Annotated in this window: 48 protein-coding genes and 1 pseudogene (2 of these 49 running past the window's edge); 22 read left to right on the forward strand and 27 right to left on the reverse strand. The window is 74.8% G+C overall.

Annotation, left to right across the window (positions count from 1 at the left end; translation table 11 throughout):
- A protein-coding gene (gene ctaD / locus O7609_RS04035; protein ID WP_269733520.1) for an aa3-type cytochrome oxidase subunit I crosses the window boundary here: on the reverse strand, positions 1-719 show its 5' end (the start). 1,036 nt of this gene lie to the left of the window's left edge; 719 of the gene's 1,755 nt are visible here — the first part of the coding sequence; its start codon is at positions 717-719; its stop codon lies off the left edge, out of view.
- Positions 716-1,717 carry an aa3-type cytochrome oxidase subunit II gene (gene ctaC, locus O7609_RS04040; protein ID WP_269733521.1) on the reverse strand — a complete coding sequence of 334 codons (1,002 nt, stop codon included), beginning with the start codon at positions 1,715-1,717 and terminating at the stop codon, positions 716-718. Before ctaC ends, ctaD begins: the two co-directional genes overlap by 4 nt.
- 227 nt (positions 1,718-1,944) lie before the next feature.
- Here ctaC and O7609_RS04045 point away from each other — a divergent pair, with 227 nt between their 5' ends.
- Complete coding sequence (locus O7609_RS04045) at positions 1,945-3,342, forward strand: cysteine desulfurase/sulfurtransferase TusA family protein (protein ID WP_269733522.1); 1,398 nt, start codon at positions 1,945-1,947, stop codon at positions 3,340-3,342.
- Between the two features lie 22 nt (positions 3,343-3,364).
- On the opposite strand, the gene O7609_RS04050 is transcribed toward O7609_RS04045, so the two are convergent.
- Complete coding sequence (locus O7609_RS04050; protein WP_269733523.1) at positions 3,365-4,339, reverse strand: carbohydrate kinase family protein; 975 nt, start codon at positions 4,337-4,339, stop codon at positions 3,365-3,367.
- Positions 4,340-4,486: 147 nt separating this feature from the next.
- On the opposite strand from O7609_RS04050, the gene O7609_RS04055 reads away from it, so the two are divergent.
- Together O7609_RS04055 and O7609_RS04060 are read left to right on the forward strand one after the other, a co-directional pair.
- Positions 4,487-4,702, forward strand: a complete 216-nt coding sequence (locus tag O7609_RS04055) for a hypothetical protein (protein ID WP_269733524.1) — start codon at positions 4,487-4,489, stop codon at positions 4,700-4,702.
- A gap of 138 nt (positions 4,703-4,840) precedes the next feature.
- Positions 4,841-6,388: a hypothetical protein gene (locus O7609_RS04060; RefSeq protein ID WP_269733525.1), complete on the forward strand. Its 1,548-nt coding sequence runs from the start codon at positions 4,841-4,843 to the stop codon at positions 6,386-6,388.
- Between the two features lie 174 nt (positions 6,389-6,562).
- Here O7609_RS04060 and erpA read toward each other — a convergent pair whose 3' ends face one another.
- Positions 6,563-6,919 carry an iron-sulfur cluster insertion protein ErpA gene (gene erpA / locus O7609_RS04065; RefSeq protein ID WP_219092425.1) on the reverse strand — a complete coding sequence of 119 codons (357 nt, stop codon included), beginning with the start codon at positions 6,917-6,919 and terminating at the stop codon, positions 6,563-6,565.
- 364 nt (positions 6,920-7,283) lie between these two features.
- On the opposite strand from erpA, the gene nadA reads away from it, so the two are divergent.
- Positions 7,284-8,462: a quinolinate synthase NadA gene (nadA, locus tag O7609_RS04070; RefSeq protein WP_269733526.1), complete on the forward strand. Its 1,179-nt coding sequence runs from the start codon at positions 7,284-7,286 to the stop codon at positions 8,460-8,462.
- A gap of 97 nt (positions 8,463-8,559) precedes the next feature.
- Here nadA and O7609_RS04075 read toward each other — a convergent pair whose 3' ends face one another.
- A complete protein-coding gene (locus O7609_RS04075) occupies positions 8,560-9,357 on the reverse strand; it encodes a class I SAM-dependent methyltransferase (RefSeq protein WP_269733527.1) in 798 nt (265 codons plus the stop codon).
- Positions 9,357-9,953, reverse strand: coding sequence for a DUF3043 domain-containing protein (locus O7609_RS04080; RefSeq protein WP_269733528.1), 597 nt, complete (start codon positions 9,951-9,953; stop codon positions 9,357-9,359). Before O7609_RS04080 ends, O7609_RS04075 begins: the two co-directional genes overlap by 1 nt.
- Before the next feature lie 356 nt (positions 9,954-10,309).
- On the opposite strand from O7609_RS04080, the gene O7609_RS04085 reads away from it, so the two are divergent.
- The 3 genes from O7609_RS04085 to O7609_RS04095 all read left to right on the forward strand — a co-directional run bounded on the left by O7609_RS04085 (position 10,310) and on the right by O7609_RS04095 (position 12,774).
- Positions 10,310-11,104: a PspA/IM30 family protein gene (locus tag O7609_RS04085; protein WP_269733529.1), complete on the forward strand. Its 795-nt coding sequence runs from the start codon at positions 10,310-10,312 to the stop codon at positions 11,102-11,104.
- 37 nt (positions 11,105-11,141) lie between these two features.
- Positions 11,142-11,423 (forward strand): PspA-associated protein PspAA, encoded by a 282-nt coding sequence (pspAA, locus tag O7609_RS04090; protein WP_269733530.1) that lies wholly within the window; start codon positions 11,142-11,144, stop codon positions 11,421-11,423.
- 238 nt (positions 11,424-11,661) lie between these two features.
- Positions 11,662-12,774: a S1C family serine protease gene (locus O7609_RS04095; RefSeq protein WP_269733531.1), complete on the forward strand. Its 1,113-nt coding sequence runs from the start codon at positions 11,662-11,664 to the stop codon at positions 12,772-12,774.
- A gap of 18 nt (positions 12,775-12,792) precedes the next feature.
- Here O7609_RS04095 and O7609_RS04100 read toward each other — a convergent pair whose 3' ends face one another.
- Entirely contained in the window at positions 12,793-13,002 is a 210-nt protein-coding gene (locus tag O7609_RS04100; RefSeq protein WP_269733532.1) for a hypothetical protein, read from the reverse strand.
- Between the two features lie 135 nt (positions 13,003-13,137).
- Here O7609_RS04100 and O7609_RS04105 point away from each other — a divergent pair, with 135 nt between their 5' ends.
- From O7609_RS04105 to sucB, 6 genes are all read left to right on the forward strand, one after another.
- A complete protein-coding gene (locus tag O7609_RS04105; protein WP_269733533.1) occupies positions 13,138-14,355 on the forward strand; it encodes a bifunctional adenosylcobinamide kinase/adenosylcobinamide-phosphate guanylyltransferase in 1,218 nt (405 codons plus the stop codon).
- Between the two features lie 103 nt (positions 14,356-14,458).
- Entirely contained in the window at positions 14,459-15,508 is a 1,050-nt protein-coding gene (locus tag O7609_RS04110; protein WP_269733534.1) for a nicotinate-nucleotide--dimethylbenzimidazole phosphoribosyltransferase, read from the forward strand.
- A gap of 67 nt (positions 15,509-15,575) precedes the next feature.
- Entirely contained in the window at positions 15,576-16,367 is a 792-nt protein-coding gene (locus O7609_RS04115; protein ID WP_269733535.1) for an adenosylcobinamide-GDP ribazoletransferase, read from the forward strand.
- Positions 16,368-16,550: 183 nt separating this feature from the next.
- The gene (locus O7609_RS04120) at positions 16,551-18,128 is read left to right on the forward strand and encodes a leucyl aminopeptidase (RefSeq protein ID WP_269733536.1); all 1,578 of its coding nucleotides are present in this window, start codon (positions 16,551-16,553) and stop codon (positions 18,126-18,128) included.
- A 455-nt stretch (positions 18,129-18,583) separates the two neighbouring features.
- The gene (gene lpdA, locus O7609_RS04125; protein ID WP_269733537.1) at positions 18,584-19,972 is read left to right on the forward strand and encodes a dihydrolipoyl dehydrogenase; all 1,389 of its coding nucleotides are present in this window, start codon (positions 18,584-18,586) and stop codon (positions 19,970-19,972) included.
- A gap of 51 nt (positions 19,973-20,023) precedes the next feature.
- Positions 20,024-21,841 (forward strand): 2-oxoglutarate dehydrogenase, E2 component, dihydrolipoamide succinyltransferase, encoded by a 1,818-nt coding sequence (sucB, locus tag O7609_RS04130; protein ID WP_269743091.1) that lies wholly within the window; start codon positions 20,024-20,026, stop codon positions 21,839-21,841.
- 99 nt (positions 21,842-21,940) lie between these two features.
- Here the strand turns inward: sucB and O7609_RS04135 are convergent, their stop codons facing one another.
- A complete protein-coding gene (locus O7609_RS04135; RefSeq protein ID WP_269743092.1) occupies positions 21,941-22,438 on the reverse strand; it encodes an SRPBCC family protein in 498 nt (165 codons plus the stop codon).
- A gap of 63 nt (positions 22,439-22,501) precedes the next feature.
- Between O7609_RS04135 and O7609_RS04140 the strand changes: the two genes are divergently transcribed.
- Together O7609_RS04140 and O7609_RS04145 are read left to right on the forward strand one after the other, a co-directional pair.
- On the forward strand, positions 22,502-23,098 hold the full coding sequence (locus tag O7609_RS04140; RefSeq protein ID WP_269743093.1) for a TetR/AcrR family transcriptional regulator: 597 nt from the start codon (positions 22,502-22,504) through the stop codon (positions 23,096-23,098).
- A gap of 86 nt (positions 23,099-23,184) precedes the next feature.
- The gene (locus O7609_RS04145; RefSeq protein ID WP_269733541.1) at positions 23,185-24,570 is read left to right on the forward strand and encodes an FAD-binding oxidoreductase; all 1,386 of its coding nucleotides are present in this window, start codon (positions 23,185-23,187) and stop codon (positions 24,568-24,570) included.
- Here the strand turns inward: O7609_RS04145 and O7609_RS04150 are convergent.
- Entirely contained in the window at positions 24,539-25,435 is an 897-nt protein-coding gene (locus tag O7609_RS04150; protein ID WP_269743094.1) for a S41 family peptidase, read from the reverse strand. The genes O7609_RS04145 and O7609_RS04150 overlap by 32 nt on opposite strands.
- Positions 25,436-25,483: 48 nt before the next feature.
- On the opposite strand from O7609_RS04150, the gene O7609_RS04155 reads away from it, so the two are divergent.
- Positions 25,484-25,651 carry a hypothetical protein gene (locus O7609_RS04155; protein ID WP_332330034.1) on the forward strand — a complete coding sequence of 56 codons (168 nt, stop codon included), beginning with the start codon at positions 25,484-25,486 and terminating at the stop codon, positions 25,649-25,651.
- Between the two features lie 40 nt (positions 25,652-25,691).
- Here the strand turns inward: O7609_RS04155 and O7609_RS04160 are convergent, their stop codons facing one another.
- Positions 25,692-26,450, reverse strand: a complete 759-nt coding sequence (locus O7609_RS04160) for a sulfite exporter TauE/SafE family protein (RefSeq protein ID WP_269733543.1) — start codon at positions 26,448-26,450, stop codon at positions 25,692-25,694.
- Between the two features lie 198 nt (positions 26,451-26,648).
- On the opposite strand from O7609_RS04160, the gene O7609_RS04165 reads away from it, so the two are divergent.
- On the forward strand, positions 26,649-27,278 hold the full coding sequence (locus O7609_RS04165) for a GntR family transcriptional regulator (protein ID WP_269733544.1): 630 nt from the start codon (positions 26,649-26,651) through the stop codon (positions 27,276-27,278).
- A 192-nt stretch (positions 27,279-27,470) separates the two neighbouring features.
- Here the strand turns inward: O7609_RS04165 and O7609_RS04170 are convergent.
- The 14 genes and pseudogenes from O7609_RS04170 to O7609_RS04235 form a co-directional block, all read right to left on the reverse strand.
- Positions 27,471-27,723 (reverse strand): annotated as a pseudogene (locus O7609_RS04170) (collagenase); the annotation flags it as partial.
- 49 nt (positions 27,724-27,772) lie between these two features.
- A complete protein-coding gene (locus O7609_RS04175; protein WP_269733545.1) occupies positions 27,773-28,489 on the reverse strand; it encodes a hypothetical protein in 717 nt (238 codons plus the stop codon).
- Positions 28,486-29,694, reverse strand: coding sequence for a type VII secretion protein EccE (locus tag O7609_RS04180; RefSeq protein WP_269733546.1), 1,209 nt, complete (start codon positions 29,692-29,694; stop codon positions 28,486-28,488). Before O7609_RS04180 ends, O7609_RS04175 begins: the two co-directional genes overlap by 4 nt.
- Positions 29,691-31,226, reverse strand: coding sequence for a type VII secretion protein EccB (eccB, locus tag O7609_RS04185; protein WP_269733547.1), 1,536 nt, complete (start codon positions 31,224-31,226; stop codon positions 29,691-29,693). The genes O7609_RS04180 and eccB overlap by 4 nt, the downstream gene beginning before the upstream one ends.
- A 58-nt stretch (positions 31,227-31,284) precedes the next feature.
- Complete coding sequence (locus tag O7609_RS04190) at positions 31,285-32,760, reverse strand: S8 family serine peptidase (protein WP_269733548.1); 1,476 nt, start codon at positions 32,758-32,760, stop codon at positions 31,285-31,287.
- The gene (gene eccD, locus O7609_RS04195) at positions 32,757-34,214 is read right to left on the reverse strand and encodes a type VII secretion integral membrane protein EccD (RefSeq protein ID WP_269733549.1); all 1,458 of its coding nucleotides are present in this window, start codon (positions 34,212-34,214) and stop codon (positions 32,757-32,759) included. The genes O7609_RS04190 and eccD overlap by 4 nt, the downstream gene beginning before the upstream one ends.
- A 20-nt stretch (positions 34,215-34,234) precedes the next feature.
- Positions 34,235-38,239 (reverse strand): type VII secretion protein EccCa, encoded by a 4,005-nt coding sequence (gene eccCa / locus O7609_RS04200; protein ID WP_269733550.1) that lies wholly within the window; start codon positions 38,237-38,239, stop codon positions 34,235-34,237.
- 3 nt (positions 38,240-38,242) lie between these two features.
- Positions 38,243-40,681, reverse strand: a complete 2,439-nt coding sequence (locus O7609_RS04205; protein WP_269743095.1) for a TPR repeat region-containing protein — start codon at positions 40,679-40,681, stop codon at positions 38,243-38,245.
- 68 nt (positions 40,682-40,749) lie between these two features.
- Entirely contained in the window at positions 40,750-41,097 is a 348-nt protein-coding gene (locus O7609_RS04210) for a hypothetical protein (RefSeq protein ID WP_269743096.1), read from the reverse strand.
- A gap of 23 nt (positions 41,098-41,120) precedes the next feature.
- On the reverse strand, positions 41,121-42,467 hold the full coding sequence (locus O7609_RS04215; protein WP_269743097.1) for a hypothetical protein: 1,347 nt from the start codon (positions 42,465-42,467) through the stop codon (positions 41,121-41,123).
- A gap of 3 nt (positions 42,468-42,470) precedes the next feature.
- Positions 42,471-42,821 (reverse strand): hypothetical protein, encoded by a 351-nt coding sequence (locus O7609_RS04220; protein WP_269743098.1) that lies wholly within the window; start codon positions 42,819-42,821, stop codon positions 42,471-42,473.
- 70 nt (positions 42,822-42,891) lie between these two features.
- Positions 42,892-43,188 (reverse strand): hypothetical protein, encoded by a 297-nt coding sequence (locus O7609_RS04225; protein ID WP_269733555.1) that lies wholly within the window; start codon positions 43,186-43,188, stop codon positions 42,892-42,894.
- 66 nt (positions 43,189-43,254) lie between these two features.
- Positions 43,255-43,587 (reverse strand): aliphatic sulfonate ABC transporter substrate-binding protein, encoded by a 333-nt coding sequence (locus tag O7609_RS04230; protein ID WP_269733556.1) that lies wholly within the window; start codon positions 43,585-43,587, stop codon positions 43,255-43,257.
- 231 nt (positions 43,588-43,818) lie between these two features.
- Complete coding sequence (locus O7609_RS04235; RefSeq protein WP_269743099.1) at positions 43,819-46,656, reverse strand: AfsR/SARP family transcriptional regulator; 2,838 nt, start codon at positions 46,654-46,656, stop codon at positions 43,819-43,821.
- A gap of 679 nt (positions 46,657-47,335) precedes the next feature.
- Here O7609_RS04235 and aceE point away from each other — a divergent pair.
- Positions 47,336-50,020: a pyruvate dehydrogenase (acetyl-transferring), homodimeric type gene (gene aceE, locus O7609_RS04240; RefSeq protein ID WP_269733558.1), complete on the forward strand. Its 2,685-nt coding sequence runs from the start codon at positions 47,336-47,338 to the stop codon at positions 50,018-50,020.
- A gap of 78 nt (positions 50,021-50,098) precedes the next feature.
- On the opposite strand, the gene O7609_RS04245 is transcribed toward aceE, so the two are convergent.
- Positions 50,099-50,236 (reverse strand): methionine/alanine import family NSS transporter small subunit, encoded by a 138-nt coding sequence (locus O7609_RS04245; RefSeq protein WP_269733559.1) that lies wholly within the window; start codon positions 50,234-50,236, stop codon positions 50,099-50,101.
- A complete protein-coding gene (locus tag O7609_RS04250; RefSeq protein ID WP_269733560.1) occupies positions 50,236-51,756 on the reverse strand; it encodes a sodium-dependent transporter in 1,521 nt (506 codons plus the stop codon). Before O7609_RS04250 ends, O7609_RS04245 begins: the two co-directional genes overlap by 1 nt.
- Positions 51,757-51,947: 191 nt before the next feature.
- Between O7609_RS04250 and O7609_RS04255 the strand changes: the two genes are divergently transcribed.
- Complete coding sequence (locus tag O7609_RS04255; RefSeq protein WP_269733561.1) at positions 51,948-52,961, forward strand: helix-turn-helix transcriptional regulator; 1,014 nt, start codon at positions 51,948-51,950, stop codon at positions 52,959-52,961.
- A 19-nt stretch (positions 52,962-52,980) separates the two neighbouring features.
- On the opposite strand, the gene O7609_RS04260 is transcribed toward O7609_RS04255, so the two are convergent.
- A complete protein-coding gene (locus O7609_RS04260) occupies positions 52,981-53,952 on the reverse strand; it encodes an SDR family oxidoreductase (protein ID WP_269733562.1) in 972 nt (323 codons plus the stop codon).
- Positions 53,953-54,158: 206 nt separating this feature from the next.
- Here O7609_RS04260 and O7609_RS04265 point away from each other — a divergent pair, with 206 nt between their 5' ends.
- The 3 genes from O7609_RS04265 to O7609_RS04275 form a co-directional block, all read left to right on the forward strand.
- Positions 54,159-54,680, forward strand: a complete 522-nt coding sequence (locus tag O7609_RS04265) for a DUF4240 domain-containing protein (RefSeq protein ID WP_269737011.1) — start codon at positions 54,159-54,161, stop codon at positions 54,678-54,680.
- 201 nt (positions 54,681-54,881) lie between these two features.
- On the forward strand, positions 54,882-56,282 hold the full coding sequence (locus O7609_RS04270; RefSeq protein ID WP_269733563.1) for an FAD-dependent oxidoreductase: 1,401 nt from the start codon (positions 54,882-54,884) through the stop codon (positions 56,280-56,282).
- A gap of 201 nt (positions 56,283-56,483) precedes the next feature.
- Positions 56,484-57,191, forward strand: partial view of a phosphatidylinositol-specific phospholipase C domain-containing protein gene (locus O7609_RS04275; RefSeq protein ID WP_269733564.1) — the 5' portion only. It continues 342 nt past the right edge of the window; the window shows 708 of its 1,050 coding nt (coding positions 1-708); its start codon is at positions 56,484-56,486; its stop codon lies off the right edge, out of view.

Raw genomic sequence — 57,191 nt, forward strand, 5'->3', positions numbered from 1 at the left:
ACCATCAGGCCGAAGAGGGCCGCGGCGAGCACCGGGAAGGCCAGCAGCACCAGCACACCGGTGAGCAGCACGTTCCAGGTGAAGATCGGCATGCGGAACATCGTCATGCCCGGAGCGCGCATGCAGATGATCGTCGTGATGAAGTTGACCGCACCGAGGATCGTGCCGAAGCCGGAGAGGGCCAGACCGACGATCCACATGTCGGCGCCGACCCCCGGCGAGTGCTCCACGCTCGACAGCGGCGTGTAGGCGAACCAGCCGAAGCTGGCCGCACCGTTCGGCGTGAGGAAGCCGCCCACCGCGATCGAGGAGCCGAACAGGTAGAACCAGTAGGCCAGCATGTTCAGCCGCGGGAACGCCACGTCGGGCGCGCCGATCTGCAGGGGCATGATCCAGTTCGCGAAGCCCGCGAAGAGCGGAGTCGCGAACATCAGGAGCATCACCGTGCCGTGCATGGTGAAGAGCTGGTTGAACTGCTCGTTCGACACCATCTGCGTGCCCGGACGGGCCAGCTCGGCGCGCATGATGAGCGCCATGACGCCGCCGATGATGAAGAAGACGAACGACGTGACGAGGTAGAGCGTGCCGATCGTCTTGTGGTCGGTGGTCGTCAGCCACTTGACCACGACGTTGCCTGGCTGCTTGCGCCGCACGGGCAGCTCGTTCTCATATGAGTCGTCTGCCGCGGCGGCACCCTGGGGTTCGTTGAGGATGCTCACGGGTTGTTCGTCTCCGCATTCTTGGCCGCTTCCGACTGCTCGATCGTCGCAGGCAGATAGCCGGTGTTGCCCTGCTCGGCCAGTTCCTCCAAGTGCTGCTGGTAGCGCTCAGGGGAGACGACCTTGACGTTGAACAGCATCCGAGCGTGGTCCGTACCGCACAGCTCGGCGCACTTGCCGAGGAAGGTGCCCTCCTTGTTGGGGGTCACCTCGAAGACATTGGTGTGGCCGGGGATCACGTCCTGCTTCATCAGGAACGGCACCACCCAGAAGGAGTGGATGACGTCCCGCGAGGTGAGGACGAACTGGACCGTCTCGCCCTTGGGCAGCCACAGCGTGGGGCCGGGGTTGCCCGTCTGCGGGTTCCGGTCGCCCGGGATGCCCGCCACGTGCACGCCCTCGGCGCCCTCGGGAACGGCCTCCATCATCCGGTCGGGGATACCGGCGAGCTCCTCGGCGTCCCGGTTGTCGGTGGACGGGTCGCCGTCCACGTCCTCCAGGTAGTTGAAGCCCCAGCTCCACTGGTAGCCGACGACGTTGACGACGTGGTCGGGCTTGTCGGAGGTCTCCAGCAGCTCGGTCTCGTCACGAGCCGTGAAGTAGAAGAGCACCGAGACCATGAGGAGCGGGACCACGGTGTACAGCGCCTCGATGGGCATGTTGTACCGGGTCTGTGTGGGCACCTGGACCTTGGTGCGGGAGCGCCGGTGGAAGATGACGCTCCACAGGATCAGCCCCCACACCAGCACGCCGACGGCGAGGGCAGCGGCCCACGACCCCTGCCACAGGGAGAGGATGCGCGGCGCCTCCTCCGTGACGGGAGTGGGCATGCCGAGGCGGGGGAGGTCCTCTGATGTGCAACCGGTTGCGGTCGCCAGGACCAGGACCGCGGACAGCGCCGGCGGCAGGATCCGCCGCATCGGGCGCCGCGACCGGGGGGAACCACCCGCGGGCGCCTCCAGGCGCTCGTGGGGGAGGTCGGAGCCGTTGGGACTCACGTAGCGCCTTCCCGAGAGTCTCGCCCGCTCAGCCGGGCGCGGACCTGGTGACCGGGCGCCGGCCCTGGCGCGGGCAGGGTTTGGATGTTTATGCGGACCAAACCCTACTGGACACGATCTGGAGGCGTGCGGGGAGGGTGGGTAACGCGCCGCCGCTCCCTCCGAAGGGGTGGAATGCCCCGGTGCGGGGGCCCGGCGGCGGCCTCTGGGCGGGTTAGGTTTTGCCCGTGCCCTACTTCGACGCCGCATCCGCCGCCCCCCTGCACCCCCTGGCCCGGCAGGCGTTGCTCGCCGCGCTCGACGAGGGCTGGGCCGACCCGGCGCGGCTGCACCGCGAGGGGCGGCGGGCCAGGCTGCTGCTGGACGCGGCCCGGGAGTCGGCCGCCGAGTCGGTGGGCTGCCGCCCGGACGAGGTGGTCTTCACTCCTTCGGGCACCCACGCCCTGCACACCGGGGTGGCCGGTGTGCTGGCCGGGCGGCGCCGGGCGGGGCGGCACCTGCTGGTCTCGGCCGTCGAGCACTCGGCCGTCCTGCACGCCGCCGAACGGCACGAGGCGGACGGCGGGACGGTGACCGAGGCGCCGGTGGACCGCGGCGGCCGCGCCGTCCCGGAGAAGTTCGCCGGCTTGCTCCGTCCGGGGGGCCCTGGGCCCGGGGAGGCCACCGCGCTGGCCTGTCTGCAGTCCGCCAACCACGAGGTGGGCACCGTCCAGCCGGTGGCCGAGGTGGCCGCCGCCTGCCGGGAGGCGGACGTACCCCTGCTGGTGGACGCCGCCCAGTCCCTGGCATGGGGTCAGGTCGGCGGGGACTGGGCACTGCTGGCCGCCAGCGCGCACAAGTGGGGCGGGCCGAGCGGGGTGGGACTGCTCGCGGTGCGCAAGGGCGTCCGCTTCGCTCCGCCCGGGCCGCGGGACGAGCGGGAGTCCGGGCGGGCGCCGGGCTTCGAGAACCTTCCCGCCATCGTGGCCGCCGCGGCCTCGCTGCGGGCGGTGCAGGCCGAGGCGGCGGCGGAGGCGGAGCGGCTGCGTCCGCTGGTGGACCGCATCCGGCAGGCGGTGCCCGAACGCGTCGGGGACGTGGAGGTCGTGGGCGATCCGCTGCGCCGGCTGCCGCACATCGTGACCTTCTCCTGCCTCTACGCGGACGGCGAGGCGCTCCTGCACGCGCTGGACGAGGCCGGGTTCTCGGTGTCCTCCGGCTCCTCGTGCACGTCCAGCACCCTGACCCCGAGCCATGTGCTGCGTGCGATGGGCGTCCTGTCGGAGGGGAACGTCCGGGTGTCCCTCCCCCGGGGGACGACAGCGGAGGAGGTGGAGGCCTTCCTGCGGGCGCTCCCGGGGGCCGTCCGCTCCGTGCGGGACCGGCTGAAGCCGCGGGAGGCCGCACTGGCCGGGCCCGCCCCGGCGCCCTCCGGCGCGTCGGTCACCGTGGACGCGCTGGGCAAGCGCTGCCCGATCCCGGTGATCGAGCTGGCCAAGGTGATCGACCGGGTGCCGGTGGGCGGCGTCGTCACCGTGCTCTCCGACGACGAGGCCGCCCGGCTGGACATCCCGGCGTGGTGCGAGATGCGCGGGCAGGAGTTCCTCGGCGCCGAGGGGACGGAGTACCGGGTCCGCCGCCGCTGATCCCCTGCCCGTGGCCGGGACGTCAGGCCAGGTTGGCCTGGACCTCGGCGGCGGCGTCGGAGCCGTAGGCCTTGGTGAAGCGCTCCATGAAGTGATCGCGGCTGAGCGCGTACTCCTGGGTGCCGATGGTCTCGATGACCAGGGTCGCCAGCATGCAGCCGACCTGGGCCGCCCGCTCCAGGCTCACGCCCCAGGCGAGGCCGGAGAGGAAGCCGGCCCGGAAGGCGTCGCCGACGCCCGTCGGGTCGGCCTTGCGCTCCTCCTCCGGGCAGCCCACCTCGACGGCCGGCTCGCCCTTGCGCTCGATCCGCACACCGCGGGCGCCCAGGGTGGTGACGCGGGTGCCGACCCGGGTGAGCAGCTCCTCCGCGGACCAGCCGGTCTTCCGCTCGATGAGCGCGGCCTCGTACTCGTTGGCGAAGAGGTAGGCGGCGCCGTCGGTGAGCTCGCGGATCTCGTCGCCGTCCATGCGGGCGAGCTGCTGCGAGTAGTCGGCGGCGAAGGGGATGCCGCGGTTCCGGCACTCCTCGGTGTGCCGGAACATCGCCTCCGGGTCGTCGGCGCCGATGTGCACCAGGTCCAGGGTGCCCACACGCTCGGCGACGGCGTGGAGCTCGATGAGCCGGGCCTCGCTCATGGCCCCGGTGTAGAAGGAGCCGATCTGGTTGTGGTCGGTGTCGGTGGTGCAGACGAAGCGGGCCGTGTGCAGCACCTCGGAGATCCGCACGGACTCGGTGTCCACGCCGTGCCGCTCCAGCCAGGCGCTGTACTCGGCGAAGTCCTCACCGGCCGCGCCGACGAGGACCGGACGGGCGCCGAGCTGCCCCATGCCGAAGCAGATGTTGGCCGCGACGCCCCCGCGGCGGACGTCGAGGGTGTCCACGAGGAAGGACAGGGAGACGGTGTGCAACTGCTCCGCGACCAGCTGGTCGGCGAATCGACCGGGGAAGGTCATCAGGTGATCGGTGGCGATGGAGCCGGAGACGGCGATGCGCACGGCGGGCTGCTCCTGTCGTGGCGGAGTCGGTTGGGCGGTCGCTTCACGCTACCCGTTCGAGGGAACTTCGCAGCAGATGTACCTACTGGCGATTACTACCCGAAAGTAGGTCTTACCCGACCTCCGATTGCTGGCTACCGTCGTCTCATGACCAAGGACAGGGCACCCTCGACCACATCCGGCACGCCCGAGCCGGAGTCCCTCGACGAGCTGCGGGGCGACTGCGCGCGGATGGCCGGGCGCTGGACGTCCCGCTCCGCGGCGGCCACGGAGTCGCGCAAGCCCGCCGAGCCGCTGCACGGCGTACGGGTCCCCGACCGCTCCAGCCGGCTGCTGGACGGGATGTCCGACTACGGCGACTGACCGGCTCCGCCGAAAGGCCCGGCCAGCACCCCCGCGCGGAGCCCCGAGCGGCCGGAAGCCCCGCCGGAAGCGGAACCGGTCCGCTCCTCGGCACGTCCCACCCGCGTCAGCGCAGGGCGGAGCCGAAGGAGCGATGCGGTGAGCACGGTGGACACAGAACCGCACCCCGACGACATGCCGGAGAGGCCCGGCAGAAGGCGGCTGGTCACCGCGATGGTGGCCGTCGCGGTGCTGCTGGTCGGTGGCGGCGCGGTCGTGGCCGCCGGGCAGGGCGGCCCCTCGGGCGGCGCGCAGCCGGACGCCGCGGCCGCGGGCGAGCCCGACCCGCTGGAGCTGGACGGCTACCCGGAGGCGGCCGCCGCGTCCGTGCCCGCCTTCCGCGCCGAGGGCGAGCTCCCGCGTGGCCCGGGGCGGGCCACGGTGTACCGCCCCACCGGGCAGGTGGACAGGGAGACGGTGACGGATCTCGCCCGCTCGCTCGGCATCACCGCGGAACCGGAGCGCGAGCACGGCTCCTGGGTGGCCGCCGACGGCACCGACGGCACGGGCCCCGCCCTGCGGGTGCGCGAGCGGGACGGCGGCGCTTGGTCCTTCGTCCACCACACGCCCCAGGGCGACGACAAGGGCGGGCTGAAGGGCGAGGGCGTGCCCTCGTACGACGGCACCGCGACGTCCCCCGGGCGGGCGCCGTCCGCGCCCATCACGCCGCCGGTCTCCCCCGAGGAGGCCGAGGAGATCGCCGCCCCGGTGCTGGAGGCCGCGGGCCTGGGCGAGGCGCGGACGCAGGCCGCCGGGACACGGGGCGCGCTGCGGCTCGTGGAGGCGGACCCGGTGCTGGACGAGGTGCCCACACACGCCTGGCGGACCACCGTGTCGGTCGGGGCCGACGGGCGCGTCGTCCGGGCGGAGGGCCACCTGGCCACCGCGCGGGCGGGCACCACGTACGCGGTGCTGGACGCCGAGGAGACCCTGCGGGTGATGAGCGAGCGCGGGGTTCCGGTGGCGGTGCACTGCGTGACGACGCCCTGCCCGGCGCAGCGGATGGAGCCCTCGGCGGGGCGGGACGAGCTGCTCGTCACGGACGCCGAGTTCGTGCTCGCCGCCCGGCACTCCCGCGGCGAGCCGGTGCTCGTGCCGTCGTGGCGGTTCGAGCTGGCGGACGACGGCGGGGCGCCGGGCCGCGCCGTGACCTTCCCCGCCCTGGAGCCGGCGGACATCGCCGTCGCGGCCGGCGGCGAAGGGAGCCCGGGCGCCCCGGGGAACCCGGACGAGCCCTCGGGTGCCCCCGCGCCCGGCGAGCGGCCCGACCCGCGCCCCAGCGCGCCGCCCACGACGGACCCCGTCCCGCCCGCGCCGCCGAAAGGCGACGGCGGCCTGGAGCCCGGCTTCGTGCCTCCGGCCGACCCGGACGTGGAGCCGCCCCGCATGGGCATGACGGTGGAGGGCTACAGCGCGAGCGACCGCGCGCTGACCCTGCATTTCATGGGCGGGGTGTGCGGCGTCTACGCGGCCGAGGCCGAGGAGACGGCGGACCGGGTGCGGGTGACGGTGGCCGCGACCCCGGCCGAGCCCGGGCAGCCCTGCATCCTCGTCGCCAAGGAGACGAGCGTCACGGTGTCCCTGGACGAGCCGGTCGGCGAACGCACGGTCGTCGACGCCGGGGGCCGGACGATTCCGCGCCGCTGAGCGGTCCGCGCCCCGCGTCGGACTCCCGGCGCCGGGCGACGGCGCGGGGCGGACGGCGCGGGGCTGGCGCCGACGCGAGCACGACGGAGGGCGGCCCCCACTCGGGGAGCCGCCCTCCGTCGTCACGCTCCGCGGGCCCGCCCCCGTGCGGGGCCGGGCGGCACGCGGGCTCACTCAGCTGAAGGAGTCGCCGCAGGCGCAGGAGCCGGTGGCGTTCGGGTTGTCGATCGTGAAGCCCTGCTTCTCGATGGTGTCGACGAAGTCGATCGAGGCGCCGTTGAGGTACGGGGCACTCATCCGGTCGGTGACGACCTTCACACCGTCGAAGTCCTTCACGACGTCCCCGTCGAGGGAACGCTCGTCGAAGAAGAGCTGGTAGCGCAGACCCGAGCAGCCGCCCGGCTGAACGGCGACGCGCAGCGCCAGATCGTCCCGGCCCTCCTGCTCCAGCAGGGTCTTGACCTTCGACGCCGCGGCGTCGGACAGGATGATGCCGTCAGTCGTCGTAGCCGTCTCGTCCGATACGGACATCTGCTTCTCTCCCGGGTTGTACGGACTGCTCTGCCACCTGGGGAACAGGCGGGCTGCCGGATTCATTCCGGTGCGGGGTCATCATCTTCCGCTCATTCCGCCTTCATGCTCGCACACCGTGCCGCACTCGGTCACGACCCGGCGGCAGGGATCGGGTGTCGGGGACGGGGCGTGCGTCACATCGCAGGCCTGCTGCATCGTCACACTGACACGAACCGGTTATCATGGGATTGCGTCAGTTAGACGAGAAACCGAGTCAGACCAGAAGACGAGGCAGGGGTCGCCCGCCCAGGGCGGCCCTGAATCAAGGGTGCGTGCCGTCAGCTTCCAAGGCGCCCGGATTCGCCAAGAGGAGTGAACAAACGTGAACCCAGCGCAGTCACTGGACGTCCAGCCCACGCCGCTGGCCCTGCTGCTCCTCGGCCGGGAGGCCGACCCGAAGAGCGAGCGCGGCGTCGAGTGCCCCGGCGACCTCCCGGCTCCCTCCGACCCGGACCTGGTGGAGCGCGCCCGCGCGGCCAAGGAGCGGCTGGGCGAGCGGGTCTTCGTTCTCGGGCACCACTACCAGCGCGACGAAGTGATCCAGTTCGCCGACGTGACCGGCGACTCCTTCAAGCTCGCCCGGGACGCCGCGGCCCGCCCGCAGGCCGAGTACATCGTGTTCTGCGGTGTGCACTTCATGGCCGAGTCCGCCGACATCCTCACCACCGACGACCAGCAGGTCGTCCTCCCCGACCTGGCGGCCGGCTGCTCGATGGCGGACATGGCGACGGCCGAGCAGGTCGCCGAGTGCTGGGACGTGCTGAGCGAGGCCGGGGTGGCCGACGTCACGGTCCCCGTCTCGTACATGAACTCCTCCGCGGACATCAAGGCCTTCACCGGCCGCCACGGCGGCACCATCTGCACCTCCTCCAACGCGCGCCGCGCGCTGGACTGGGCCTTCGAGAACGGCGAGAAGGTCCTCTTCCTCCCCGACCAGCACCTCGGACGCAACACCGCCGTGCGCGACATGGGGATGTCGCTGGACGACTGCGTCGTCTACAACCCCCACAAGCCGAACGGCGGGCTGAGCCCGGAGGAGCTGCGGGCGGCGAAGATGATCCTGTGGCGCGGCCACTGCTCGGTGCACGGCCGCTTCTCGCTCGACTCGGTGAAGGACGTCCGCGAGCGGATACCCGGCGTGAACGTCCTGGTCCACCCCGAGTGCAAGCACGAGGTCGTCGCCGCGGCCGACTACGTGGGCTCCACGGAGTACATCATCAGGACGCTCGACGCGGCGCCGGCCGGCTCGAAGTGGGCCATCGGCACCGAGCTGAACCTCGTACGGCGGCTGGCGAACCGTTACGCCGCGGACGGCAAGGAGATCGTCTTCCTCGACAAGACGGTCTGCTTCTGCTCGACGATGAACCGCATCGACCTGCCCCACCTGGTGTGGGCGCTGGAGTCGCTGGCGAACGGGACCATGGTCAACCGCATCCAGGTCGACCCCGAAACGGAGAAGTTCGCCAAGCTCGCCCTGGAGCGCATGCTCGCCCTGCCGTGAACCCCGGGCCCGGGCGGCTGCGCTGGGGAGGTCCGCGCGAAGGCGCAGGGCCGGCAAGCGCAGCCCCCGGCACCGGGGGCGCCCTGTGGGGCGGGCGTCAGTCGCGCGTCGCGCAGACGTGCAGCAGCGCGGCCACGCCGCGGTAGGGGTCGGTCCGCCCGGCCCGCTCCTCCGCGGCGAGCAGGCGCTCCAGCTCCTCCCCCGACGGCGGCACGGCCTCGTCGGGCGCCAGGTCGGTGAAGAGCCGCACGCCGTACCAGGCGCGCAGCGGGGCCCCGGTGCCCGCGAGCGCCGCCGTGAGGGTGGACAGCCGGTCGGCCCGTGCGGCGATGCCCAGCCGGTTCGTGTAGTGCGGGTCGTCGAAGGCCGCCAGCGCCGCCTCCCAGTCGCCACGGAGCCCCGGCCGCAGGGCGAGCGCGTCGGCGTTGCGCACCACCAGGGACAGCAGCCCGCCACGGGCCAGCACCCTGGCCAGGCCCGCCAGCAGCGGCCCCGGCTCCTCCACGTACATCAGCACGCCGTGGCAGAGCACGGCGTCGAAGGAGCCCGGAGCGAACCGGGCGCCGGTCTCCCGGGCGTCCCCGGCCAGCAGCCGGACGCGGCCCCGGACGTCCACCGGCTCGGCGGCCAGTGCGTCGCGGGCGGCCTCCAGCATGCGCGGGTCGAGGTCGAGCCCGGTGACGTGGTGCCCCATCCGGGCCAGCCGCACCGTCTGGGTGCCCTGTCCCACGCCGACGTCGAGAACGCGCAGCCGCCGCCCGCCGGGGAAGCGGGCGGCCAGCTCGGCGTCGAGCTGGTGCGCGACGAGGGTCTGGCGCACCGCGCCACGCAGCCTGCCGACACCGCCGAGCCATGCCTCGGCCGCCTCGCCGAAGCCCTGAGCGGGAGCGGGCATCAGCGGCGCGGCGTCTCACCCCGGGCCACCTGCGGCTTGGGCAGCCGCATGCGGCGCATCTGGAGCGTGCGCATGAGGGCGTACATCGTGACGCCCCGCAGGTTCTCCCCCGGGAAGCGCTCCCGCAGGGCCTTCTTGAGCCGCCGCGCGGTGACCACCGAGTCGAGCACGATCATCGCGATGACGCCCATCCAGAGCACCAGCGAGAGGTTCTTCGCCTGCACGTTCGGCACGATGCTCAGCACGAGGATGAGCACGGCGATCGGCAGGAAGAACTCGGCGATGTGCCACTTGGCGTCGATGTAGTCCCGGGCGAAGCGGCGGGTGGGGCCGCGGTCGCGCGGGGGCAGGTAGCGCTCGTCACCCGTGGCCAGCGCCGCACGCTGCTTGGCCATGTCCGCCCGGCGCGCCTCGCGGGCCCGCTTCGCGGCCTCCTTGCGGTTGGCCGGGGGCTTGGACAGCGACCGGCGCTGCGCCTGGGCCTCCCGGCGCTTGGGCGTCGGGCGGCCCTTCGGCGCCTGCGGGTCGCGCTGCGTCAGCTCCTCGGCGGCCTCGGCGGCCGAGGAGTGATCTTCCTTGGAACGGCTTCGGAACACGTCTCCAAGCCTACGGCGTGCCCGGGGGTGCGCCCCACCCGCCGTGAGCACGATCCCGCAACGGTGATCTCGGCGGGAGGGCGGGAGCCCGCGGGACGGGGTGGGCGGCGGCCCCGGGACCGGGCGGAACCGGGCGGTCCCGCCGGGATGCGCCCGGACCGGACGGAATCCGGTGGAACGGGGGCGCCCCGAGTCCGCGTCTACGCCCCTGGCGGGAGACGCACGGGCAACGATCGTCCTGGAGAAGGAGCTCATCGGGGCGAGGACGGTGCGGTAATGGAAGCAGGGCCCGTACTGTGGGTTCTGTAGGGATGCCGAGGCGAAGAGTCCGTCGACGAAGGGGGCGCGCGAGGCCCATGAGCGGTGTCATGAAGCGGATGGGAATGCTGTTCCGCGCGAAGGCCAACAAGGCCCTGGACCGGGCCGAGGACCCGCGCGAGACGCTCGACTACTCCTACCAGAAGCAGCTGGAGCTGCTGCAGAAGGTACGGCGCGGCGTCGCGGACGTCGCCACCTCCCGCAAGCGGCTGGAGCTGCAGCTCAACCAGCTCAACCAGCAGTCGGGGAAGCTGGAGGAGCAGAGCCGCAAGGCGCTGTCGCTCGGCCGGGAGGACCTGGCCCGGGAGGCGCTGACGCGGCGTGCCGCCCTGCAGCAGCAGGTCACCGACCTGCAGACGCAGCACCAGACGCTCCAGGGCGAGGAGGAGAAGCTCACCCTGGCGGCGCAGCGGCTCCAGGCGAAGGTCGACGCGTTCCGTACCAAGAAGGAGACGATCAAGGCCACGTACACGGCGGCCCAGGCGCAGACGCGGATCGGCGAGGCCTTCACCGGCATCTCCGAGGAGATGGGCGACGTCGGGCTCGCGGTGCAGCGCGCGGAGGACCGCACGGCGCAGCTCCAGGCCCGGGCGGGCGCGATCGACGAGCTGCTGGCCTCCGGTGCCCTGGACGACCCGACGGGGACGGCCAAGGACGACATCAGCGCCGAGCTGGACCGCATCTCCGGCGGCTCCGACGTGGAGCTGGAGCTCGAACGCATGAAGGCCGAGCTGGCCGGCGGCAGCGGCGGGCAGCAGGCCATCGAGGGCGGTGCCGCGGATCAGGGGCAGCAGACCCGGCCGCAGGACACGCCCAAGTTCGACAAGCAGTGACGGCCGCGGCTTCCGGCCCCGCACGAAGGAGCACGACGTGATCGTAAGGATCATGGGCGAAGGCCAGGTCAAGCTGGACGACTCGCACCTGGCGGAGCTCGACAAACTGGACGACGAGCTGCAGGCGGAGCTGGACGGCGGCGACGAGCCGGGGTTCCGCCGCACGCTGCTCGCGCTGCTGGACGCCGTGCACCGGCTCGGCGCACCGCTGCCCGACGCCGCGCTGGAGCCCTCCGACCTGATCCTCCCGGAGCGGGGGGCGACGATCGAGGAGGTCCGCGCGCTGCTCACCGAGGACGGTCTGATCCCCGGGATGTGACGCGCTCCTCCGGCCCAGCACACCGCACCACGGCTCCCCGCGGCTCCCCGCGGCTCCCTCCGGCGGGTGAAGCGCCGCGGGCCTCGGCACCCCTTCCACGACGGCGCCGGTCGCCGCCCCGCACGGGGCGGGTCCGGCGCCGTCGTCGTGCGTCGGGCCGGCCCGGGCGGGCGGTGCGGGATCGGCCGTTCGACGGTGCCGACCGGCGGCGCCCGGGGCCGGGGGCGAGACTGCGCTCATGACCCGTGCCGCCGCCGTCCCCGCCGCCAGCCGCGCGGGCGCCGCCCTGCTGTGCGTGGCGGCGCTGCTGTGCGGCACGACGCCGCTCACCGGCTGCTCCGGCCTCGCGGGCCAGGGGCCCGAGGCCGGGCGCTCCCCCGGCGGTGCCGAGCCGTCCGCCACGCCCGCGCCGTCCCCGCCGCCGCCCGCCCCGTCGGACCCGGACGAGCTGCAGGAGCGGTACCAGCAGGTCGTGCAGGACGTCCTGCCGTCCGTCGTGCAGATCACCACCGACGAGCAGCTCGGCTCGGGCGTCGTCCACGACACCGCGGGGCACATCGTGACGAACGCGCACGTGGTCGGGGACGCGCGGACGTTCGAGGTGACGCTCGCGACGGGCGGGGGCCCGCTCAAGGCGGAGCTGGTGGCCGCCCACGAGGACCAGGACCTGGCCGTCATCCGGCTCACCGACCCGCCGCGCCGCCTGCGCCCGGCCACCTTCGGCGCGTCGGCCCAGGTGGAGGTCGGACAGATCGTCCTCGCCATGGGGAACCCGCTCGGGCTCTCCTCCAGCGTCACGCAGGGCATCGTCTCGGCCGTGGGCCGCTCGGTGAGCGAGGGTGAGGGGCGGGCCACGATCGGCAACATGGTGCAGACCTCGGCCGCGATCAACCCCGGCAACAGCGGCGGAGCCCTGGTGAACCTCGCCGGGCAGGTCATCGGCATCCCGACGCTCTCGGCGCGGGACCCGCAGTCCGGCGCGGCCCCGGCGCCGGGCATCGGCTTCGCCATCCCCGCGGCGACCGTCCGCGACCTCGCCGGGCAGATGATCCGCCACGGCAAGGTCGTGGACGCGGACAAGCCGGAACTGGGCGTCTCCGTGCGCACGGTCCTGGGAGAGGACTTCCAGCCCGCGGGGGCCTCCGTCGTCGAGGTCGCGGAGGACGGGGGCGCCGCCGCGGCGGGCCTGCGCCCCGGGGACCTGGTCGTCGAGGTCGACGGCGAGGAGATCGTGGACGTCGTCGACCTGGCGGAGGCGCTCGCGGGGCACCGGCCGGGGGACCGGGTGCCGGTCCGCTATCTCCGCGGCGGCGCCGAGCACCGGGTCACGGTGCGGCTGGGCGAGGCCTGAGGGGCCCGCCCGGCCGGGTCACTCCGCAGCCGCGTGCAGGCTCATCGGCCCGTAGACCTCGGTGCCGTCCTCCAGGAGCCGCACCTGGTCGACGCCGCCCTCCAGCAGGTCCTTCCAGTTCTCCCCGACCCAGGACTCCGCGTCCCCCTGGGTGGCGAAGTCCTCGACGGGGGCCGGGGGCTCCGTGCTGGTGCCGTCCGCCTTCTCGAACTGCCACGTCCATGCCATGTCCGCCTCCTGGGCGCCGGGGTCGTCGGAAGATCATGCGGATCCTGCCCGCAGCGTACTCGCGGCAGCCCCGGCCGGGGGAGTCAGGACGTGGGTCCCCGCGCCGTTCCGGACGGGACGCGAGACGATCGTCCCGTGGACGTGACTCTGCTCGGCACCGGCGCACCCGCCGGACTCCCCCGGCCCGACTGCCCCTGCGCCGTGTGCGCCGCCTCCCTCGGCACCCGCGCCCGGGCCGCCACGGCGCTGCTGGTGGACGGCACCCTGCTCGTCGACCTCACGCCGGGGCCCGCCTTCGCCGCCGCCCGGGCGGGGCGGTCGCTGCACGGGGTGCGGCAGGTGCTGCTCTCCCATCCGCAGGACGGCCCGCCCGTGGAGGTGCCGGCCGGGCTTCCCGCGCCGGTGCGGGTGCCCGACGGGCAGGACCTGGCGCTGATCAGCGGGCACCGCGTCCACGCCGTCGCCCTGGACTCGCCCGGCACCGGATACGCCGTCACCGGGCCCGACGGGCAGCGGCTGCTCTACCTCCCCCCGGGGACGGCCCCGGCGGGGCTGGAGGACGCGCAGGCCCCCTACGACCTGGTGCTGCTGGACGTGCTGGGCCGCCCCGAGGCCCTGGCCCGGCTCCGGGCGGCCGGGGTCGTCGGCCCGACGACGGACGTGCTGGCCGTCCACGTGGACCACACCGTGCCCCCCGGCGACGAGCTGCACCGGCGGCTGGCGGCGGCCGGGGCGCGCGTCGAACCGGACGGCACCACTCTGGCGGCCGGGGACTTCCACGACGTCCCGGAGGTGCCGCGCCGCACACTGGTCCTGGGCGGCGCCCGCTCGGGCAAGTCGGTGGAGGCCGAGCGGCGGCTGAGCGCGCACCCGGACGTCCTCTACGTCGCGACGGGCGGCTCCCGGGACGGCGACGCGGACTGGGCGGAGCGGGTCAGCGCGCACCGGGAGCGCCGGCCGTCCTCCTGGCGCACCGTCGAGACCTGCGATCTGGTGCCGCTGCTGGAGCGCCACGGGCCGCCGCTGCTCATCGACTGCCTGTCGCTGTGGCTGACGGACGCGATGGACGCCGTCGACGCCTGGTCGGACGAGTCCTGGGCGCGGGGCGGCAGGCGGCGGCTCGACGAGCGCGTCGCGGAGCTGGTGGGGGCGGTGCGCGGGACGAGCCGGACGGTCGTCGCCGTGAGCAACGAGGTCGGCTCGGGCGTCCATCCGGCGACGCCGGCGGGCCGCCGCTACCGGGACGAGCTGGGCCGGCTGAACACGGCCTTCGCCGCGGAGTGCGAGCACGCCCTCCTCGTCGTCGCGGGCAACGCCGTCGTGCTGCGCGGAGGGGCGGGCGGCGGGATGTGAGGCGCAGCCCGCGGGGAGGCGCGAGACGCGGGCCGCCGCGGGGCGAGCGGGGCCCGGCCCCGGGCCCCGGAGCCCCGGCCCGCGCCGGGTAACCTCCCCTTCCATGAGCGAAGACCGCCTGGACCTGGACGACTTCGGCGACCTCATCGAGCGGCCCGACGGCGGCGTCCGGCGGGACGCGGAGGAGCGCCGGCTGCGCACCGGGCTCGCGCGCGGCGCCCTCGGCCGGCTGGACGAGATCGGCGAGTGGCTCGCCGCGGCCCAGGGCCGGGTGCCCGTCGCGCCCGTCGAGCGGCCCCGCATGGTGGTGTTCGCCGGCGACCACGGGCTGGCCGAGCTCGGTGTCTCGGGCCGGCCCGCCGGCTCGGCCCACACCCTGGTCCGCGCCGCGCTGGAGGGCAGCAGCCCGGGCGCCGTCCTGGCCCGCCGGGCCGGGGTGCCGACGCGCATCGTGGACATGGCGCTGGACTGCGACCCCGCCGGACTGCCCGCCGAGGTCACCCGGCACCGGGTGCGCCGCTCCAGCGGGCGCGCGGACGTCGAGGACGCCCTGAGCGTCGAGGAGGCCGAGCGCGCCTTCCTCGTCGGCATGGCCGTCGCCGACGAGGAGGCGGACGCGGGTACCGACCTCGTCGTCCTGGGCGACCTGAGCGTCGGGGGCACGACGGCGGCCGGCATCCTCATCGGCGCGCTGTGCGGCACGGACGCCTCGGTCGTGACCGGCCGCGGCGGCACCGGGATCGACGATCTGACCTGGATGCGCAAGTGCGCCGCCGTCCGGGACGGGCTGCGGCGCGCCCGTCCCGTCCTCGGGGACCAGCTGCGGCTGCTGGCCGCGGTGGGCGGTGCGGACCTCACCGCGGCGACCGGCTTCCTGCTCCAGTCGGCCGTCCGCCGGACGCCGGTGATCCTGGACGGCGTCGTCTCGGCGGCCTGCGCCCTGGTCGCCCAGCGGGTCGCCTTCCGCGCCCCGGACTGGTGGCTGGCCGGACAGGCGAGCGGTGAGCCGGGGCAGGCCAAGGCCCTGGACCGCATGGCGCTCACCCCGCTGCTGGACCACGGTGTGACGGTCGGCGAGGGCACGGGCGGGCTGCTCGCGCTGCCGCTCGTCCAGGGCGCGGCCGCGCTCGCCGCGGAGCTGCCCGCCCCGTAGCCCCGCGCCCCCTGGAGAGCCCGCCGGCTCCGGCCGGCCACAGGGCAGGCCGTAGCCTGTCCGCGCCATGAACCACACACCGCCACACCGCACGGACGGCCTCCGTTTCGCCCTCGGCACCCTCACCGTGATCCCCGTCCCCGTGCGGCGCTGGGACCGCGCCACGGCCCGCCCGGGCATGCTCTGCGCGCCGGTGGCCGGGGCGGTCGTCGGGCTCGCGGCGGGCGCCGCGGGCGCGGCGCTGACGGCACTCGGCACGGGCCCCCTCACGGCGGCGGTCGCCACGGTCGCGGTCCCGGCCGTGCTGACCCGCGGGCTCCACCTGGACGGGCTGGCCGACGTCGCCGACGGGCTGGGCAGCGGCCGGGACGCCGAGGGCGCGCTCACGGTCATGAAGCAGTCCGACATCGGCCCCTTCGGCGTGGTGACGCTGCTGCTCGTGCTGCTCGGACAGGTCGCCGTCCTGGCCGGGCTCTACGCGGAGGGCTGGGCCGAGGCCGCCTGGGGGTACGCCGTGGCCGCCACCGCGGCCCGCACCGCCCTCACCCTCGCCGCCCGGCGCGGGGTGCCCGCGGCCCGTCCCGAGGGGCTGGGGGCGGTCGTCGCGGGCACCGTCCCGCCCGGACCGGCCGCGGGGGTCGCCGGGGTGGTGACCCTCCTGGCCGCGGCGGCGGGCGGAACGGTGGGCGGCGCGGCGGACGCGCTGCGGGGCGCGGCGGCCGTCCTCGCCGGACTGGCCCTGGCCGAGCTGCTGTTGCGCCGGTGCCGACGCCGGCTGGGCGGGGTCACCGGCGACGTCTTCGGAGCGCTCGCCGAAAGCGCCACGACCGCCTGCCTGTTGGTCCTGGCTCTCGGCTGACCGCTGAGGACCTCGCCGGCGCGCGGGGGCGCGCCCGCGCGCCCGGCGCACGGCCGACGGCCTCCCGGGCGCCCGCCGCTTCCCAGCCGCCCGTCGGGTGCGGCAGGCTGAGGCGTAGGCTCGGCCTCACCCAGACCCCCAGGGAATTCACACGAATCTCCGAAGAACAGGATCTCCAGGACAGTGACTGCTCTGACCCTCAGTACCTCGTCCGCCGCAACGACGCGTGCGGACGCCATCGTCATCGGCATCGCCAAAAGCGCCGACGACTCCGGCACCCCGGCCATCACCCCCGGTGCCGAGACGGTGGACCAGGCGTTCGGCGGGCGGCTCGCCACCGTCCTGGAGACGCTCGGCGCGAGCGGCGGCGAGGGCGAGACGACCAAGCTCCCGGCCCCCGACGGGCTGAAGGCACCGGTGGTCCTGGCCGTGGGCCTGGGCTCCGCGCCCGAGGACGGCGCCGACTTCGCCCCCGAGACGCTGCGCCGGGCCGCCGGTGCCGCCGCGCGGGCGCTCACCGGAACGCGCAAGGCCGCGTTCGCCCTTCCCGTGGAGGACGGCGTGGAGTCCGTCGCCGCGGTCGCCGAGGGCGCGCTGCTGGGCGCCTACGCCTTCACCGCCTACCGCGGCGAGCAGGAGGGCAGGGGCGCCGGCGCCAAGTCGGCCAAGGGTGCCAAGACCGGCAAGGGCGACGACGCCGGCGCGCCGCTGGCCGAGGTGACGCTGCTGGGCGGCAAGCCCCGCGACAAGGCGCACAAGGCCGCCGTCGAGCGGGCCGTCGTGCTCGCCGAGGAGGTCGCCCGCGCCCGGGACCTGATCAACACCCCGCCGAACGACCTGCACCCGGCCTCGTTCGCCGCGCAGGCCCAGGCCGCCGGCAAGGAGCACGGCCTCAAGGTCGAGGTGCTGGACGAGAAGGCGCTGGCCAAGGGCGGCTACGGCGGCATCCTGGGCGTCGGCCAGGGCTCGGACAGCCCGCCGCGGCTGGTGAAGCTCAGCTACACGTACGGGAAGTCGGCCAAGACGCTGGCCCTCGTGGGCAAGGGCATCACCTACGACTCGGGCGGCATCTCCCTGAAGCCGGCCGGCCACAACGAGACGATGAAGTGCGACATGAGCGGCGCCGCCGCCGTGTTCGCGGCCGTGGTGGCCGCCGCCCGGCTGGGGCTCGCGGTCAACGTCACCGGCTGGCTCGCCCTCGCCGAGAACATGCCCTCGGGCAACGCGTTGCGCCCGGGCGACGTGCTGACCATGTACAGCGGCAAGACCGTCGAGGTCCTCAACACCGACGCCGAGGGCCGGCTGGTCCTGGCCGACGCGCTGACCCGGGCCTGCGAGGAGTCCCCGGACGGGCTCGTCGACGTCGCCACGCTGACCGGCGCCATGGTGCTGGCCCTGGGCAACCGCACCTTCGGCGTCATGTCCAGCGACGAGGCGTTCCGCACCGAGGTGCACGAGACGGCGGAGGAGGCCGGCGAGCAGTCCTGGCCGATGCCGATGCCGCCGGAGCTGCGCAAGGGCATGGACTCCACCGTGGCCGACATCGCCAACATGGGCGAGCGCATGGGCGGCGGCCTGGTGGCCGGCCTGTTCCTGAAGGAGTTCGTCTCCGAGGGCACGCCGTGGGCCCACCTGGACATCGCCGGCCCCGCGTTCAACGAGTCGGCGCCGTTCGGCTACACGCCCAAGGGCGGCACGGGCTCCGCGGTGCGGACGCTGCTGCGGCTGGCCGAGCGCACCGCGGACGGCGAGCTGCTGTGACGCTCCTCGCACCGCGGGCGGAGGGCGCACGGTCTGCGCCCCGCGCACCGCGGTGCGCCGCGGCCGCCCTCGCGGCCGCCGTCGCCGGGGCCCGGGACGTCTGACGTCCGCCCGGCGGCCCCCGCTCCCCGGGCCCTCCGCCGGGCCGTCACGCCCCGCGGAGGGCCCGGGCGCGTCCGGGCCTCCCCGACCCGCGTGGCGTTCGCTCTCGGCGATCAGGCCGGGCTACCGACCAGTAGCAGCCGGTTGGGGCGCGAGCCGGAACCGCTCGGGAGGCCGCACGACGTCTCACACACCGGCCCCGCGTCCCGCCCGCCCCCGACAAGTGCGAAGATGGGGTCTCGGCAGGACAGGGGCCCGCTCAACCACAGGGCCGAAGCAGTAGAGCGGCCGAACGCACAGCCGCCCGGTCACAGCCGACCGGCTCCGGCGCACCCATGCATGGAGGACGTGACGTGGCGAACGACGCCAGCACCGTTTTCGACCTAGTGATCCTCGGCGGCGGTAGCGGCGGTTACGCCGCCGCCCTGCGCGCTTCGCAACTGGGTCTCGACGTCGCCCTGATCGAGAAGGACAAGGTCGGCGGCACCTGCCTGCACTACGGATGTATCCCCACCAAGGCGCTCCTACACGCCGGTGAGCTGGCCGACCAGGCCCGCGAGGGCGCCGAGTTCGGCGTGAAGACCTCACTCGAGGGCATCGACATGGCCGGTGTCCACAAGTACAAGGACGGCGTGATCTCCGGCCTCTACAAGGGCCTGCAGGGGCTGATCGCCTCCCGCAAGATCACCTACGTGGAGGGCGAGGGCCGCCTCTCCTCCCCCACCTCCGTCGACGTGAACGGGCAGCGCTACGAGGGCCGGCACATCCTGCTGGCCACCGGCTCGGTCCCCAAGTCCCTGCCGGGGCTGAACATCGACGGCGACCGCATCATCTCCTCCGACCACGCGCTGGTCATGGACCGGGTGCCGAAGTCGGCGATCATCCTGGGCGGCGGCGTCATCGGCGTCGAGTTCGCCTCGGTGTGGAAGTCCTTCGGCGCCGACGTGACGGTCGTCGAGGGCCTGCCCCACCTCGTCCCGGCCGAGGACGAGAACAGCTCGAAGCTGCTGGAGCGCGCCTTCCGCAAGCGCGGCATCAAGTTCTCCCTCGGTTCCTTCTTCGAGAAGGCCGAGTACACCGACGGCGGCGTCAAGGTCACGCTGGCCAACGGCAAGGAGTACGAGGCCGAGGTGCTGCTGGTCGCCATCGGCCGCGGCCCCGTCTCGCAGGGCCTGGGCTACGAGGAGGCCGGGGTCGCGATGGACCGCGGCTACGTGCTCGCCGACGAGTACTGCCGGACCAACGTGCCGACCGTCTCGGCCGTCGGTGACCTCATCCCGACCCTCCAGCTCGCCCACGTGGGCTTCGCCGAGGGCATCCTCGTCGCGGAGCGGGTGGCCGGGCAGAAGGTCGTCCCGATCGACTACGACGGCGTCCCGCGCGTCACGTACTGCCACCCGGAGGTCGCCTCCGTCGGCCTGACCGAGGCCAAGGCCAAGGAGAAGTACGGCGCGGACGCGGTGGTGACGCTCAAGTACAACCTCGGTGGCAACGGCAAGAGCAAGATCCTCAAGACGCAGGGCGAGATCAAGCTCGTCCAGGTGCGTGACGGGGCCGTGGTCGGCGTGCACATGGTCGGCGACCGGATGGGCGAGCAGGTCGGAGAGGCCCAGCTCATCTACAACTGGGAGGCGCTGCCCGCCGAGGTCGCGCAGCTCATCCACGCTCACCCCACGCAGAACGAGGCTCTCGGCGAGGCGCACCTGGCGCTGGCCGGCAAGCCCCTGCACTCCCACGACTGATCGCGTCGGGCGCGACCACATCCGTACCTTTCGTAAGGAGCAACCGAAACCATGCCGGTTTCCGTAACCCTTCCGGCGCTCGGCGAGAGCGTCACCGAGGGCACCGTCACCCGTTGGCTGAAGGCCGAGGGTGAGACCGTCGAGGCCGACGAGCCGCTGCTCGAGGTCTCGACCGACAAGGTCGACACCGAGATCCCCGCCCCCGCCGCCGGTGTCCTCTCCTCCATCAAGGTCGCCGAGGACGAGACGGTCGAGGTCGGCGCCGAGCTGGCCGTCATCGACGACGGCTCCGGCGGCGGCGCGCCCGCGGCGGCCCCGCAGGCCGAGGCCGCGCCGCAGGCCCAGCCGGAGCCCGCCACGCCGGAGCCCGCCCCGCAGGCCCAGGCCGAGGCCGCGCCGCAGGCCCAGCCGGAGCCCGCCCCGCAGGCCCAGCCGGAGCCCGCCCCGCAGGCCCAGCCCGAGGCCGCCCCGGCCCCCGCTGCCGCTCCGACCGGCGCGGCCTCCGGGACGGACGTCGTCCTGCCCGCGCTCGGCGAGTCCGTCACCGAGGGCACCGTCACCCGCTGGCTCAAGGCGGTCGGCGACGACGTCGAGGCCGACGAGCCGCTGCTCGAGGTCTCGACCGACAAGGTCGACACCGAGATTCCCGCCCCCGCCGCCGGCACCCTGCTGGAGATCCTCGTCGGCGAGGACGAGGCGGCCGAGGTCGGCTCGAAGCTCGCCGTCATCGGTGAGAAGGGCGCGGCGGCCCCCGCTGCCGAGCCGGCCGCCCCGGCGCCCGCGCCCGCCGCCGAGGCGCCGAAGCCCGCGCCCGCGCCGGAGCCCGCGCCGGCCGCCGAGGCCCCCAAGCCGGCCCCTGCGCCGGCTCCGGCCGCCCCGCAGCCGGCCGCTCCGGCCCCGGCTCCGGCGCCCGCCCCGGCCGTGCCCGCCGCCCCCGCCCCGGCGGCCGGCGGTGGCGCCTACGTCACCCCGCTCGTGCGCAAGCTCGCGACCGAGAACAACGTGGACCTCTCCACGGTCAGGGGCAGTGGCGTCGGCGGCCGGATCCGCAAGCAGGACGTCCTGGCCGCGGCCGAGGCCGCCAGGGCCCAGGCCCCGGCCGCCGCTCCCGCGGCGGGCGCGGCGAAGGCGGCGGCCCAGCCGTCCGAGCTGCGCGGCCAGACGGTCAAGATGTCCCGCATCCGCAAGGTCATCGCCGAGAACATGATGAAGGCGCTGCACAACCAGGCGCAGCTCTCCACCGTGGTCGAGGTCGACGTCACCCGGATCATGCGGCTCAGGGCCCGGGCCAAGGAGTCCTTCCTCGCCCGTGAGGGCGTGAAGCTCTCCCCGATGCCGTTCTTCGTGAAGGCGGCGGCCGAGGCGCTGAAGGTCCACCCGTCCGTCAACGCCCGCATCAACGACGACGGCACCGTCACCTACCACGACGTCGAGAACGTGGGCATCGCGGTGGACTCGGAGAAGGGCCTCATGGTCCCCGTCATCAAGGGCGCGGGCGACCTGAGTCTGGCGGGCATCGCCAAGCGCACCGCCGAGCTGGCCGGCAAGGTCCGCGGCGGCGGCCTGAGCCCGGACGACATGTCCGGCGGCACGTTCACGATCAGCAACACCGGTTCGCGCGGTGCGCTGTTCGACACGATCATCGTGAACTACCCGCAGGTCGCCGAGCTGGGCATCGGCGCCACCGTGCGCCGTCCGGTCGTCGTGAACCACCCGGAGCTGGGCGAGACCATCGCGATCCGCGACATGGCCTACCTGACCCTCTCCTACGACCACCAGCTGGTCGACGGTGCGGACGCGGCCCGCTACCTGAACGAGGTCAAGGAGCGCCTGGAGGCGGGCGAGTTCGAGGGCGAACTCGGCCTCTGAGCCACCCCGTTCCACCCGTTGGCCCGCTCCGGCCGTCTCCACGACGGCCGGAGCGGGCCAACGTCGTCGCGGGCCGCCGCGGCTACCGGGCCGCTCCCCTCACCTGCCCCCGAGGCGGCTCGCCAGCCCGCGCAGGAGGCGTACGTACGGGGTCCAGCGGGCCGGGGTGCGCACCGTTCCCGTCAGGGCACGCTCGGCGCCGTCCATGCTGTCCTCCAGGAGGGCGTCGTGCAGGGGCCGCCACAGCAGCGGCCAGGTGAGCCGGGCGGGCCCCCGCGCCCGCATGGCCAGGGTGTGCCGCAGCGTCGTCCGGTCCGCGCCGGCGGGCAGCACGACGTACTCGTGGAACCCGTCGAAGCCCCTGGGCCCGTCGAACGTGAACCGCACCCAGGTGCCGGGCACATACGCGGCGACGTGGTAACGCACGGGCCCGTGGCCGCCGGACGCACCCACGCCCAGCGCCGCGTCGAACCGCATCCGCGGCCACGCGCCGTGCGGCCAGAGCGCGTCGTCCCCGCCCGCCAGTCGGTCGATCAGCGCTCCCAGCTCGTCCCGGCTTCCCGGCAACAGCCGTTCGTGCACGTTGTAGACGCCCATGCCAGCCTGCTCCCCCGTATGAGAGACGTCTCTCTATTTCATGGAGAGGGTAGCCTCCAATACATGGCCAGGCCACCCCGCTTCAGCACCGACCAGCTCCTCGACGCCGCGGTGCGGCTCGCCGCCGCGGCCGGCCCCCCGGGCGTGACCATGGCCGCCGTCGCCCAGGCCGCCGGCGCCCCGAGCGGCTCGGTCTACCACCGGTTCCCCGGCCGGGACGTCCTGCTGGCGGAGGTGTGGCTGCGCACCGTGGAACGCTTCCAGGAGGGCTACCTCGCCGCGCTCACGGCGGAGGACGACGTACTCCGGTCCGGGCCGGCCGCCTCCCGCCACGTCGTCGTCTGGAGCCGGCGGCACCCCGAGCAGGCGGCCGTCCTCCTGCACGGCCCGGAGGCCTTCGGCCGGGAGCGGTGGCCGGCCGAGCAACGGGAGCAGGCGGATCGCGGCAACGACCGGGTGTTCGCGGCCCTCCGCACCGCCACCGCGCCGCTGGGCGGCGCGGACCCGGAGACCGCGGAACGGCTGGTCCTCGCCCTCGTCGACCTGCCGCTCACCCTCGTCCGCCGCCATCTGCGCTCCGGGGGCACCCTCCCGCCGCACGCCGAATCCCTGGCCGAGTACTGCACGGCCACCCTGCTCACGGCTTCGCCGCCCGGCTGAACGGCCGGGCGGCGGCCCGGGGCACGAGCGGGACTCGCTCCGGGCTCGACCGCCACGAGGCCGGCTGGGAGCAGCATCCTTGAGACATGGAGATCACAAAGGGCAGGGAAACAGCGGGTGTTGAGACACTCAGCGGTCCGGTCCTCCGGCCGGGTGACCCGGGATTCGAGGAGGAGGCCGGGGGCTACCAGACGGCGTACGCGCACCGGCCGTCGCTCGTCGTCGGTGCGGCGCACGCCGAGGACGTCCGGCGGGCGGTGCGGTACGCCGACGCGCACGGGCTGCCGGTGGCCGTGCAGGCGACCGGCCACGGGCTGTCCGTGGCCGCCGACGGCGGGGTCCTTGTCAGCACCCGGCGCATGCGGGGCGTGACGGTGGACGCGGAGGCGCGCACCGCACGGATCGAGGCCGGGGCCCGGTGGGCGGACGTGATCACGGCGGCGGCACCGCACGGGCTGGCACCGCTCAACGGCTCGTCCAACACCGTGGGCGCGGTCGGCTACCTCCTGGGCGGCGGCATCGGCCTGCTGGCGCGGCGGTACGGGTACGCGGCCGAGCACGTCCGGGAGCTGGAGATCGTCACGGCCGACGGCGAGCGGCGGCGGACGGTGCCGGGCGAGGAACTGTTCGCAGCGGTGCTGGGCAGCGGCGGCAACCTGGGCGTGGTCACCTCGATGGAGATCGGCCTCTTCCCCCTGTCGACCGTCTACGGGGGGCAGTTGGTGTTCGGGGAGCCGCACGTCGAGGCGGCGCTGGAGGCCTGGCGACGGTGGACGGCCGAGGTGCCCGAGGAGCTGACGTCCACGCTCACCCTGCTCGCCTACCCGGACGCGCCCGAGGTGCCCGGTCACCTGCGCGGCCGGTACGCCGCCTCCGTACGGATCGCCTTCGACGGGCCGTCGGCCGAGGGCGAGCGGCTGGTCCGGCCGCTGCGTGCGGTCGGGGAGCCGCTGGAGGACGGGCTGCGGGAGATGCCGTACACCGAGTGCGGCACCATCCACCGGGACTCCGACGCGCCGCACCCCTACACCGGCACCAACACCCTGCTCACCGAGCTGACGCCGGAGGCCACCGGAGCCGTGCTGGAACTGGCCGGGCCCGGGGCGCCGGTCTCCTGCGTGGTGGACTTCCGGCACCTCGGGGGCGCCCTGGACCGGCGCGGTCCCGGCCGGATCGCCGTCGACCACCGCCGGGCGCGGTACGTCGTGCGGGTCATCTCCGTACCGGGGCCCGGGGGCGACGACCCGGCGGCGATCCGCGAGCGGCACGCCCTGCTGCGGAAGGCCTTCGGCCCGTGGCGCCTCGGGCACTGCGTCAACTTCCTGTACGGGGACGGCGACGCGGCCGACGAGACGCAGACGGCCCAGGCCTTCGAGCCCGCGACCTACGCCAGGCTCGCGGCACTGAAGGCCGCCTACGACCCGAAGAACCTCTTCCGGTTCAACCGGAACGTCCGTCCCGCAGCCGGCTGAGCGCCTCCCGGTGGGCCACCCCCGGCGCCTCCTCGGCCGGCGCGGGGATGTCCGGCGTGACGCCGGTGCCCTCCCAGTTGGTTGCGGTCACCGTGCTGACCGTCCGGGCGGTGGGCACGGTGACCGTGACGTGGTCGGTCACCGGGTACCGCTCCGTCGGGTGGGCCCCGCCGCGCGTCCTCTCCCCCACGACGACGGCGCGCCCGTGGGCCTGGAGGGTGTAGGCGACGTCCTCCCCGCCGGAGAACGTCGCGGGCCCGGTCAGGACGAACACCGGCCGGTCGAGGTAGCGCGGAGCCGGCAGGTGGGCGGCCGTCCAGTATTGGCGGGTGGTGCCGGCGGGCCGGTCGTGGATGTCGTTGAGGTGGACGTCACCGTCCGGGAAGAAGTAGCTGCACCACAGGGCGGCGCCCTCGGGCGAACCGCCCCTGCACGCGCGGAGGTCGAACAGGAGGGCGTCGCTTCCGGCGGCGAGCTGCATCGCGGCGCCGATGGCGGGGGCACCCGAGCCGGGGTCGGCGATCCGGCGGACGTCCAGGAGCGCGATGTTGCCGTCGAGGTGCTCGAAGCGGCGTACGCCCTGGTTCTCGGCGGCGAGGAGGGCCCGGAAGGCGGCCTGCCCTCCGCCCTCGTCCGCGGTCCGGGGCGTGTCGCTCCACAGCAGCCGCAGATGCTGGTCGGGGCAGGCCTCCTGGAGGTGGGCGGTGACGGCCGCGCAGAGGGCGGCCCCCGTCAGGCCCTCGTACTCCCCGGCCGCGAGCCGGCGGCGGAGCGCGCCGTCGATCACGGGGACCCGCTCGGGAAAGACGTAGCCGGCGCCTATCCGGTCCAGGGCCCGTTCGATGATCTGTGCGTTGGTGAGCATGACCGGCGATCCTAGCCACCGGGTACGGGCGGGGCCCGGGAAATCCGGGTGCGGTGGCCCCGGGGGTGCTGCCCCCGGCTCGGCTTCGTTCCCGGCGGCGGTCTCGGCTTCCGCCGCCCCTCGTTGCGCATCCCCGAACCCGCCTTCCAGGTCCGCGCGCTGAGCTCCCACGCGCCGTGGATGACGGGCACGCTGGTCTACGGCGAGACGTTCTGACGCCACGACGCCGTCGGGGCTGCGGCCGTGGCGGCCGGGCTCACGTGGCCAGCAGGACGACGGACGCGGTGAGGCCCACGGTGATGATGACGGCTCGGAGGACGGCCGGGGGCAGCCTGCGGCCGATGCGCGCGCCGAGGAGGCCGCCGAGCGTGGCTCCGAGGGCGATGGCTCCGGCGGCGGCCCAGTCGACGCGGGCGACGGCGATGAAGACGACGGCCGCGACGCCGTTGACCACGGAGGACAGCACGTTCTTGACGGCGTTGAGCCGCTGCAGGTCGTCGGGCAGGCAGCTGCCGAAGAGGCCCATCATGAGGACGCCCTGCGCCGCGCCGAAGTAGCCGCCGTACACGCCGGTGCCGAGGACGCCGAGCCACAGCGGGACGCCGCCGTCGGGGTGGGCGTCGGCCGGCCGGCGGCTGGTGAGCCAGCGGTTCAGCCGGGGCTGGAGCAGCACGAGGACGCAGGCGGTGAGGATGAGCACCGGGACGACGGCGGCGAAGGTCTCGGCGGGCAGCGTGAGCAGCAGGATCGCGCCCGTGAGGCCGCCGGCGAAGGAGGCGGTGGCGAACCGCAGGACACGGCGGCGCTGGCCCCTCAGCTCCCTGCGGTAGCCGTAGGCGGCGCTCAGGACGCCCGGGACGAGGCCGATGTTGTTGGAGACGTTGGCCAGCACCGGCGGGTAGCCGAAGGCGAGCAGCGTCGGGAAGGTGATCAGCGTCCCGGAGCCCACGACGGCGTTGATCCCGCCGGCGGCGACGCCCGAGGCCGCGATGGCCGCCAGTTCGAGGGCGTTCACGGCCTCGGTCCCGGCGCTGGTCCCGGCGCCGGCCCGGACGGCGGTACGGGTGGCGGTTCCGGCCCGGCTCCCGGCGGGGGCTGCGTGATCGTGGGCATGGTCACGGACCCTACCCCGACCCGACGACGCGAAAAGGTGACCGGTGAGTAGCCCGAACGGAGGGCGCCGTATTGTCGAGGGTGACAGTTAGGAGCGCCCATGGCACCGCCCGTCGTCCAGTCGCTACGTGAGCAGATCCGCGAGCACCTCGTGGAGGGCATCGTCAGTGGCCGGTGGAGCCCGGGTGAGCGGATCGTCGAACGCCGGATCGCCGTGGAGCTGCACGTCAGCCAGACGCCGGTGCGGGAGGCGCTGCGCGAGCTGGAGGCCCTGCGGCTGATCGAGTCGGCGCCCAACAAGGGCGTGCGGGTGCGGGCGCTGTCGGCGGCCGACCTGGAGGAGATCTACCCGGTGCGCGCGGGCCTGGAGCAGATGGCGGCGGAGCTGGCCGCGCCGTGGCTCGCCCAGGACGTGTCCGCCCTGGAGCCGCACGTGGCGGCGCTGTACGAGGCGGACCGGGTCGGGGACGGCGAGGCGCAGGTGCGGCATACCGTGGCCTTCCACCGCGAGCTGGTGCGGGCCTCGGGGAACAGCGTGCTGCTGCACACCTGGGAGTCGCTGGGCATCGAGGTGTGGACGGCGCTGTCCATCCGCTGGCTCGGGACCGTGCAGCAGTCCTACGCGGAGGAGCACGACGCGGTCGTGGAGGCGTTCCGCCGGTCGGACCCGCGGGTGGCACAGCTGGTGAAGGAGCACGTCCTCGGCTGCGCCCCGGCCCCGGAACGCTGAGCGCGCCGCGCGCGCCGCCCGCACACGGCTGTCCGCGCGGCATCTTCCCGCGCCGCGCCTTCCGCACGGCCCTCGTCGAGGGCATCTTCGTCGCGGGTCCGTACCCGTAGTCCCCCGCCCCTCGCCGGAGCCTGGGCAGCACCAGTGCCAGGTGAAATATCACACCCGTGCCCAGGAGAGCTCCGAGCGATCGGTCGCGCCCCGCTCGATGTAGACGCCGCCGTTGTCCATGCCCATCCCGGTGAGCAGGGGATGGTACGTCTCGTAGTCCGCGCGGGAGGCGTACAGCACGGCGCGCAGCGCGGTGCTGGGGTCCTCCGTCAGCGGCTCGCCGCCTGCCCAGGACCCGTTCGAACTGGCCCTTGACCCGCTTGCTCGCAAAGTAGAGCTGGTCGACGACGGGCCGGTCGAGGCCGGTGCGGACGACGAGCGCGCCGTCGTCGTACCCGGCCGGTGCCCGCCCGGACCACGGCGACGGCCCGGGCCGTACGGGCTCAGGCGGGCCGGAGCAGGGCCGTCTCGGCGGGGGCGATGTCCAGCCGCAGGATGTCGGCTCCCGTGGGCCGGAACATGGCGATCTCGCCCTGCGCCAGAGTGGCCGTCAGCCGCCCGGCGGCCTCGCCGAGCACGGGGGTGACGGCGTCGGCGTAGCCGGCGTCCAGGACGAGGACGGCGTCGGGTTGCCGCCAGTGCGCCGAGCGGGCGGGGGCGCGGCGGGTGACGTGGACGACGGTGGTCCAGGCGCCCGGCCGCGCGACGGCGCCGGGAGGCCGCCGCAGGTCGGTGACGAGGGCCTGCGGGCCGGGCCCCGCTCCCGGGGCCGTGGCGGGTCCCGGCGGCCAGGCGGTGGCGGCCTCGGAGACGGCCAGCCGCTCACCGCAGGCGGCCTGGAGGGACGCCCACAGGGCCGGGCCGCGGGTGGCGGCCGTCACGGCGGCGCCGGTGGCCACGAGCCGGCATGCCAGCAGGCGGCCGAACAGGGACTCGCCGAGCACGCCGACACGGGTGCTCCGGGGGCCGAACGCGGGCAGGGTGACGGCACGTCCCGTGCGGTCGGTGCCCAGGTGGATGCCGCTGGGCGCGGGGAACAGCGCGAAGCCCTCGCCGGCGGCGGCCTGCGGCGGGCTGACCGGAAGGGCCGTCAGGTCCGGGTACGCGGGGGACGCCGGGGACGCGGCGCGGGCCGGGGCGGCGGAGCGGTGGCGGCTCATGGGGCTCCCGTCGTCGGGGGGTGGGCTGCGGACGAGGCCGCGGGCGTGGCGGACGCGGTCCGGCGGGCGCGGGCGGTGTGGCGGGCGCGGTCCGGGGCGAAGCCGGTGGCGGCCTCCAGCGGCCGGGCGGGGTGGGCGACGGGCAGCGTCGCCACCAGCCCGGCGGGCTGGGCCCCGGTGAGCGGCAGCGCCGTGCCGCCGCCGACGAGCCGCTCGCGGCACTCCGCAACCCGCTGGGCGGCTCCGCCGACGAGCCGCACGGCCACCCGCGCCTCGGTGCCCGTCGCCGTGCGGCCGAACGTCACGGCGGCGACGGTGCGCTCCAGCCCCGTCGCCGACAGCTCGGCGAGCAGCCGGAGCCAGGCGTCGGTTCCGGTGAGCCGGGCGGCGAGCACGCAGTGGGTGGTGTGCGGGCCCGCCCAGCTGTCGGCCAGGGCCCGCCCGGAGCCGTCCGGGTCGCCCGCGTCGCGCAGCAGCTCCCGCAGCCCGTCCCCGTCCAGCGGCTCGGCGGGCACGTCCAGCGCGGCCAGGCGCGCGCGGAGCCGGGCGGTCGCGGCGGCGAGCGCGGCGCGGGCCCCTGCCGCCCCGCCGCCCCGGGCGGCGGCCACCTCGGGGGCGTCCCAGGGCTCGTAGCGCACCACCAGATGCGAGCGGACGGCCACGGGCCCTGCTCCAGCCGGGAGTTGGCGGTAGGCGAGGGTGGGTTCGAAGCGGCGGTGGAAGTCCCAGGACGGCAGCCCGAACTGTTCGACGAGGAGTTGGACGGTCACCGGGCGGGCCGGGTCGTGGGCGAGCCACTCGCCCAGCGTGTCGGCGGCCGGTGCGGGCAGGACGCCGGGCGGCAGGGCGAGGACGGCGGCGTGGCCGCGGCCGTCGGACAGGACGCCGACCGGCCCGCCGTTGCGGTCGCCGGTCTCGGTGGTCTCCAGCGCGGGCAGGAGCGTCGCGGCGAGGCCGAGCCCCGGGTCGCGGGGGCCGCCGGGGCCGGGGGCGAGGGCGCCCCGGCACAGCCGGGCCAGGAGCCGGGCGTCGAGCCACTGCCCGTCGCGCCGCAGGACGGTGACGACACCGGTGCCGGCGCCCGCAGCGAGCAGTGCCCAGCCTTCCGGGCCGCCGAGCGCGGCTCCGGCGAGTCCGGCGCCGAGCGCGCCCTGGAGCGCCACGGCGCGGGCCCGGCCGAACGCGGTGGTCTCCGGGAGCCTCATGCGTCGCCCTCCTCCGCGCCCTCGGCGCTCTCGTCCCGCTCTTCGTCCCCGGAGTTCCCGCTCTCCCCGGTCTCCTCGTCCTGTTCGGCGTCCGGGGAGGCGTCGGCCTCCTCCTCCGGCTCGGGGCCCGCCCCGGTCCGGCCGTCGCCCTGGTGCTCGACGGCCGCGGCCCGGGGGTCGAGCACGGGACCGCGGGGCAGCAGGCCGACGTAGGCGGCGGGCAGCGTCGGCGCGTCGGCGGGGGTGTACCGGAGCCGCTCGACGGCCTCGGCGGTGGCGAGGGGGTAGGCCGTGCCGCCGTCGGTGACGAGGGTGTAGGTGCCGCCCGCCCCGGCGGAGGCGGTGGCCCGGACGAGGGCCCCGCGGCCGGGCTGGACGTAGACGCCGGTGACGATGCCGAGGGTGGTGCCGTCCGCGGGGGCGACGGGGCTGAGGCCGGCGGGCTCGGGGAGCCGGCCGGGCAGGTGGACGACGGCTTCCCAGGGCGCGTCGCCGGGGGCGGATCCGGTGGGCGTGGTGACGCAGAGCGGACGGTTGCGGTCGAGCCGGTCGGCGTCCGGCAGCCGCTCGGGCCAGGCGGGATCGCCGGGGGCCGGGGCGTCCGAGCGGGGCGCTTCGGCGGCCTGCACCGGCGTCAGCTCGTGCTCGGCGACGTCGGTGGCGCGCAACAGCGTGTACACAAGCTCGGAGACGGCGACGAGGCCGTCCGGACGGACGGTGTAGTACTGGGGGTTCACCCCGTTCAGGTCGCTGTGGACGACGTCGCCGACGGTGGCCTCGACGCCCAGCTCGGCGGCGGGTTCGCCGCCCTCGTCGGCCTCGGGGGTGTCGATGGCCGGGGCCTCGGGGACGGTGGCCAGGAGCGCGTCGGGCAGCGGCACCCGCTGGGCCCGCTGAAGGCCGAGGGTCGCGGCGACGCCCTCGGAGATCCGGTAGCGGCGGCCGGAGTCGAGCAGCCAGAGCGTGCCGCCGGGCGCCTGGGCGAGCACGGTCGCCGAGGGGGCGGTGCCGCTGGCCGGGGCGGCCTCCGGGAGGGCGACGTAGACGTAGGTCCGCGCGCGGCGTTCGGTGTCCGTGGCGGGGACGGTGCACACGGTCCACGGGGCGGCGCTGAGGTCACCCTCGCCCGGGAGGGCGTCGGGGGCGGCGGGGATGCCGACGGGCAGCCCGCGGGGGGCCTCGTCGAGCGCGGCCTGCCGGACCTCGGTGACCCGGCCGCCGCCGACGAGGAGCGCGGAGGCCAGGTTGAGGGCGGGGTGCACGGTGCCCTCGCTGACGACGTAGCGGTCGCCGCTGCCGCCGACGACCACGGCGCCGTTCTGCGGCAGCTTGGGGCCGCGGCCGCCGCCCAGCCAGCCGGCGATGCCGAATCCGGCCATGATCAGGACGCCCATGGCGACGCCGCCGGCCAGGGCGCGGTTGACGCGGCGGCGGGGGTCGCGCAGCGCCTCGTCGGCGCCCCGGAAGAGGCCGGTGGCCTGGCGTCGGTTCTCGTAGGCGTGGGCTTCGGCGAGTTCTCGTGTGGTGGCCATGCCGGGTTCCTGTGGGTCGTCCTGGTGCGGATCGGGGTCGTCCTCGGTGGGATGCCGGTCAGCGGGGCTGTCGGCGGGCGGGCCCGGGAGCGCGGCCGGAGGCACGGCCCGGGGCGGCCGGGTCGGGCCGCGGTGGCGGGCCGAGGCGGCGCAGCGCCGCGTCGGGCGGGCGGCGGCCCCCGGCCCGGCCCTCCGGGGCCGGGCGTCCCCGCGGCGGGCCGGGGCGCCAGCGCCGGGCGGCGGCCCGGCGCACGGCGGGGGCGCCGAGGAGGACCAGCAGGACGGCGAGCAGCAGCGCGCCGCTCCAGGCGAGGGCGGTGGTGGCGGTGGCGGTCAGCGGCGGCTCCTCCTCGGGGAGCGCCTGGACCGGGATGGCACCGTCGCGGGCCGCCTCGTCGGCGTCGGCGGCGCCGTCGGAGCCCCCGAGGTGGGTGAGGGCGGCGAAGGGGTCGACGAGGCCCGCGCCGGTGCGCGGGTCGTCCGGACCGCCGACGGGCGCGGCCGAGCCGGTCAGGCGGCGCACGGTCTCCTCGGCGCTCAGCCCGGGGAAGCGGCTGCGGACGAGGGCGGCGGCCCCGGCGACCTGCGGGGCCGCGAAGCTGGTGCCGCTGACGCGCTGGTAGCCGGAGCCGCCGGAGGCGGGGGCGATCTCGCTCTCGCCGTAGGCGGCGATGTCCACCCAGTCGGCCTGGTTGGACTGCTCGACGGGTTCGCCTCGGGCGTCCACCGCGCCGACGGCGAGGACGCCGTCGTAGGCGGCGGGGTACATGGGCACGTCGGTGGCGCCCTCGTTCCCGGCGGCGGCGACCACGACGACGTCGGACGCGACCGCCCGTCGGACCGCCTCGCGGACGGGTTCGCGGTCGACGGGCAGGGCGAAGGAGAGGTTCAGCACCCGGGCGCCGGCGTCGACGGCCGCGTCGATCCCGGCGGCGAGGGTGTTCTCGGTCGTCGACTCGACGCCGCCGACGATGCGCACGGGGAAGATGCGGGCGCCCGGTGCGACGCCGGTGACGCGCGGCTCGCCGCCCCGGGTGGCGGCGATGAGCCCGGCGACGGCGGTGCCGTGCCCGTCGCAGTCGAGGTCGGGCGCCTGCGGGCGCTGGCGCCGGAACTCCTCGGCGCTCCGCACGGTGACCAGTTCGGTGCCCTGGCCGACGGCCCCGGTCAGCTCCGGGTGCCGCCCGTCGACGCCGGAGTCGACGACGCCGACGCTCACGCCGGTGCCGTCGGCCAGGTCCCAGGCCTGGGCCAGCCCGAGCCGCTCGGCGAGCGAGGGCCCGGGGAGGGTGTCGGGGAGCGGGGCGCCCTCCCGGGGCGGCCGGGAGCACGCGGTGTCGACGCGTTCGGGCGCGGCGAAGGCCTCCGCGGCCCCGCCCCACGCCCCGGGCGCCGCGAGCGGCCAGGCGAGCAGCAGCGCCAGGAGCCCGCACAGCGGCCCGGCGTGCGGGGCGGCGTGCGCGGCACCGCGGAGGCGACGGCGAAGGCGGGGACGGCGGACGGCCGGGGGCGGGGCGCCCCGTCGCCCCGTCATGCCCGCAGCTCCAGCAGCGCCGTGTACACGTCCCACACGGCGAGCACGAGCGGGACGACGGACAGCAGCAGAAGCGTCTCGAAGCCGTCCAGGGTGCGCGCCACCCGGGGGTTGAGCCCGCGCCGTCCGCTGAACACGCCGACCGCGCAGGCCACCAGGGCCACCAGGGCGCAGCCGGGCAGCACCACGGCGAGCAGGGGCACGGCCTCCTGCGGGAAACGGGACACGGTGACCGCCACGGCGCCGCACAGGACGGCGAGCCCGGCGGCCAGGGCCGCGCGGGCCTGCGGGGCGGCCGTGAAGAGGCGGGCCCGCAGCAGGGCGAGGAGCCCGAGCGTGCCGGCGAGAACGGAGGGCCACAGCTCTCCGGAGGCCAGCAGGAGCAGGGCGCCGCCGCCGACGACCAGGAAGGCGCCCGCGAGCAGGCCGGACAGCAGCCGCCGGGCCTTGGCGACGCGGCGCTCCAGCAGTGCGTGGCCCATGGGTTCGGGCAGCTCCTCCAGCTCCTCGGCGTCGGTGACGAGCCGGGGCCCGGGGATGTGGGCCAGCCGCAGGGCGAGCGGGGGCAGCAGCGGGGTGACGGCGAGGGCCAGCGCGGTGGCGACGGTGGCGGCGCGGGCGGGCCCGGTGGACCACACGAGGGCGACGAGGGCCCCGGGCGCCGTCAGCACCCCGGCGGTGACGAGCGCCGCGAAGGTGCCGTCCCCGGCCCCGACGAGGAGGGGGCCGCCCGCGCCGAGCACGGCCACGACGGCGCAGACGAGGAGGAGTTGGGCGGCGCCGAAGCCCTCGCCCAGGAGCAGGGCGGCACCGACGGCCGCGAAGGGGGCGGCCAGGGCGGCGGTCCAGGTGCCGGCGGCGGCGTCGGCGAAGGCGCGGGAGACGAGGGCGGCGGTGCCGAGGGTGAGGGCGGCCAGGACGAGGGCGAGGACGCCCGCGAGGGTGCCGGGGGTGGCGACGAGCGCGGCGGCGGCGCCCAGGGCCGCGGCGGTGCCGAAGGCCGCGGCGGCGCCGCGCACCTTGCCGGTGGACCAGGACGCGCCCGCGCCGGACCCGGCGATGACCTCGACGACGTCGTCGTAGAGCGGGCCGGTGGTGTCCTCGGTGCCGTGGGCGAGGAAGAGCAGGTCGCCCTCACGGACCCGCTGCGCCGACAGCGGGCGCTCGGCGTCCAGCCGGGTGCCGTCGGCGCGCCGCAGGATCCAGCCGCCGTGGGCGAGTCCGCCGTCGGGCCCGGTCTCCTCCCCGGCGTGCTGCACGAGGGCGGGCAGCAGCCGGGCCAGGGGGACGCCGAAGGGGACGGCGAGGTCGGCCCGGCTGCGCGGTCCGGCGAGCGCGATGCGGCAGAAGTCGTGTCCGGGGCGGCGCTCGGCCGCGGTGCCCTCGGCAGGCCGCGGCGCGGTGCCGGTGGGGGCTTCGGCCCCGGCGGGGGCGAAGGCGGGGGCGGTGTTCATGCGCGGGTGTCCACTTCGCGTCAGGACGGGTGGGGAGAGGCCGGGGAGGCCGGGTGGGGGGCGTCCAGCCGGGTGAGCTGGACGGGGGTGGTGCCGAGCCGGCGGTGCAGGAGCAGGCCGCGGCCCTTCTTGCGCTTGGCCGAGCGGTGGCCCCAGATGGCGGGCTCGTCCTTGGGGATGCTCAGCAGCACGCCGGGCACGTTGAGTTCGCGGGCCCGGCTGAGGACGGGGTCGCCGCTGCCGCGGGCCGCGCCGCCGGCCTGGCGGGCGGCGTAGAGGTGCAGGCCGACGGACCTGGCCTGCGGGAGGAACTCCAGCAGGGGCCGCAGCGGGTTGCCCGCCGAGGTGGCGACGAGGTCGTAGTCGTCGACGACGAGGTAGATCTCGGGGCCCGTCCACCAGGAGCGGGCGCGCAGTTGCTCGGGGGTGACGTCGGGCCCCGGCAGCCGCTTGCGGAAGCCCTCGACGAGCCCGGCGACGATGTCGGTGGACCGCTCGTGGGTCGTGGCGTACCCCAGCAGGCTCTCGCCCTCGAACTCCTTCAGCATCGTCATGCGGTAGTCGAACAGGACGAGTTTGGCCTCCTGCGGCGTCCAGGTGTCCACGACCTGCCGGGCCACGGAACGCAGCAGGGCCGTCTTGCCCGTCTCGGTGTCGCCGACGGCGATGAGGCCGTTGTCCTCCCCCGGGCGGAAGACGACGGGCTCCAGCCGGTTGCCCTCGACGCCGATGACGACGCCGGGCGCGGTGCCGTCCGGCGCGGCGGGCCGCGGGCGTCCGGCGTAGGGGTAGGAGTCGGGCAGCATCCGCACCCGGGGGGCGGTGGGCCCGTGCCAGGCCTGGGCCACGCGCCGGACGAGGTCGGCGACGCCGTCGGCCAGGTCCGCGTCGCCGTGCCGCCCGTCGAGGCGTGGGACGGCGCCGAGGAAGTGCAGCTTGTCGGCGGTGAGGCCGCGGCCGGGGCGGTCGGCGGGGACGGCGCGCTGGAGCTTGCGGTCGACCTCGGAGTCCAGGGCGTCGCCCAGCTTGAGCTCGATCTTGGTGCCGACCAGGTCGCGCATGCCGAGCCGCAGGTCGAGCCAGCGGTTTCCGGTGACGACGAGGTGGATGCCGTAGGTGAGCATCCGGCCCGCGACCCCCATGAGGGTGGTCTCCAGGTCCGGGAAGTGCTGCCGCAGCACCTGCCAGCCGTCGACGACGAGGAACACGTCGCCGAAGGGGTCGTCCACCCGGCCCTGGGAACGCAGCCGCCGGTAGTCGCCCATGGAGTCCACGCCCAGCTCCCGGAACCGCAGTTCGCGCTGTTCGAGGACCTCCAGCACCTCGGCGACCGTGCGGTTGACCGCCTCCGGGTCCAGCCGCCCGGCGACACCGCCGACGTGCGGCAGCCCGGCCAGGGCGAAGAGGGTGCCGGAGAAGTCCAGGCAGAAGAACTGCGCCTCGACGGGGGTGTGGCGCAGGGCGAGCGAGGCGATGAGGCTGCGCACGACGGTGGACTTGCCGCTGCGGGGGCCGCCGACGACGGCGGCGTGCCCGCCCGCCCCGGACAGGTCCAGCGTGTACGGGTCGCGCCGCTGGTGGTACGGCCGGTCGACGGTGCCGATGACGGCCTGCATGGCGGGCCGGTCGGGCGCCGTGCCCAGGCCGCGCCCCTCCCGGACGGTGAGGTCGGGGCAGAGCGCGTCCAGGCTGTCCGGCTCCTCCAGCGGGGGCTGCCACACCTGGTGGGCCTGCGGTCCCCGGCCGGTCATCTGCTCGGTCATGACGCCCAGCACGGTCGCGGACGCCTCGGCTTCCTCGGTGTCCTCTCCCTCCGTCTCGGGGAGGGCCGCGGGTGCGGTGGCGTGCGGCTGCTCGGCGGGGACGGGCAGATAGGCGGCGGGGAAGGGCCGGACGTCGACGGAGCCGCCCAGCGGCGCCGGGCCGCCCTCGGCCTGCGTCTCGTACGCGCCGGAGACGTAGGCGGCCCGGAAGCGCTTCAGGCTCGTCATGTCGGTGCGCAGGTAGCCGTGGCCGGGCGCGTTGGGCAGGTGGTGCGCGTCGGTCACGCCGATCGCGGCCCGGCTCTCCTGTTCGGAGAACGTGCGCAGGCCGATGCGGTACGACAGATGGGCCTCCAGCCCGCGCAGCCGCCCCTCGTCCAGCCGCTGCGAGGCGAGCAGCAGATGCAGCCCCAGCGAGCGCCCGAGCCGCCCGATCTGCACGAACAGCTCGGCGAAGTCCGGCTTCTGGGCGAGTAGTTCGGAGAACTCGTCGACGACGATGAACAGGCTCGGCAGCGGCGGCAGGTCGGCGCCGCGCTGGCGGGCCCGCTCGTAGTCCCGCACGGAGACGAGGTTGCCCGCGTCCCGCAGCACCTCCTGACGGCGGTTCATCTCGCCCGCCATCGCCTCCTGCATGCGGTCGACGAGGGTGAGGTCGTCCTCCAGGTTGGTGATGACGGCCGCCACGTGCGGCAGCTCCGCCATCCCGGCGAACGTCGCGCCGCCCTTGAAGTCGACCAGGACGAGGTTGAGCTGCTCCGGCGAGTGGGTGGCGGCCATGGCCAGGACGAGCGTGCGCAGCAGCTCCGACTTGCCGGAGCCGGTGGCCCCCACGAGCAGCCCGTGCGGGCCCATGCCGTTCTGCGCCGACTCCTTGATGTCCAGGTCCAGCACGCCGCCGTCGGCGGCCAGCCCGATCGGCACCCGCAGCCGGTCCCGCAGGGGGCGCGGGCGCCACAGCGTGTCCAGGTCGAGCCGTCCGGCGTCCCGGACGCCGATGAGGCCGGGCAGGGTCGTGTCCGCGGTGTCCAGGTCCTCGGTCTGCACCGTCTTCGCGTCCAGCCGGAACCCGGCGAGCTGCTGGGCCAGCGCCTCGGCCTGCGCGGGGCCCAGCGCGTCGGCGGTGCCCAGCTCGTCGGTGGCCTCCCCGCTGCGCACGCGCAGCCGGCCGCCCTCGGCCAGCAGCGCCACGCCGTGGGCGTCGCGCAGCGCGGCGGCCCGCCCGGTCAGGTCGAGCACGGTGATGCCCTGCAGCCCGTCCGGGTCGAGCACGACCTCCGAGCCGAGGGCCAGCCCGCCGTCCAGCACGACGAGCAGGTGCGGCACGTCGGGGTCGGGCTCAGCGTCCCGGTGGAAGCGGGCCCGCCGCCCCAGCTCGGCGCCCAGCAGGTCCTCCAGCCCCGCCAGGCCGGGGTGGATCATGCGCACGGGCCCCGCGTGGTCCACGTCCTCGGGGTGGTGGTTGTGCGGCAGCCACTTCAGCCAGCCCCACTCCGGCCCCTCCGGGTCCCGGGTGCACAGCAGCACCCGCAGGTCGCGCGGGGCGTGGAAGGTGACGGCCTGGGCGATGACGGCCCGGGCCAGGGCACGGGCCTCCTCCGGGTCCCCCTCCAGCGACAGGCACGCGAAGCGGCGCAGGGCCAGCTGCACGGGCAGCTCGGGCACGACCGCGTGGGCGTTCACGAACCGCTTGAGCGCGACGGCGGCCAGCGGGTCCAGATCCTCCACCGGCGCCGACTCGCCGGGCACGAGCGGGGTGGCCAGGTAGCGCGGCCCGGAGCCGACCCGCACGACGCCGAAATCCTCGTCCGCCGCCCGCCGCTCCCACAGCCGCCGGCTCGCCGCCACGCCCCACAGCAGACCGGGCTCGGGCCCGTCCCACCGCAGCGACGCCCGCTGCGCCTCGGCGGTCCGCCGCACCTCGGTGCGGGTGCGGTCCAGGTAGCGCAGGTAGTCGCGGCGCTCCTGCTGCGCCTGCCCCTTGGTCTGCCCGCGCTGGCGCAGCAGCGAGCCGACGACCATGGCCAGCGAGGACACCAGGAACATCGTCCCGACCACGTACCCGATCGGGCCGCGCCCCATCGTGAGCATGTACAGGACGGAGCCCAGCCCGCTGAGGGCGGGCAGCGCGGTGAGCCAGACGTTGTTGTTCGGGTCCGGCTGCGGCAGCTGCGGCGGCGCCTTGAGGACGACCTCGCCCTCGGGCACGCTCGGCCGCTGGGCCCGGACGGGACGGCGGAAGGTGGTGGTGGGTGTGCTCATGGCTCAGTCCGCGCTCGTCTCGTCGCTGCCTTGGTCCGAGCTCGCCGCGCCGCGGCCCCGGCGGTAATCGTCCTTGAGCACTTCCGCAGCGCCGCCGTACGACCCCTCGACGGCGTCCAGGACGTTTCCGAGATCCGAAGCCTCGAGGCCCGGGACGACCGGGTTGTCGTCGCTGTCGACGTCGTGGTCGTCGAGCTTCTCCTCCAGCGCGCTCCGGCTGTTGCCGTGCCCGGCTTCCAGCGCGGCGTTGGCGACGAGGGACCGGATCTCCCAGTCGCCGTGCAGGCCGGCCTCGTAGTTGAGCTCTTGCGCCAGCGCCTCCGCTTCCGGCGGGGTGTCCAGGAGTCCGCCCACGCCACCCACCACGGCCCCCGCGATACCCCAGCTCGTGCCGCCAGACGCCGGTGCCAGGGCGGCCCCCACTCCGGTGATCACCGTGGCCGCCGCAATGCCGAGCTTCTGCTGTTGCTTGGCCTTGTCGTCCTCGGACTTCTGGTCGTCGACCAGCGACTGGTCGTAGGCGAGATCCACGGCTCCGTCGAGGTTGCCCAGATCGCCCAGGATGCCTCGGCGCTCATCGTCGCTGGTGCCGGAAGCGAACGCCTCCTCGGCCCGGACCGTGTAGTAGGTGTTCAGGCCCACCTCGAACTTGTTGAGGACGCCCTGATCGGAGTCGGCGACGTACTGGAACAGGTCCACGCGATCCTCGCCATTCAGGCGGAACTGCCCTTCCTCGCCATCGAAGTAGCTGAACGGGTTGCCGTCGGCGTCTTTCCTGTTGGACGCGTCGCCCAGGTAGTCGAGGTAGCCGAGGGTGGTGTCCGTGATGGCGGACTCGATCAGGGGATGGTTCGCGCCCCAGCCGTTGCCGTTCGGGTCTTCGAGGTTCGCGATGTTTTCCCGGTCCTGGGCGATCGCGGTGAGGAGCTCGTATGCGGCCTCCTTCTGCCGCGCGGTGGGGTCGGCGCCTTCCGGCGGCAGGGTGGCGGAGCGGATGAGATCGGCCGCGCCGCCATGGCTCTGCCAGTCGGTGCCCAGCATGCGCTGGCGGAAGTCCTCGTCGATGATGAGATCGGCCGAGGCGCCTTCGTTCTGGGCGACGGAGTGCAGCGCCCGGCCCGCGCCGGACATGTCCAGGTCGGCGGCGGCCGGGTAGCCCTCGGCCGCGTTCGCGCCCGTCTGCGCCCACACGGCCGCGTTCGCCAGGTCCTTGCTGAAACCGTTTCCTGCGGGTGCCGTGGCATGGCCCATGAGGTCGCCGAAGCCGTCGAAGTCCCGGTACCAGTCGACCTGTTCGTCCAGGGACTGGTTGAGACGCTCCTCCGGGTTGTCGAGCAGGGTGCGCACGGATTCCGGAAGCCGCTCGTACTGGTCGGGGTCGTTCGTGTCGAGCCCGCCCACGTCCGGGTTGGTCATGACGTTGAGGCCGTTGGCGGCCGCCCGCTGGGCCGCCTTGATGGCCTCGGCTCCGGCGGGGCCGAGGTGATACGGGTCGGACCCGACGTTGCCGAGGAGGGCGAGTCCGTCGGCGCCGAGCGTGTCGTAGTACTCCTCCAGGAAGGCGAGTTCCTCGTCGGAGAGGTACTCGTGGTCGGTGCGGAGCTGGCCGTTCTCGTCGAGCATGCCGTTCATGACGTTCTCGAGGCCCTCGGTGTAGCGGGCCACGGCCGCCGGGTCCGGGTCTTCCTTGTTGAGCTCGATCCGCAGTTGCTCGGCCTCGTACTCGGCGCGCCCCGGCGGGAACCAGACGTTCACGGGCGAGTCTCCGGTGTCGTAGCCCTCCTCCGAGAGGCGCTGCTCGCGGTTGCTGAGGAAGCCGTAGTAGTCGTCGAGTTCGCCCTTCATGAGGTCGTAGACCTGGACGCCGTACTCACCGGCCTGCTCGGTGTACGCGTCCTCGATGGTCTGGCGCACGACGTCCGTCGGGAACCAGGCCTTCTCCGCGTTGTAGGTCTTGCCGTGCCCGCGCCAGATGTAGTCCTCGTACCACTTCAGCTCTTCGAGGTCGTCGTCCATGGCCTGGATCTCCTGCCGGGCCTGCGAGGCGTACCACTCGCGCCAGTACTCCAGGCCCATCTGCCCGTCGATGGAGTCGTCCAGGTACGTGATGGTGGTCTCCATCTCGTCCTTGATCTCGCCGAGGGTGTTGGAGATGGTGCGCAGTCCGCTCTCGCCCAGGTCGTCGTACGTCTCCTGGAGGTGTGCCGCACCCTCCTCGTAGATCGCGTTCGAGCCCCGGGTCCCCGCACGCTCCTCCAGGTCGGCGGCGTATTCGGCCACCGAGCCGGACTCGGCGGCCTCGTCGGCGCCGTTCTTGAAGATCGACGACAGATCGTCGACCGCGTCCGGGTCGCTGTCGTTCTTGAAGTCCGCCCGCAGCTCGTACGGGTCGCAGCCCGCTGCTTCGACGAGGGCTGCCCGGGTGATGACGAATCCAGACACGGTGTTCCTGAGGAGAGTGGGGAGGCGGGTGGGTGTGCGGGCGGACCCGAGACGGACGTGGGGCCGGGCTACATGCCGTCGGCTACGGCGCGGCTGACCTGGCGGTCGGGGGTGCGCAGGGCCAGGCGGGCCCGGAGGTCGGTGTCCTCGCCGAGGTCGGCGGTGGTGGAGCCGCCGTCGCCGATGTCGTCGCGGTCCTCCTGGGCGCGCCGGGCCCGCCGGGTGCGGTCGGCGGTGTCCGTGTTGAACCCGGCCGTGTAGCCGGCGGCGCGGGCGCCGCCGAAGGCGCCGGACGCCGCCGTGGTGTTGGCCAGGCGACGGGCCAGGCCGTCGGCCTCGTCGGCGGCGTCGTGGTTGCGCCGGGCGCTCTCCCGGAACTGTTCGGGCAGGTACTCGAGGTCGCCTTCGTCGGCCATGGTTCTGTGCTCTCCTTCCCTGCTCATTCGCCGAGGACGCCGCCGACGGCGTGCCCCCGGGGACGCCACACGGACTGGTCCTCGGTCAGGTCGGTGCCCGGTCCGGGGCGGCCCCGGCGGCCCTGGCCGCGCGAGGAGCGGGCCGCGGGTGCGGGCGGCGGGGCGGCGGGCGAGCCCGTGAGCCGATGTCGGACGGCGGCGTCGGCCGTCCGTCCCCTCCACGTGCCCGCGGGCTCGCCCGCGAGGCGCCGGCGCCCCGCCCCCGCGGGGGCACCGGCGCGGTCGCGCCCGGCGGAGCCGTGCGCGCCGGGCGGCGGCATGTACGGCCGGCCGCCCTGGGCGGCCTCCCGCATCGCCAGCCGTCCGGCGACGTTGGCCCGCCGGGAGAGGTTGTGCGCCGCCTGCCGCGCCACCTGCCCCTGCGCGGGGCCGGCGTGGGCGACGCTGGGCGGGACGGGCCCGCCGTAGAGGCCCGCGAAGGCGGCGGCGGTGCCGCCTCCGCCCACGGCCGCGATGCCGAGGCCGACGGGGCCGCCGGTCAGCGGCCCGGGGCCGCCGCCGAGCCCGGCGAGCCGGGTGGCGTACTCGGTGACCGCGCCGAAGGGCCGCCCGGTGACGGGGTCGATCCAGCGGCCGGAGGCGGGGTCGAACTCCCGGCCCGTCGCCGGGTCCACGAGGAAGCCGGTGTTGGGTGAGCGCACCCAGCCCGCGAAGTCGCCGCCGTCCGGGCCGATGACGCTGGAGTGCGGGTAGTCGCCCGCCCCCACGCGGCTGCCGTTGGGCGCGGTGGCGTAGACGGCCTCCCCCGTGGGGCCGCCTACCGTTGCGGACTCGGCCGTGTAGGACGAGCGGGCCGGAGCGCCGGGGCCGTTCGCCGCGCTCACCTCGGGCGCGGTCGGCGCGTTGCCGCCGGTGACGGTCGCGTACACGGTGTTGAGGGCGTCGAGCTCGTCGTTGACCTCGCGGGTGAGCCGGCCCATGTTGCCCTGGTGCATGGCAGACGCGGTCATCACGTCGTGCTCGGACTTCTCGTCGCGCAGGCGCTCCTGCTCGTCGTACTCGTCCTCCAGGTCCATGACGCGTTCGACGGTCTTGGAGGTGGCGTCGGCGGCCGCCTGGAGCTGCCGCGCGATGGCGACGGCCACGGCCCCGGCCCCGTCGCCCCAGCCGCCCACGGCGCCGAGCCGGTCGGCGAGTTCGAGGAGGCCCACGCCCGGCTCGGCCTGCGCGTCACCGGCGATGCCGCGCAGCCGGTCGTTGCTCTGGGTCGCCGCCCCGGCCAGGGCCAGCCAGGCTCCGGCCGCCGCACGCATGCCGTACTCGCTCGGGCTGTAGATGGTCCGGCAGGTGTCCCGGAAGTCGTCGGCCATGAGTCACACCGCCTCGTAGAACCGGCCGCCGCCGCTGTTGCCGGTGACGAGCTTCTGCTGGAGCGCCGCCTCTTCGTCGGTCATGTCGGCGATCTCCCCGGCGGTGCCCGCGTTCCCGGCGATGTTGTCCACCGAGATCCCGGCGCGCTCCAGTTCGGTGAGCATCGCGTCGGCCGCGCCGGCGAGGGCCGACTCGGCGGCCGTACCGTTGGCCACGTCACCGAACACGCCGTCGACGGAGGCGATCTCCACGAAGCGCTTGCGCATCTGACCGAGCCCGTCCAGGTCGCCGGTGCGGCGCTGCACGTCGTACAGCTCGTCGGAGTTGTGGTGTTCGGTGTCCCCCGCGGACATGTGTGCCGGTCCTTCCTCGACGTGAGCTCTGGGTGGTCGGTGGTTGTGGAGGTGTCGGCGGCGCCCGCGCTCAGAGGCTGGCGGCGCGGCGCATCGCCTCGCCGCCCTCGGCGGCGATCTCCCGGGTGCGGCCGACGGCCGTGTTCTGGAGCCCGAGGTCGTCCATGTAGCCCTGGACGTCCCGCTGGTACTGCTCGTTGCGGTCGTTGAGCACGCCCGCCAGCCCGGCGTCGATCTCGCCCTCCGGGAACAGCGCGTTGATCTGCGACATGACGTCGCTCCAGATCTCGTTGCACTCCTCGACCTGCAGGTTGCCGACCCGCTGGACCTCGGCCATGCCCATGTCCTGGAACCGGTAGTGCCCCATGCTTGCCCCTCCTCCTCGTTCCGCGGCGCCTTCGCCCCGCGCGTGCGTGTCCGTGTGGGCCGGGCCCTACATCCCGGCGGTGACCTGGCTGCTGACGCCGTTGGCGCCGCTCATGGCCTGACGTGCGGCCTCGTCGGTCTCGTGGCCGTGCTCGCCGGTGAGCCCGAGGTCGTCCTTGAGCCCTTCGAGCGCCTCGCTGAGGGCGTTTCCGGCGCCCGCGAGGTTGCTGTAGGTGTCCATGGCCGTCTCGGTGCCGGAGCCCTGGTAGGCGACGGCGATCTGCTCGCCCTGACCGCCGACGGTCTTGGCGGACTGGGCCATGCGGTCGAAGGCGTCGGTGACGATGCCCTCGATCTCCTTGAGCCGTTCGGTACTGACATTGACGTCGTAGTCGGTCACCGCGGTACTCCCCCTCGGTCGTGTCTCACCGTGAACGTGCGTGCCGCCGCGCGAGCGGCACGGTCCGCTGAAGCGTAGGAAGGGGGCGTATCAACCGCGTATCAGCGGTGACCGGTTGCCGTATCAGGGCACGGAGCCGGGCGTATCGGCGCACGGAGCCGGGCGTATCGGCGGGCGGCCTCGGGGGTATCGGCGCGGGACGCCGGGCACGTCCGCCGGCGACACGGGACGTCAGGCGTGGCCGTTGCGCGCCGGGGTGCCGGGCTCCTCGGCACCGCGCAGGCGGGTGGAGAGGGAGGCGGCCTCGCGCTCGTTGAGCTCGTCGACCAGGCGGCGGGCGCGGTGGTACGCCTCGCGGGCCTGCTCGTGGCGGCCCAGGCCGCGCAGGGCGGCGCTCACCGTCGTGTGCAGCCCGGCCACCTGGAACGGGTCGAAGGGTTGTTCCGAGGCGTGGGTGAGGCCGCGGTCGGCCCAGCGCGCCGCCTCCTCCAGCTCGCCGCCCTCCAGGTGGCACTCCCCCAGGACGGCGGCGATGGACGTCAGGTGGAACTCCATCGGGGCCGTGGCGTAGGCCTGGGTGAGCAGTTCGACGGCCTCCGCCCGGCGGCCCATCATGCGCAGGCAGCGGCCGAGGTTGTTCAGCGCGGAGTGGCGGATCGAGTTGTGCTCGGCGCCGTCCTGGCGGTGGAACTCCTCGCACAGGGCGCTCGCCTCGGCGGCGGCCTCGTCCAGGCGGCCGCTCATGGCCAGGCACGGCACGAGGTTGTTGCGGGTGCCGGCCGCCTCGATGACCTCGCCGAGCTCGTCGAAGAGGTGGACGGCCCGCCGCAGGAGCCGCTCCCCGCGCTCGCCCTCGCCGCGCTGGCCGGCCACCTTGCCCAGCTGGCTCAGCGCGACGGCCCGGGACCAGGTGTCGCCCCGCCGGTCGGCGGTGCGCAGGAGGGCTTCGCACAGGTGCTCCTGGGCGCGCCAGCGCAGGCGGAGGACGAAGTACGCCTCCAGCGCGCGGCAGGCTTCCAGGGGGAAGCGGGAGAGGGCCGGGGCGGCGTCGTCGAAGGCCGGAGCGGCCAGCTGGTCGGTCAGCCCGGTGACGTCCTCGATGACGCCGTCCATCCAGGCGAGCGCCTCGTCGGCGCGGTCGAAGCGGCGGCCGCGGCCGAAACGGGCGGCGCCGTCGCGGATGCGGGCGGGCTTGCCGCTCTGGAGGGGGACGTTGGCCCGGTAGAGGGAGCCGAGGTACCACTCCGCGAGGCCGCCGAGCGCGGCGCGGGTGCGGGTGGCGGGCAGGGCGGCCGCCTGGCCGACCGCGGCGGTGCGGACGAGGTCGTGGAGGGCGTAGGCGCCGGGGCGCGGGCTCGCCGCTATCTGGGCGTCGGTGAGGCGCTCCAGGGCGTCGCGGGCCTCGGCCGGGGTGTGGTCGCTGAGGGCGGCGACGGCGGGGACGCTGTAGGTGGTGACGGCGGCGGCGCCGAGCAGCGGGAAGAGGTGGGCCGCCCGCCGGTCGGCGGGATCGCCCTCGGCGAGCTGGTCGATGCTGAGCAGCAGGCTGGCGCGGGCGTCGACGTCGCTGGTGACGAGCTCCTCCAGCCGTCCGCGCTCGTCGCGCAGGACCTCGGTCCAGTCGGCGGGGCTCCAGCGCGGCCGGGACGCCATGCGGGTCGCGATGATCCGCAGCGCGAGGGGGAGGTTGCCGCACAGCCGGGCGAGCTCCTCCCAGTGGGGACGGTCCGCGGTCTCGACGGGGCGGCCGGAGACGGTGCCGATGAGCGCGACGGCCTCGTCGGTGCCGAGGGTCTCCAGGTGGAAGTGGCGGGCCTGTTCGATGCCGGTGAGGACGGTGCGGCTGGTCACGAGGGCCGCGGTGCCGGGCGCGGCGGGCAGCAGGGGGGCGATCTGCCGGGCGCTGACGGCGTTGTCCAGCAGGAGCAGGACGCGCCGCGTGGCGAGCTGCTCGTGGTAGAGGCGCAGGGCGGCCTCGGGGTCTCCCGGTGCCGCCTGTGAGGGCGTGCCGAGGGCGGGGAGCAGCGTGAGGACGGCGTCGTCCGGCTCCCGGGGCGGGCGCTGCGGGTCGGCGCCACGCAGGTCGACGTAGAGCAGGCCGTCGGGGAAACCGTCGGCGACGTCGTGCGCGGCGCGGGTGGCCAGGGCGGACTTGCCGACGCCGCCGGGGCCGTCGATGAGGCACACGGCCGGGGCGCTGAGCGTGCCGGTGAGCTGTTCGCGCAGCCGGGCGAGCTCGACGCCGCGGCCCACGAAGCCGGAGGCGCCCGGCGGGAAGGCGGCGCGCGGCCGGGGCGCCGCGCGGCCGGCGGGGGCGGGGCGCGCGGTGGGGGCGAGGGCGGGGTCGTCCCGCAGGATGGCCTGTTCCAGCTCGCGGGTCTCCGCGCCGGGCTCGATGGCGAGTTCGGCGACGAGTTCGCGGCGGGCCTCCTGGTAGACGGCGAGGGCTTCCGCGGTCCGGCCGCAGCGGTGGAGGGCGAGCATGAGGAGCCGGGTGAGCCGCTCCCGGAGGCGGTGCCGGTGAGCGGCGGCGCTGAGCTCGTCGACGAGCGTCTCGTGGCGGCCGAGGGCGAGTTCGAGTTCGTAGCACTCCTCGGCGGCGGTGAGGTGGAGCTCCTCCAGGCGTGGCTGCTGGGCCGTGCGCAGGGGGACGTCGGGCAGGTCGCCGAGGGGCGCGCCGCGCCACAGGCCGAGGGCCTCGCGCAGGAGGGCGGCGGCCTGGGCCTGGTCGGTCGGGGCCAGTTCGCGGGCCCGGAGCAGCAGGGCGCGGAACCGGCCCAGGTCGGTGTGCTCGGGCTCGGCGGCCAGGAGGTAGCCGGCGGGGACAGTGCGGATGAGGTCGTCGGGCAGTGCCCTGCGCAGCCGCATGACGTAGTTGCGCAGGGTGGTCCGGACGTTGGCGGGGAGCTGCTCGCCCCAGAGCTGCTCGGACAGTTCGTCGGCCGGTACCGGCCGGTTCGGACGCAGGGTCAGGGCGGCGAGCAGGACACGGAGCATCGGCGCGGTGACCGGCAGCGGGCGGCCCTCGCCGTCCACGGCCTCCACCGGTCCCAGAACGCGGAATTCCACCGACTGCCCCACTGCTGCCCCATTTCCCGTGTGCCGCGCTTGACCAGCTCTTTCGGCCTGCGTGACGAGACGATCCGAGCCTACGCAACGGTTGCAGCACCGCTGAGGCCGCGTCATCCGGCCGAGCACGGCGTCTCATGATCCGAGACGTCGACGACTGAAACCGCTGCCAGGACGGACGCGCCGCACCGAGGCCGACCGGGCGGTCGGCCACCGCATCGAGGGCGGGCCGGGACGGGCGCCGGGGCCCGCTCCCGCACCGGTCCTCACCCGCCATGAGCCGCGCCCCACGCCCCCGTGGCGCGGGGTCGCCGCGGCGGCCCCCGCACGCGGCACCGGGACCGCGGCCGCCGCCCAGTCGTCCGGGCGGCAGGGACGGGCGGCTGCCCCCGGCGGCGAACACCCTTCCAGGAAAGGAACTTTCAGCCCCAGAAGACGCGCCGGGGACGGACGGGGCACCTGCCGGACGAAAGCGGCGCATCGCATCGCATTCACCCGACACTGAGTGCCGGATTTCATGGCACGGAATGCCGATTTTGGCCCGTGGAAGAGATTTTCCCCGGGAGGGACTTTGATCGATCATCGATCGAGGCTTATGGTCATCGCCGCGGGCTCACCCCTGTCCTGCCCTGCACCTTTCACAGCCCCACCACCGTCCTCATCCCGGAAGGCGGCCACGATGACTGACCCCGTACGCACCCAGGCGAGCGAGCTGGACCAGCTGCCCGACCGCGACCCACAGGAGACCGCCGAGTGGCGCGAGTCCCTGGACGCCGTCCGCGAGGCCGCCGGTCCCCAGCGCGCCGCCTACCTGGTGCGCCGGACGGTGGAGCACGCCCGGCGCGAGGGCCTGGCCGTGCCCTCGCTGCTGGAGACCGAGTACCTCAACACCATCCCCACCGCCGCCGAGCCCGAGCTGCCCGGCGACCCGGAGATGGAACGGCGCATCACCGCGTGGAACCGCTGGAACGCCGCGGCCATGGTCACCCGCGGCAGCCGGTACGGCGTCGGCGGCCACATCGCCACCTACGCCTCGGCGGCCTGGCTCTACGAGACGGGCTTCCAGCACTTCTTCCGCGGCAAGGAGGACCCGGAGCGGCACGGCTCCGGTGACCAGCTCTACATCCAGGGCCACGCCTCCCCCGGCATCTACGCCCGGGCCTTCCTGGAGGGCCGGATCAGCGAGGAGCACCTCGACCACTTCCGCCAGGAGTCGGGCGGCAAGGGCCTGCCCTCCTACCCGCACCCGCGGCGGCTGCCGTGGATGTGGGAGTTCCCCACCGTCTCGATGGGTCTCGGCCCGCTGTCCGCCGTCTACCAGGCCCGGTTCAACCGGTATCTGGAGAACCGGGGCATCAAGGACACCAGCAGGAGCCACGTCTGGGCCTTCCTGGGCGACGGCGAGATGGACGAGCCCGAGTCGACGGCAGCCCTCGCCCTCGCCGCCCGCGAGCAGCTGGACAACCTGACCTTCGTCATCAACTGCAACCTGCAGCGGCTCGACGGCCCCGTCCGCGCCAACTTCAAGATCGTGCAGGAGCTGGAGGCCCAGTTCCGCGCGGCCGGCTGGAACGTCGTGAAGTCGCTGTGGGGCTCCGCCTGGGACGAGCTGTTCCAGCTCGACACCAGCGGCGCGCTGCTGCGGCGGCTGCGCGAGGTGCCGGACGCCCAGTTCCAGACCTACGCCACCCGCGACGCCGCCTACATCCGCGAGCACTTCTTCGGTGCCGAACCGGCCCTCGTCGAGATGGCGAAGCTGCTCTCGGACGCGAAGATCGCCGAGTGCTTCCAGACGTCCCGTGCCGGGCACGAGCCGCGCAAGGTGTACGCGGCCTACCGGGCGGCCGTCGAGCACAAGGGCGCGCCGACCGTCGTCCTCGCGCAGACGGTCAAGGGCTGGACGCTCGGCCCGGGCTTCGAGTCGCGCAACGCCAACCACCAGATGAAGAAGCTGTCCGGCAAGGAGTTCCGCGCCATGCGGGACCTGCTGGAGCTGCCGATCCCGGACGCGCGGCTCGACGGGGAACTGGTGCCCTACGCCCACCCGGGCGCGGACAGCCCCGAGGTGCGCTACCTGAAGGAGCGGCGCGCGGCCCTCGGCGGACCGGCCCCGGCCCGCAAGGTGCACCCGGTCGCGCTGCCGGAGCCCGCCGAACGGCCCTTCGCGGCGCTGGCCAAGGGCAGCGGCAGCCAGGAGATCGCCACCACGATGGCGTTCGTCCGGCTGGTGAAGGACCTCATGCGGGACAAGGAGACCGGCAGGCGCTGGGTGCCGATCGTCCCGGACGAGGCCCGCACCTTCGGCATGGAGGCGCTCTTCCCCTCCGCCGGCATCTACTCGCCGCTCGGCCAGACCTACGAGCCGGTCGACCGCGACCAGCTCATGTACTACAAGGAGGCCAGGGACGGGCAGATCCTCAACGAGGGGATCACCGAGGCCGGCGCCATGGCGGACTTCACCGCCGCCGCGACGTCGTACGCCACGCACGGCGAGCCGATGATCCCGTTCTACATCTTCTACTCGATGTTCGGCTGGCAGCGCACGGCCGACCAGTTCTGGGCGCTCGGCGACCAGCTCGGCCGCGGCTTCGTCGTCGGCGCCACCGCCGGCCGCACCACGCTGACGGGCGAGGGCCTCCAGCACGCGGACGGGCACTCCCCGCTCATCGCGGCCACCAACCCGGCGGCGCTCAGCTACGACCCGGCCTTCGCCTACGAGGTCGGCGTCATCGTCAGGGACGGTCTGCGGCGGATGTACGGGGAGAACCCCGAGGACGTCTTCTACTACCTGACCGTCTACAACGAGCCCAAGCCGCAGCCCGCCATGCCGGAGGGCGTCGAGGAGGGCATCGTCAAGGGCCTGTACCGGTTCAACGAGGGCGGGGTGGCGGACGACGCCGAGGCGCCGCGCGCCCAGTTGCTCGCCTCGGGTACGGCCATCCACTGGGTGCTGGAGGCACAGCGGCTGCTGGCCGAGGAGTGGGGCGTCGCGGCGGACGTGTGGTCGGCGACGTCCTGGGGCGAGCTGCGCCGCGACGCGCTGGAGTGCGACGCCGCAGCCCTGCGCGGCGAGGAGCGCACGCCGTACGTGACGCGCGTGCTCCAGGGCGCTCCGGGCCCGATCCTGGCGGTCAGCGACTGGATGCGCCAGGTGCCGGACCAGATCAGCCAGTGGGTGCCGGGCGACTACAGCTCGCTGGGCACCGACGGGTTCGGCCTGTCCGACACCCGCGAGAACGCCCGGCGCCACTTCGGGGTGGACGCCCGGTCGATCGCCGTGGCGGCGCTGGCTCAGCTCGCCCGGCGCGGTGAGGTCAAGCAGGAGACGGTCCGGCAGGCGGCCGAGCGCTACGGCCTCGCCTGAGCCGGCACCGACACGGACACCGGCGGGACGGTGGGGCCGCCGCCCCGCCGTCCCGCCGGTCCGCCGCGTGGCGGGCCGTCAGATGGAGTGCTCCTCCGGGGACTCCGGCGGCAGCTCCACCTCGGGGTGGCCCCGCAGTTTGAGGATCGCCAGGACGAGCCCGCCCCAGACCACCACGATCGACACGATCAGCATCACGACGGCGCTGGCCGACATCAGGCACTCCTCTCCTCGTCCGCCTCCTGCGGCGGCTTGATCTCTCCGCCCCGCCACGGGATGAGCGAGAGGAGGACGGCGATGACCAGGGCACCGGCGGCCACGCCCCAGCCCGCCCAGAGCAGGAAGCTGGTCGGGTAGTCCGCGTAGTTCTCGTCGATCTCCTGGGTGAGGGAGTCGACGAGCATCGCGCCGAGCACGACCGGGGTGATCAGGCCGAGGAAGATCTTCCACCAGCGGCCCAGCTTCACGGCCGAGGTGGCGTCCGCGTCCCGTTGCAGGACGGGCAGCTTGCGCACGATCCAGGCCACGACGACGACGGACGTCAGGGCCGCGAGGGCGATGCCGTAGCGGTTGATGAAGCGGTCGGCGGCGTCCAGCAGGTACAGCCCGCCGTTGGTCGGGTAGAGCAGCAGGGAGACGAGGGCCACGGCGCCGCCCACGATGGCCACGGCCGGGACGCGGGACATCCGGAGCCGGTCCTGCACGGCGGCGACGATCACCTGCATGATGCTGATGAGCGACGTCCAGCCCGCGATCACCAGGGACAGGAAGAACAGGACGCCGAAGAAGCCGCCCCACGGCATCTCCGAGATGATCGTCGGGAAGGCGACGAAGGCGAGGCCGAGGCCGCCCTCCGTGTCGAGGACCTCGGTGCCGCCCTGCGCGGCGAGGAAGCCCAGCGTGGCGAAGACGCCGATGCCGGCGAGGATCTCGAAGGAGCTGTTGGCGAAGCCCGCGACGAGCGCGGAGCCGCTGAGGTCCGAACGCCGTCCGAGGTAGGAGGCGTAGGTGATCATGATGCCGAAGCCGACGGACAGCGAGAAGAAGATCTGCCCGTAGGCCGCGACCCACACGTCCCCGTCGGTCAGCGCGTCCCAGTCCGGGGTGAACAGCGCGTCCAGGCCGACGTCCGCGCCGTCCAGCGTGAGCGCCCGGACGACCAGGATGACGAAGAAGACCACCAGCAGCGGGATGAAGATCAGGGCGACCTTCTCGATGCCGCGGCGGATGCCGAGGGCGAGGACGACGAGCACGACCACCCAGATCGCCAGCAGCGGCCAGAAGACGCCACCGACGTAGCTGCCGAGGTCACCCGGGGTGTCCCCCACCTTCAGGAAGTCGGCGAACAGGAAGGTCTCGGCGTCGTCGCCCCAGTCCTGGCCGACGGAGAAGCCGACGTAACGCACGGCCCAGGCCAGGATGAGCGAGTAGTAGGTGGCGATGACGAAGCAGATGGCCACCTGCCACCAGCCGATGAACTGCGCGGGCCGGGAGAGCCGCAGGTACGCGGCGGGCGCCGACCCCCGGTACCGCCGTCCGATCGTGTACTCCATGATCAGCAGCGGTAGACCGGCCGTCAGCAGGGCGATCAGATACGGCAGCATGAAGGCGCCGCCGCCGTTGCGGGCCGCCTCGGCAGGGAACCGCCAGATGTTCCCGAGCCCGATCGCCGATCCGATCGCCGCCAGGATGAAGCCCGCCCGGGTGCCCCACCTCTCGCGAGGTTGATCGCTCATGGTCCCAATCCCTCGGTGCCGGTTGCTCTGGTCAGGTGTGCGGCGGGATGCGCCGGATACTGGTGTCTTGTCGTTTTTCGGCGTTATGGGTGTCTGCACGCTAACAGCGCCCCGTCCGCTCCGCCTCCCGGACGGGGCCGCGTACCCCCGCCCGTGCGGGTGGTGCTGACGGCGCGGCAGAATGCGGGGCCATGCGGGCAGCTCGACTCATCCGGCTGGTGCTCCTGCTCCAGAACCGGCAGACGATGACCGCCGCCGAACTCGCCGCCGAACTGGAGGTGTCCGAGCGGACGGTGACCCGCGACGTGGCGGCGCTGGCCGAGGCCGGGGTACCCGTCTACGCGGACCGGGGCCGCACGGGCGGCTACCGGCTGCTGGGCGGCTACCGCACCCGGCTGACCGGGCTGGCCCGCGAGGAGGCCGAGGCCCTCTTCCTGTCCGGCGTGCCCACCGCGCTGCGCGACCTGGGCCTGGCCGACGCCGCCTCCGCCGCCGGGCTCAAGGTCCTCGCCGCACTGAACCCGGACCTGAGCGACGCTCAGCGCAGCGTGTCCCAGCGCTTCCACCTCGATGCGCCCGCCTGGTGGCAGGAGCCGGCCACGCCGGAGCCCCTGCCCGCCCTGGCCGAGGCCGTCTGGGACGACCGCCGGATCGCCGTCCGCTACCGACGGCGGGGCGACGCGACGGTGGACCGCCTCCTCGACCCGCACGGCCTCGTCCTCAAGGCGGGCGTCTGGTACCTGGCCGCCCGGACCGAGGGCGGCTTCCGCGTCTACCGCGTCGACCGGATCGCCTCCGCCGAACCGACCGGCACCCGGTTCACCCGGGAGGAGTCGTTCGACCTCCCCGCCTTCTGGGAACAGCGCGCCGCGGAGTTCGCCCGCTCCATCCTGCGCACCCGGGTCGTGCTGCGGCTCACCGAGGCCGGGGCACGGCGGCTGCGGCACGTGCACAGCGACCGCACCGTGGCGGACGAGGCACTGGCGGCGGCCGAGCGTGCCGAGACCGACGGCAGGGTGACCCTGACCGTCAGCCTGCCCGTGGAGTCCCCGGACGTCGCCTTCGGCCAGCTCTTCGCCCTCGGCCCGGAGGTGGAGGTCCTGTCCCCTGCCGGCCTCCGCCTCCGCTTCGCCGAGGCCGCCCGCCGCACCGCCGCCCTGTACGAGACCCCCGGCCCGGACGGCGACACCCCCGGCCCGGGGTGAGGACCGCGCCGGGTCCGGCCTAGCGGTAGTCCTCCGGGTCGGGGCGGGGGCCCGCGTCGGCGCCGGCCTTCTGGTGGGCCTCCAGGTCCTCCAGGTAGGACCAGGCGTCCGGGCGTGAGCCGTCCGCGTCCGTGACGCCGTACTCGCGGGCCAGATCGGCGCTGGAGAGCGAGCATCCGTTGAACCGGGCACGGCCGGGGTCGGCGGCGAGGGCGGCGAGGCCGCGGGCCACGTACAGGGGCGACTCGGAGATGGCGAAGTCGGGGTTCTGCCCGGCGCCCTCGCGCCAGTTGTCCTCGGTCACCCTGAAGTGGGTGTCCAGCATCGTCTCGGAGCGCAGCCAGCCGGGGCTCAGCGCCACGGCCGTCGCCCCGTGGCCGGACAGCTCCTCGCCGAGGCCGCGGGCCATGCGCAGCGGCGCGCTCTTGGCCAGGTCGTAGTAGAGGGGCTTGCGGTAGCGGCGGTTGTAGTCGGCCGTACCGTCGGTCACCTCCACCACCAGGCCGCCCGGCTTCCGCACGAGCAGCGGGATCGCGTACCGGCTGGTGACGATGTGGGTCTCGACGCCCAGGCGCAGCACCCGCAGCCCGTCGTCCAGGTCGTGCTCCCACATCGGCCGGTCCCAGCCGACGAGGTGGTCCCCGCCCCAGATGTCGTTGACGAGGATGTCGAGGCGGCCCTGTTCCCGCTCGATGCGGGTGAGGAGTTCGGCCACCTGTTCGGGGACCAGGTGGTCGGTGGGGACGGCGATGCCGGTGCCGCCCGCCGCCGTGACGCGTTCCGCCGTGCCCTCGATCGTCTCGGTGGCCCGTCCGATCTCGCTGACCCGCTGCCGCGTCGTGCGCCCGGTGGCGTAGACCGTCGCCCCGGCGCGTCCCAGCTCGACGGCCATCGCCCGGCCCGCGCCCCGGGTGGCGCCCGCGACGAGCGCCACTCTGCCGCGCAACGGCCGGTCCGCCCTTCCCGCCGCCGGGGATTCGCTGTTGGTCATGCCCTGTCCGTCCTTCCGTCGTGCCCGCGGACCCTGCGCCGCGGTCTGCCGGGTTCCACGCTCACACCGATACCCGACACCTCCTGTCGTGTTTCCGCGTCTCCTTCGTCGGGCCCCGCTGCCGCAGCCGGGCGACGGCCGTCGCCCGGCTGCGGGACTCCACGTGGCGGGACGGGTGCGCCGGGCGGATGCTGGGTCGCGTGACGATGCACGAGGACGAGTTCTGGGAGCTGATCGACAGCACCCGCGAGGCTGCCGAGGGCGACCCGGACGAGCAGGCGGAGCTGCTGGTCGAGCGGCTGGCCGAGCTCGACCCGGAGACGGTCACCGACTTCGCGCGGCACTTCGAGACCCGCTTCCTGCGCTCCTACCGCTGGGATGTGTGGGGCGCGGCCTGGGTCCTGCTGGACGGCGCGAGCGACGACGTGTTCGACGCCTTCCGCTGCTGGCTCATCGCCCAGGGGCGCACGGTGTTCGAGGGCGCGCTGCATGGCGACCCGGACGACCTCGCCGAGCTGCTGGAGGACTTCGACCCGGAGATCGACGGGGAGGCCGAGGAGCTGGGCTTCGCCGCGGACGAGGCGTACGAGGAACTGCTCGGCACCGAGGTTCCGGACCTGGGGCTGCCCGAGCCCCCGCGGGAACCGCTGGGCACCCCGCTGAACTTCGAGGACGACCGCGTGCTCGCGGAGCGCTTCCCCCAGCTCTGGGCCCGGTTCCGCAGCTGACCGCGCCGCGGGGCGGACGGGGCGCGGGGGTGTGCGACCGTCGTGCGTCCGTGCCCTGTCCATGCGCGTGTCCGTCGCATCCCGTAGGTCCGTAGGGTCGGACGCCGCTGGAGCTTTGCCGGAGCCCCGGGAAGGGCATGAGCCGGGCAACTCTTCGCTCCACAGCTCCGCATCGGTTTCTCCGACCCCCGGGGAGGGCACGTGCTCAGCGCTGCACCCGCACCTCGCACGGACGGCGGCGACGTCGTCGTCATCGGAGCCGGGCTCGCCGGACTGGCGGCGGCCCGGCACCTGGTGGCCGCAGGGCTCACCGTCACCGTGCTGGAGGCCGCCGAGAGAGCGGGCGGCCGGCTGGCGGCCGAGGAGGTGGACGGCTTCGTGCTGGACCGCAGCGGCCGGCTCTTCTGCGCGGACTGGCCGGAGTTGGCCGCGACGCCGGGCCTGCGGGAACTGGATCTGCGTCCCCTCGCACCGGGCGTCGTCGTCCGCGGCGCGGAGCGGACGGTGCGGCTCGGTGCCACCCGCGCCCTGCGGCCCGGCGCGGGAGCGGGCGTGGGCGGTGTCGGCGTCGGCGTCGGCGTCGGTGTCGGTGTCGGGGCGGTGGCCGCGGGTGGCGGGGGCATGGGGGGCGCACGCCATCCGGCGCGCGCTCTCACCAGCGCGCTGGACGCGGCCCGGCTGCGGAGCCAGCTCGCCCGGCTGGCCACGGCGCCGCCCGCCCGGCTGCTCACCCGGGTCGAGGCGCCGGCCGCCCGCGCGCTGACGTCCCGGGGCGTGCCCGCCCGGACCGTCGAGTCGTTCCTGCGTCCGCTCGTGGGCGCCCTGTTGTGCGACCCGGAGCTGATGACGTCCAGCCGCGTCGTCGACCTCGCCCTGCGCTCCTTCACGCGGCACGGGCTGTGCCTGCCCGCGGGCGGCGGGGCGGCCCTGCCCCGGCTGCTCGCCGCCGGGCTCCCGCCCGGCCGTCTGCGCACCGGGGTGCGCGCGGTCGGCGTCTCGGCGAACGCGGTGGACACGGAGGACCACGGCACGTTCGACTGCCGCGCAGTGGTCATCGCGACCGGGGCGCACGACGCCGCCCGGCTCCTGCCGGGGCTGCGGGTGCCCGCCCACCACCCCGTCACGGTGCTGCACCACGCCGCCGACGCCGCCCCGCCGGGCGATCCGGCGCTGCTGCTGGACGCCGACCGGCGCGGCCCGGTGGCGCACACGATGGTGACCAGCGCGGTCGACCCCTCCCGCGCACTGCCGGGCCGTACCCTCGTCACCTCCGTGGTGCTCGGTCCCGCCGCCGGAGACCCGCCCGGCGTCCTGGACAAGGCGGCCAGACCGCAGTTGGGCGTGCTGCACGGGGTGCGGGCCGAGCGCTGGGAGCTGATCGGAGCCCACCACGACGCCCACGCGGCACCGGCGACGCCCGCGCCGCACGACGCCCGGCGCACCGTCCGGGTCCTCACCGGGCTGTACGTGTGCGGGGACCACCGAGACGTGGGGACGCCACAGGGTGCGCTGCGTTCGGCGGCACGGGCGGCCGACGCGGTGTGCCGGGACTTCGGCGTCCGGGCCCCCGCCGTCGCACCGCACGCCGCGCACGTCGCCTGACGCCCCTCGCCTGACGCCGCACCTCGCCTGACACACCTCGCCCCGCTCCGTACACCGCGCACGCCGCCCGACACCACCGGCTCCGGCGCGCCGTCGGTTCGGCGGGCGGCGCCGTTCCGTTCATCCGTCCGCCTCCACCGGTGCGCTCAACTGCCCTAATCTTTCGCTGTTCTGGTCGTCCCTCAGCGAAAGGCGACACCCGTGCGCATATCCTCCTGCCTGGCCGCGGCGGCGTTCTCGACCGTCCTCGTCGCGGTCCCGGCCCACGCCGGCGCCCCCGCCGGTCTCCCCGCCTCCGACACCGACGCGCTCTCCTACGCCCTCAGCACGGGCGTGGGCGTGCACAACGCCTACGAACAGAGCCGCTACCCGTACTTCGCCGACGCCCTCGACTCCGGGGCGGCCATGCTCGAACTCGACGTGTGGACCAACGGCTTCGGCTTCGGCTGGCGGGTCGCCCACGACACGCCGTTCTGGAACCAGAACAACTGCGTGGACGCCGGCACCGCCGCCGAGCTGCGCACGAACAGCCGGAACCAGGACCTCGCCGGCTGTCTGTCCGACCTGCGGGCCTGGCACGAGGCGAACCCCGGACACCGCCCCGTGCTGCTGAAGCTGGAGATGAAGGACGGGTTCAACGGCACCGGGGGCCGCGGGCCCGCGGCGTTCGACGCCCTCGTGGCCCGCGAGCTGGGGGACGCCCTGTTCCGCCCCGCCGACCTGCTGGGCGCCCACGCGACCCTCGACGAGGCGGCCCGGGCGGGCGCGTGGCCGGGCCGGGACGCCATGGCCGGGAAGTTCCTCATCCACCTCATCCCCGGCACCCTCGAACAGGACAACCCGTTCGACACGCTGTGGACCGACGTCGAGTACGCCCGGCACCTGCGCGCGCTTGAGGCGGAGGGGGCG

Source organism: Streptomyces sp. WMMC1477 (assembly GCF_027460245.1).
Lineage (GTDB): Bacteria > Actinomycetota > Actinomycetes > Streptomycetales > Streptomycetaceae > Streptomyces.

Bases quoted from the DNA above. Each gene is read 5' to 3' on its own strand.
- O7609_RS04175 (WP_269733545.1), bottom strand. From the start codon at position 28,489: ATGAGCCGCCACCGCTCCGCCGCCCCGGCCCGCGCCGCGTCCCCGGCG.
- O7609_RS04250 (WP_269733560.1), bottom strand. From the start codon at position 51,756: ATGAGCGATCAACCTCGCGAGAGGTGGGGCACCCGGGCGGGCTTCATC.
- O7609_RS04055 (WP_269733524.1), top strand. From the start codon at position 4,487: ATGACCAAGGACAGGGCACCCTCGACCACATCCGGCACGCCCGAGCCG.
- erpA (WP_219092425.1), bottom strand. From the start codon at position 6,919: ATGTCCGTATCGGACGAGACGGCTACGACGACTGACGGCATCATCCTG.
- O7609_RS04265 (WP_269737011.1), top strand. From the start codon at position 54,159: ATGCACGAGGACGAGTTCTGGGAGCTGATCGACAGCACCCGCGAGGCT.
- O7609_RS04180 (WP_269733546.1), bottom strand. From the start codon at position 29,694: ATGAGGCTCCCGGAGACCACCGCGTTCGGCCGGGCCCGCGCCGTGGCG.
- O7609_RS04075 (WP_269733527.1), bottom strand. From the start codon at position 9,357: ATGCCCGCTCCCGCTCAGGGCTTCGGCGAGGCGGCCGAGGCATGGCTC.
- O7609_RS04095 (WP_269733531.1), top strand. From the start codon at position 11,662: ATGACCCGTGCCGCCGCCGTCCCCGCCGCCAGCCGCGCGGGCGCCGCC.
- O7609_RS04100 (WP_269733532.1), bottom strand. From the start codon at position 13,002: ATGGCATGGACGTGGCAGTTCGAGAAGGCGGACGGCACCAGCACGGAG.
- O7609_RS04215 (WP_269743097.1), bottom strand. From the start codon at position 42,467: ATGGCCGACGACTTCCGGGACACCTGCCGGACCATCTACAGCCCGAGC.
- eccCa (WP_269733550.1), bottom strand. From the start codon at position 38,239: ATGAGCACACCCACCACCACCTTCCGCCGTCCCGTCCGGGCCCAGCGG.
- O7609_RS04220 (WP_269743098.1), bottom strand. From the start codon at position 42,821: ATGTCCGCGGGGGACACCGAACACCACAACTCCGACGAGCTGTACGAC.
- O7609_RS04225 (WP_269733555.1), bottom strand. From the start codon at position 43,188: ATGGGGCACTACCGGTTCCAGGACATGGGCATGGCCGAGGTCCAGCGG.
- eccB (WP_269733547.1), bottom strand. From the start codon at position 31,226: ATGGCCACCACACGAGAACTCGCCGAAGCCCACGCCTACGAGAACCGA.
- O7609_RS04255 (WP_269733561.1), top strand. From the start codon at position 51,948: ATGCGGGCAGCTCGACTCATCCGGCTGGTGCTCCTGCTCCAGAACCGG.
- O7609_RS04245 (WP_269733559.1), bottom strand. From the start codon at position 50,236: ATGTCGGCCAGCGCCGTCGTGATGCTGATCGTGTCGATCGTGGTGGTC.
- eccD (WP_269733549.1), bottom strand. From the start codon at position 34,214: ATGAACACCGCCCCCGCCTTCGCCCCCGCCGGGGCCGAAGCCCCCACC.
- O7609_RS04190 (WP_269733548.1), bottom strand. From the start codon at position 32,760: ATGACGGGGCGACGGGGCGCCCCGCCCCCGGCCGTCCGCCGTCCCCGC.
- O7609_RS04165 (WP_269733544.1), top strand. From the start codon at position 26,649: ATGGCACCGCCCGTCGTCCAGTCGCTACGTGAGCAGATCCGCGAGCAC.
- O7609_RS04150 (WP_269743094.1), bottom strand. From the start codon at position 25,435: ATGCTCACCAACGCACAGATCATCGAACGGGCCCTGGACCGGATAGGC.
- O7609_RS04140 (WP_269743093.1), top strand. From the start codon at position 22,502: ATGGCCAGGCCACCCCGCTTCAGCACCGACCAGCTCCTCGACGCCGCG.
- O7609_RS04135 (WP_269743092.1), bottom strand. From the start codon at position 22,438: ATGGGCGTCTACAACGTGCACGAACGGCTGTTGCCGGGAAGCCGGGAC.
- O7609_RS04115 (WP_269733535.1), top strand. From the start codon at position 15,576: ATGAACCACACACCGCCACACCGCACGGACGGCCTCCGTTTCGCCCTC.
- O7609_RS04145 (WP_269733541.1), top strand. From the start codon at position 23,185: ATGGAGATCACAAAGGGCAGGGAAACAGCGGGTGTTGAGACACTCAGC.
- O7609_RS04260 (WP_269733562.1), bottom strand. From the start codon at position 53,952: ATGACCAACAGCGAATCCCCGGCGGCGGGAAGGGCGGACCGGCCGTTG.
- aceE (WP_269733558.1), top strand. From the start codon at position 47,336: ATGACTGACCCCGTACGCACCCAGGCGAGCGAGCTGGACCAGCTGCCC.
- O7609_RS04085 (WP_269733529.1), top strand. From the start codon at position 10,310: ATGAGCGGTGTCATGAAGCGGATGGGAATGCTGTTCCGCGCGAAGGCC.
- O7609_RS04110 (WP_269733534.1), top strand. From the start codon at position 14,459: ATGAGCGAAGACCGCCTGGACCTGGACGACTTCGGCGACCTCATCGAG.
- O7609_RS04210 (WP_269743096.1), bottom strand. From the start codon at position 41,097: ATGGCCGACGAAGGCGACCTCGAGTACCTGCCCGAACAGTTCCGGGAG.
- sucB (WP_269743091.1), top strand. From the start codon at position 20,024: ATGCCGGTTTCCGTAACCCTTCCGGCGCTCGGCGAGAGCGTCACCGAG.